The organism is Acinetobacter sp. YH12094, from assembly GCF_013419295.1.
Taxonomy (GTDB): Bacteria; Pseudomonadota; Gammaproteobacteria; order Pseudomonadales; family Moraxellaceae; genus Acinetobacter; species Acinetobacter amyesii.
In genome coordinates this window covers 57,672-115,342 of record NZ_VPAK01000005.1, presented here as the reverse complement: position 1 = coordinate 115,342, position 57,671 = coordinate 57,672, and the positions used below count along the sequence as shown (strand labels likewise).

The following is a 57,671-nucleotide window of genomic DNA, read 5'->3' as shown; positions in this document are numbered from 1 at the left end:
TTCAAGCAGGTGAGCGTGAGCATCCGCCGTTGATTGATCATGATCAAGTCAATCCACAACCGCTGCGTTGGTTGGCTTTGGATGAAACGCTGAATGAAGCAGAGCAAGTGGCTTGGCAGATTCAGTCCTTGCTCAACCAAGCTCAGCAAGGACATTTATATTTTCAAGACAACAATACCCAGCGAGCACTGACAGCAAACGATATTGCGGTCTTGGGGCAAAACCATTTCGACTTAGAGCAAGTGCAACAATGTTTATTGCAGCTGGGCGTTCCTTGTTATAAAGCCTCTCGGGACAGTGTCTATAAAAGTTCCGTCGCGCAAGATGTTGCCGCTTTGCTGACGGCGATTTTAAATCCTTATCAAGAAGCCAAGGTGAAACGTGCGCTGCTGAGCCGTTTATTGGGTTTTGATCTGAAACAACTGGTCGCACTCGAACAGCAGGCAGATGGACTGAGCGAAATTATCGAAAAACTCGAACAGATCCGACAAATTTGGAATGAGCAAGGATTCCGCAGCGCGTGGAATAGCTGCATGACGGTCTTTCAGGTGTGGACGCGTTTGGTGGCTGGGCAAAGTCGAGATAATGAACGCACAGTGGTGAATTTACGCCATATCGCAGAATTATTAAGTCAGCAAAGTGAACATTACACAGGTGCACATAAGCTTTATCAATGGTTTATTCGCCAAATCAATTTAGGCATCAATAATGAAAGCACCCAAGAGCGAAAATTGACTGGGCAATTGGGGGTGCAATTGATGACGATCCATGCATCCAAAGGCTTAGAGTTTGGTTGTGTATTTTTATTGGGAGCAAATGCAGGCTTAAGTGAAAAAGGCAATTTGAATTTTTCCCTTAAAGACAATCAGCAAAAAAGCCTTGGGTTAGAACGTGTGATTGCTGTGAAGTCTTCGGACTTACCCGAAGATGATATTCAACAAAATGATGCGCGCAATGAAGCAGAGCATCATCGCTTGTGGTACGTGGCCTTGACCCGTGCCAGTTATCGTGTCTATGCCGTGCTGCGTCAGCATGAAGTCGAAAAGAAACAAATGGCAGAAGCGCGTTCAGGACTGACTTTTTGGCGTGGAAGCGAACCTGATCTGTTCCAACATGCAGAAAGTGTGGATGCTGATGTTTTGCGTGCAGCACCACCAATTTTGACTCAGACTCAGGTTGAAACTGTTGTATTAGACGCGGCAGAAATTCCCAACAACCATTTTTATCCACGGGAAACCACCAGCTTTACCGCGCTCACGCGCACGACACATAAGGCACATATACAACGTGACCAACTGGCAGCGGTCATGACCGAGCCAGAAGACAGTGCTGCCGATGAAGTTGAACAAATTGAAATCATTGAAGCAGAAACTGCAGAGAAAATTAGCTGGATTAAACGGCATTTTCCAAAGGGAACCAAGCCCGGAAGTTTCTTGCACAAGTTGATGGAAAAAGTTCGATTTAGCACTCCAGAAGATAAGTTGGCCAAAGCCATCGCATCGCGCTTTCACAGTGATGTTGAGTTTGATTCGCCGCAAATATTGCAAAATTTGATTAAACAGTTTGGGCAAACGGCTAACCCTGAACAAGATGAAGCTGAACTGATTGAAGAAATGCAGGAATGGTACAGTCAAATCATTCATACACCGTTGCATGATGGTTTTAGGCTGCATCAGTTAAACGATGGTGAATACCGTTCAGAAATGGACTTTCATTTAAGTATGGCGGATCGTGCATTGGCAATACGTAAAATACGCATGCTATTTGAAAGCCTAAATGAGCCAGATTTACAGATACAAGAGTTGAATGATGTGTTTACGGCACGCTATCTGACGGGGTCGATTGACTTGGTATATTATGATGGTCAGCGTTATCACATTGCCGATTATAAAAGTAATTTCTTAGGCGATCAGACCGCACATTATAATCATGCCTTTATTCGAGAAAGTATGAGTCATTCTAGTTACTGGTTGCAGGCGGCTTTATATTTGGTGGCCCTACATCGTTATTTGAAAGCCGTGATGAAAGACTATGACATGACGCAGCATTTGGGTGGGGCGAGTTATTTATATCTTCGCGGTATGGATGGACAGTCCGATCGTGGAGTATATCACTGGAAGCCGGCGGATACATTCATTCAAAACCTCGATGCAATATTGAGCGAAAAGGTTGTGGCTAAAACGTGAATAAGCACGAAAAAGATAAAAATATTCACGCTGAAACAATAAGTTGCATTGTGGATAAGTTTGAGGATAACTGTGTGGAAAATGATCAAGAAGCCTTATCAGCACAGCCTTTGCACGCGGGACAAGAAAATACTGTAGAAACGCAGGTTTTAGTTCCCCAAAATACCCAAGAAAAAGCTGATTTAGATGCGGTTTTGCCGGATTGGATTGACTATTTAATCCAACACTATTTACCCAATCAGGCCAGTCATCCTGCTGCAAATCAGTTAATTCAACAATTGATGCAAGCCGTGGAAAAAGGCGATAGTTGTATTTTGGCCGAAGATGCGCAGATTCAATGTTTGGCTCAGATGGTTCAGCACGAGCAAGCTGAAAAAACACCTGTTGCGCCTTTTATTTTTGATTCACAGCGACTTTATCTTTATCGCTATTGGGCACTAGAAAATGCTTTAGCCAAGCAAGTTGCACGTTTAAAACAGCAAACAGAGCAAAATCTCAATCAAACGCAGATGCTGAATATTGAAAAGGATTTACTGACCGATCCACATCAGATTCAAGCACTGCACATGGTGTGTCAGCACAATTTTAATATCATTACCGGTGGGCCTGGGACAGGTAAAACCTATACCTTGGCACGGATTATTGCCGTGTTGAATGAGCAAAATCCAAATATAAGAATTGCGATGGCAGCGCCGACAGGAAAAGCGGCGCAGCGAATGGAGGAAGCCTTACAAGCAGCGTTTAAAGATCCTGCATTGCAGCATTATTCGATTATTCATAAACAACTGAAACCTATAACTTTGCATCGTCTATTGGGATTAGGGACGCGCGCTATCCCGCGGTTTAATGAACGTCAACGCTTACCCTATGACGTCATTGTGGTCGATGAAGCCTCTATGTTGGACTTAAGTTTGGCGCAGATGCTATTCGCGGCAATCCCTCAGAACAGTAAGCTGATTCTATTGGGGGATGCAGAACAGTTGGCTTCGGTCGATGTTGGCGCTGTTTTGGCCAACCTTCAGGATGTTGACGCCTTACAAGCCAACCGTACCCATTTACAGACCAGCCGCCGTTTTGTACAGGGTGCAGCCATTGGTGAGTTTGCTCGTTTTATTCAACAACAAGAACAACAGCAAACAACCACAGAAGTTCTGGCGAAATTCGAACATCAGGTGGTATCTGCATCCGAACTTCAGCCGATTCAACTGACACCGAATATGAGCGATGTGATTCAGTTGCAATATCTCCCCGAAGCCACGAACAGTGCGGCACATTGGGCAAAATATTATGATCAACTGATGTATGGTTTTCAGCCCTATGTGGCATGGTTAAAACAATGGCCAGAGCAATCCGCTGAATATGCAGATTGGTTAGCCCAATTGATTCGTTATTTTGATGATTATCGAATTCTATCGGCCATTCGACATGGAAAATTAGGCTTACATGAGCTCAATCAGCAGATTGAACTTCGGGTCTTAAATGCCTTGGGTGTGTTGAAACAAGGGGATTGGTATGTTGGTCGTCCAGTTATGATGACCTATAACGATTATCAACTTGGACTATCAAATGGTGATATCGGGATTTGCTTAAAACGACCGATGACGGAAAAGTCGCAGTTTGAGGTTTATTTTCCGAGTTTGGATAAATGGGTTGTGGCAACACGGTTACCTAAAAGTATAGAAACTTCCTACGCATTGACTATACATAAGTCTCAAGGTTCTGAATTTACCCATACGGCGGTAGTTTTGGAAAATCATGCAACCGAAATGATGAGTAAAGAGCTGATTTATACCGCCATCACTCGTGCGAAAAAAGTGGTGAGTTTACTTGTTGCAAAAGATGCATTGGCAAAAGCGCTTATAAAAAGAACAGCACGAGTTAGTGGTTTGTTAGAAAAAATTAACAATCACCTATCTTTGTAAAGCCTGGGCAAAATGTACCGTATTTTGTAAGAAATAGCTTACATTGATTCAGGAGATTTGCGCATAGAGCTTCTTAGAGCTTTTTGAGAAGATGACTTCACAGAAAAAGAACTCAACACGGATGGTTGAGTAAAATCGCAAAAGTATAAGAATAACGTCAAAAGACAGCGAACTTACAGTGAAGTAAGGAAATAGGAAACTTACAGCCGCTAAGCCTTGTAGTTTTGGGAGAGACTACAAGGCTTTTTTATGTATAGAAAATAAGAAATGCCTATATGCTGTAACAGAAAAGAAATAGAGCTTAACCGATGTACGAAAAAGCTTACATATAGATACGAAAAATACGACTTTTATCTAACAGCCGTTGTGGCAAAATCTACCACATAAGGAAGTGCAAGTTAAAACATGGAATGTTTAACATAAGGACGCGGAAAAGCGCCACATAAAACAATAAATAATAAAACAATAACTAAAAAAGAAGAAACTACAGCGCAAAAAAGCCCGAGCCCAGCTCGGGCTTTTTTTTAATCATTCCAGTTTAAGTTTTGTATCCTAAACATCGAGTGGCAAAATGTATCAAAAATAAGTTTAAAATTCATTCAATAATATGGAATTCAATGTGTTGGAAATATGCAGTTTTGTGTCGTATAGAGTATCGAAGCATATAAAAAATTTATAATGGAATCGAGAGGAAAAATAAGGCGTTATTGTCATTAAGAAAACCTGACGAAGTCGGCTATCTCTTTTTGCAATTAAGACGATTTTCCCTTAATATAATGCACTTGCTGTAGTGATGCACGGCAGTCAGCTGATTTATTGGTTGATTCGTATCAAAAGTTAACTTTATAAGCATCTCGGAGAAATCGAATGGCTTTAACAAACGCAGATCGCGCAGAGATCATTGCAAAATTCGCTCGCGCTGAAAACGACACTGGTTCACCAGAAGTTCAAGTAGCTCTTTTAACTGCTCAAATCAATGATTTGCAAGGTCACTTCAAAGAGCACAAGCACGACCACCATAGCCGTCGCGGTCTTATTCGTATGGTTAACCAACGTCGTAAGCTTCTTGACTACCTTAAAGGTAAAGACGCTACTCGTTACAGCGCATTGATTGCTGCTTTAGGTTTACGTCGTTAATTCGATTTAAACTTTTATTTTCGGACTATTGCATGCTAAGTGCCGTATTACTGAAAACTAAAGTCTATCCAACCTTGGTTGGATAATGGGGAAGGGGCGATGATTCGCTCCTTCTTTGTGTCTTAAATTAGTATTTTAAATTAATGTTTTTAATCTCTAGTGAGGTCGGCTTCTAAGCTTTGTCATTTATGTTACAGCGTTTGGGGCGTTGAATGAATGCCAAACCTTAGGGGTCTCCACTAGAATAAAATCAGGAAAAAATAAAACATGTCGATGTTTAATATTATTCGTAAAGAATTCCAATATGGTCAGCATCAAGTTGTCCTAGAAACAGGTCGTATTGCGCGTCAAGCGAATACTGTGATCATCACTATGGGTGGTGTACAAGTTCTTGTTGCTGTTGTTGCTCAGCCAACAGCGAAAGCAGGTCAAGACTTCTTCCCATTGACTGTTAACTACCAAGAAAAACAATATGCTGCAGGTCGTATTCCGGGTGGTTATGGTAAACGTGAAGGCCGTGCGTCTGAAGCTGAAACGCTTATTTCACGCTTAATTGACCGTCCAATTCGTCCATTGTTCCCAGAAGGTTACTACAACGAAATCCAAGTGACTGCGACTGTTATTTCTTCTGATAAGACAATGGAAGCTGACATTGCTGCAATGTTAGGTACTTCAGCTGCACTTGCAATTGCAGGTACACCTTTCCGTGGTCCAATCGGTGGTGCTCGCGTTGGTTTAATCAACGGTGAATACATCCTTAACCCGAATCACGAACAGCTAAAAGAATCTGATCTTGACCTTGTGGTTGCAGGTACAGAATCTGCGGTATTGATGGTTGAATCAGAAGCGAAAGAACTTTCTGAAGACCAAATGCTTGGCGCTGTATTGTTCGGTCATGACGAAATGCAAATCGCGATCCAAGCGATTAAAGAATTTGCTGCAGCTGCTGGTGCAACAGAGTCTACTTGGACTGCACCTGCGAAAAACGAAGACCTTCGTGCAAAATTAAAAGAAGCGTTTGAAGCGAAAATCTCTGAAGCATACACAATCGCGGTTAAACACGATCGTTATGCAGCACTTGATGCGCTTCAAGCTGAAGCTGTTGCTCAATTCGTTCCAGAAGATGACGTTGATGGTATCGCTGACGACTTAGCTGAATTATTCGAAGACCTTAAATACCGTACAGTACGTGACAACATCTTGTCAGGTAAGCCACGTATTGATGGCCGTGATACGAAAACAGTTCGTGCGCTTGACGTACAAGTTGGTGTATTAGACCGTGCTCACGGTTCTGCATTATTTACACGTGGTGAAACTCAGGCGTTGGTAACAACAACTTTGGGTAATACACGTGATGCGTTAATGGTGGATACATTAGCAGGTACGAAAACTGACAACTTCATGTTGCACTACAACTTCCCTGCATACTCTGTAGGTGAAACTGGTCGTGAATCTGGTCCTAAACGTCGTGAAATCGGTCACGGTCGTCTAGCGCGTCGTGGTGTACAAGCTGTTCTTCCTGCAGCTGACCGCTTCCCGTACGTGATTCGTATCGTATCTGATATTACTGAATCAAACGGTTCATCTTCAATGGCGTCTGTATGTGGTGCTTCTTTATCACTTATGGATGCTGGTGTGCCAATTAAAGCGCCAGTTGCTGGTATTGCGATGGGTCTTGTGAAAGAAGGCGAACGTTTCGCAGTGCTTTCTGACATCTTGGGTGATGAAGACCACCTTGGTGATATGGACTTTAAAGTAGCCGGTTCTGCAAACGGTATTACTGCACTTCAAATGGATATCAAAATCGAAGGTATCACTGAAGAAATCATGGAAGTTGCATTAAACCAAGCGTATGCAGGTCGTATGCACATCTTAAATGCAATGAACCAAGTGATTTCACGTGCTCGTCCTGAAATTTCAATGCATGCACCTACATTCCAAGTGATCAACATCAACCCTGATAAGATCCGTGACGTGATTGGTAAAGGCGGTGCAACAATCCGTCAAATCACTGAAGAAACCAAAGCGGCAATTGATATCGAAGACAACGGTACAGTTCGCGTATTTGGTGAAACCAAAGCGGCTGCATCTGCTGCTGTTGCGAAAATCCAAGCGCTTACTGCTGAAATCGAACCAGGTACAATCTACACTGGTAAAGTGATTCGTATCGTTGAATTTGGTGCGTTTGTAAACATCCTTCCAGGTACTGATGGCTTACTTCACATCTCTCAAATTTCAAACGAACGTATTGCGAACGTTTCAGACGTATTGTCTGAAGGTCAAGAGATCAAAGTACAAGTTGCTGATGTCGACAACCGTGGTCGTATCAAATTAACTATGAAAGACATCGAACAAGCTTAATGGTTTGTTGATTCACAGGGTTTCGGCTCTGTGAATAGATTCTAAAAAGCCTTGAGTGCAGTCAGAGTATGAACTTTGACTTGCTCAAGGCTTTTTTTATGGCATCATGCAAAAAGTAAACACAATAATAAATGAGATATGCAAACCTATTATTTTTTTCAGCATCCAACAGCCGCGCATATCTATGTGCAAGACCAAGTGCAATGTGAGCATCATCCTGAACTTGAACCTGAGTTTATTTGGATTGATTGTACCCGTGAAGATGTCGTCAACCGCCCAGAGCAGTGGCAGAGTGATATTTTTCAGGCATCAGATCTACGGGTCAATGAATACCATCTGCGGGATATTTTAAATTTAGAGCATCCGTGTGCCTTTGACACACTCGATGATTATGATTTATTAATTTTTAGAAAAATGGTCACACCCGATGACCAAATTGCTGCCGGCGCCGATGCGCTTGAAAAGCATGAGCGGGTCTTTGGTTTGGCGACCACCCCGATCAGTTTTTTGATCACGCCCCAAGTGCTGATCACGGTGCGCGAAAAAGGCAACAAAGCCATTGAAAGTTATATCCAACGGATTGAAACTTTAATGTCTCGTCCGATTGATGAACAAAATAAACCACGAAAATTAGCCATTACACCCTTAGATTTGGCATTGCGCTTACTGAATAATATGGTAGATGGTTACTTGGATTTACGTGTTCCTTTGACCCGCCGTGTCGAGTTTTGGCAGCGAGAATTGCTGCAAGGGCATCGGCGTTTTACCAAGTGGCATCAGCTGCTGCAGGAAAATATGGCTTTTCAACAAGTGGAAAATTTGTGTGAAGAGCAAATTGAAGCCTTGCAAGAACTGCGTGATGAAGTTGTAGATAATTACCCACATTTGAAAGGCAAAAAGCGCAGTGAAAAGCAGGATATCATGCTGGTTCGGGTAGATGATTTAAGCAGTCATATCGAACGCATTCAAAAACACACCACACGATTACGCAGTGCTGTGCAGGCCGCCATTGATCTGCATTTTTCAGCCGTTGCTAACCAAACCAATGAAAATATGCGTATTCTGGCGATTATTACGGCAATTTTCGCACCATTAACCTTATTAACCGGTATATACGGTATGAACTTTGAGTTTATTCCGGGACTCAAATCGCCAACCGGTTTTTGGATCATGCTCGGCATCATGCTGATCACCACGATTTTACTACTGTATTATTTTTATCGACGGCATTTGGTCGGGCGCGGTGAAAAAAGTGTGATTGATATGTTGGCACAGCAGCACGGCGATCAACACATGAATCTGTTTTGGTTTATGGATTATGAACCAATCAAACAGACGGTGAAGGGCACAGTCAAAGGTACGGTTAAAACCATGAAAGAAATTGAGAAGCTGACGAAACTCAAATAGTTCGCGTCAGTTTCTCTGATGGGCGAGTTTAGTTGCTAATCATTACGAATCCATGTGGTACTACGTCCGAGTGCAGACACGCCAATATAGACGCGCATGGTTAAACGTTTGCCATTTGCACTCAGCTTGCCTTTGCCTTTATAGATATTGCCCGAGAGGGGATCCAGCACGTTTCCATTGCTATATTGATTTGGATATTGTGGGTCTGGTTTAAATTCTTTGATAATTTCGGAACCTATCAAAACCCATTTTTGAGTTTGCCATTACATTTTAAGCATACTTCAACCAAGGGTTTGTACGGCAATGGGCATATTGCAGTGAGTGTTCCGCTATACGTCCCATCAGCATTTTTGACGATGGTGACATCGCCGCGTGAATATCCTGCTTAGTCATCAATTGTTTTCCAAACACCGGTCATATCATTGGCATGCAACAGACCGCTGAAACTGAGTAATGCTCCAAATAGCACATGATGTATTTGCATGATGAATCCTTTGTCATGATTTTATTGTTTTTAAATTTTTTTTTAAAATCTGCAGTACAACGCGATTTGACCGATCCTTATGGTCTTAGTAATTCAATTGCGTAGCCTCGTGGGTTGTACTGCGAACGACATGCATCATGAAAAATCCCCTATACATGAATCGATATCTCAAGAGATATCATCATTTTCGTTACTTTTCAGCAAGCGATAAATTTCATCTTTTAGCTTTAATTTCTTACGCTTAATGGTCTCAATATCCGTGTTATGATGATTGACAGGATTTAATTCCAATTGAATAATTTCACGATCTAACTCATCATGTTCTTCAAAGATCCGTGCAAAATATGGATTTTCATCACGTAACTGAGAGACCAAATCACGGTACTCAGGAAACATGTTTTTGACTTTTTTATTGCAATCTCGTGTTTTCATGGTTGTCGATCACTTCCTCTACAAGACAAACTCTACAAGAAAAGAAAAACGCCCTGCGAGGCAGAGCGTTCATGATTACATTTAATGTGAATGAAACTGTTGGTGTTTGACTTGGCGACGTAGTTGTTGAACTTCGTCAATTAAATCAAGCATCATAGCGACCGCAGTAAAACTGGCATCGAAATCTCGTTGAAGCCGATACGCACGCCGTGCGCGAGATATATCATCGCCAAAAAATTGATGAATCCTGTCTTCTGAACGGCTAGGCAGAATATCGTATTCGAGTAGTTGCAGAACCCATTCTGGACTTTGCCCACAGGCAGAGGCAAAGTGTTGTAGATCAAAACTACTTTTTTCGTCTACGATTTCAGTCTGTTTACATCCGTCACAGACAATTTCACGATAATGAATTGTTGTCATGGTGCTCTCCTTAAGACTGTCGTGGATTAAATGACGGAAAAGCTTGAGCAAAAGCCGCATATGCTTGTTGCTCTTGTTCGGTTTGTGCAGCTGGTATCTGTATATTTAAAATCAGGTAAAGGTGTCCGGGTGTTTTATTTGGTATCCCTTTGTCCTTTAATCGTAGCTGCTGACCAGTACGTGCATTTTTAGGAATTTGTAGTTCTAATGTTTTGCCATCAGGACTGGTAAATGCAATTTTTTGACCCAATGCGGCTTCCCATGGACTGATATTCAGTTGTTGGAAAATATCAACGCCTTCTACACGGGTTTGCTCAGTTTGTTTATACAAAATTTCAATGTATAAATCGCCGGCGGCTCCACCGTTATAGCCAGCTTGCCCTTGGCCGGAGAGTCGAATTTGTTGACCTGATTTCATACCTGCAGGAATTTTGACTTGCAGGGTTTTACGTTGGACTTCAGGCTCACCATGGGCGTTGAGGCTTGGAATCTGTAAGGTGATATTCTGCGTTGCACCATGAAATGCGATTTCTAAATCCACTTCTAAACTGGCGTGTTGGTCTTCACCACGGAAGCTCTTGGTTTGGCGGTTTGCACGTTGATACTGATAGTCACCGCCACCAAAGCCTTGCCCAAAACGACCAAACAAGTCTTCAAATCCACTAAAGTCCGCATGCTGACCATCACTCGTCGATTGGCGATAAAACTGAGATTGGTCAAAACCACCTTGGTTACCAGCATTAAACCCAGCAAATCCTTGAGGATGATCGAGTTCAAAATCGTATTGTTTTTTCTTTTCGGCATCACTCAAAGTGTCGTATGCAACATTAATCGCTTGCATGCGCGCTTCGGCATCAGCTTCTTTGCTGACGTCAGGGTGATATTTACGCGCCAATTTTCGATAGGCTTTTTTAATTTGATCTGCCGAAGCATCTCGGGCGATCCCTAAAGTTTGATAGTGATTGTCTGGCATACTCTCTTTATAAATATTGATCATGTTTTAATCAATATAGAAGGGTTCATCAAACTGTCATAGGGGCAAACAGCATCTTATTGTTTCAAAACATGACAATAAAAAAGCCTCACGAGGAGGCTTTTAAAAACACATTTAAAATTAATATTTTATCCAAGTGACACTACGACCAATCACAGATACACCAACATACCCACGTATAGTTAAATGTTTTCCTGAAGCACTAAGTCTTGCTTTGCCTTTATAGATTTTTCCACCAATCGGGTCCAGAACTTTACCGTTTTGGAATTCACGTGGATTTTTTGGATCTTGTTTAAAGTCCCAAATAAATGGCAAGCCGATAAAAGGTTTATTTTTCAATTCACCTGGGCAGTTCGAGCAGACGCCCATTTTTTCAGTGCCAGGGACATTGCGTGTGGTGACAATGATGCCTTCATAGCTTCCATCGGCTTTTTTGCGAATTTCAACGTCTGCACGCGAATATCCTGTACGGTCATCGACGGTTTTCCACTTCCCCACTAGCGGATCGGTTTCCGCAGCGATTGACAATCCTGACAAAGTGCTAAGTAGTATTCCGGCAAATAATTGTTGATATATTTTTTTCATTTCATCCCCTGAAAATTCAGAATTGTGTTTTTAGAGTAAGTTGCCTAATTTATATATAAAGTCCTACAAAATCAATGTGATAGTTTGTGATGTATTTGGCATATTTTTTTAAAACGCTGCTTTAATATGGAGTTTTTACTCTAATTTTTAAGTTAAAAAAAGCCTTTAATGATTTAAAGGCCTCGTGCTTAGTTTTTGACCCAAGTGACATTGCGTCCAATTGCAGAGCCTTCAGTACGACCATTGATGATCAAATGCTTACCATTATTCATCAAACGAGCGCGTGCATTGTAGTGCTTGCCTGATTTGGGATCGAGCATTACTCCACCCACAAATTCATTGGGCTTTTCTGGATCAGCGCTTAGGCCGCTTAAAGTGGTTAAACCGACCATGGGTTTATTTTTCTGAGCACCGGTGCATTGCGTGCATGTCGAAACATTTGCCGTTCCCGGTACGCTTCGGCTTTGGATAATGGTGGCTGAATACAGGTCATGCTTATCTTTGCGAATCACCACATCGGCAAGTGAATAACCTGTTCTATCATCAATGGTTTTCCATGTCCCCACTAAGGGGTCAATCGCTGCAAAAGCAGAGGATAAACTGCAAATGGAGAACATGCCGAACAGGATAGAAGGGAGGAATTTAACAGCCATATAATTACCCACATTACACAAAAAGCGGATGCCTAAAACTTAAAGGCATAAAAATATTATGGGTTTAATGTAGCCTGAAATAATATGAATATTCTAGTGATTTTTTAAGGATTGGTATTTATATTTTGAGCCAAAACATGAACGTGTTGGCGCTAAACGGGGTTTATGCTGAACGTCTACGCACTAGTAAAATAGTCGGAATTCATCTCAAAGTAGATTGTTATTGGCATGATGAACTCGTCTGGAGTTGAGTTCATCATGCCAATGAAAGCCAAAAGGCCGCTTTAATTGACGCGGATCCAAGATACCGTCCGGCCGAGGAGCGTGGTTCCAACATAACCTCGAAGTGTCAGCACATTGCCGCGCGCATTCAATTGCCCTTTACCTTGATAGGTATTGCCTGAAAGTGGGTCGATCACCTTGCCATCGGTATAGGCATTCTCTTTTGCATTATGTTTGAAGCCAGAGAAGATCGGTAAACCAATTAAGGGTGCATTTTTGAGTTTACCTTCGCATTTTTCACAAATCGTGGTGACAGGGCGGTTAGGGATGGCATGTACTTTGGTGATTTTACCGCTATAGCTGCCGTCTTTTAATTTGGTGATTTGGACTTCAGCACGGGCATAGCCTGTTTTGTCATCTATGGTTTTCCATGTCCCGACGAGGTCTGCTGCATGTGCTGTTATTGGGCCAAAGCAGAACATGGCTAAAAGAATAGCGAGTATTTTGAGTTTCATATTTTATCCAGTTTTTTTACATTATTTTTCTATTAAAAATAAAGCTCTGTTGATTTTTTTGACTTTATTTCTGGCGCGATTCTACTCGAAAAAAAATTGATCGCAAATACAGCTGATCATCTTGAGGTTATAAAGTTCGCAACCATTCGACTAAGCGCAAGAAAGTAACTGTTCTAAATTTAATGGGAATAATAAAAAAGCACCCCGAAGGATGCTTAGATTTAGGCTTTCAATCATCACGATGATTTAGCTGAGGTGTTGACCAAAAAGGGATAAAGCTTCTTCTGCAGTAAAGGTATATTTTGTATTACAGAATTGGCAATCCATTTCAATTGGGTTTTGAAACTCTAGGGTTTCACGAACTGCAGCAACACCGATTTGTTCAAGTGCTGTCGCACAGCGTTCTTTTGAACATGTACAGCCAAATTTTAAGGCCTCAGTTTCAGGAAGACGAATTTCTTCTTCGTTGTATAAACGATATAAGATTTCATTTGCGGATAAAGACGTTAACTCTTCTGCTTTTAATGTCTCAGTCAGCATGGTTAAACGTGGCCATAGATCTTCATCGACACGGCGTTGTTCTTCTTCGTTGTTACGTGGTAATAACTGGATCAGCAAACCACCTGAACGGCTGTTGCTGCTTGCTAAGACGATACGTGTTGGGATCTGTGCAGATAGATCATAATATTGCATTAAGCAACCCGCTAATGTCGGTTTGTCTAAAGGTACAATCCCTTGATAACGCTCACCAAATTCAGGCTCGATATTAATGAAAAGCACTGGGTTTACCAAGGCTTTCAGTACCGTGCTGCTGTCTTCAGCGGCTTGAAAGTGCGGGTCTTCTTCATAATCGGCAAGTGCGCGAACTTCACCGAGATGATTACATTCCGCCATTGCCCATTTAAATGTGCCAGCTGCCTGAATTTGTAAGCTAATACGACCTTTAATTTTTAAGGTACTGGCCAACAAGGCAGTCGCGCTGAGCATTTCACCCAAGAGAATTTGTACAGCAGGTGCATAGTCACGCTGTGCAAGAATCGTTTGTAGGGCTTCTTCAAGATGAACCACTTCTCCACGAACAGGGCTATCTTCAATAAAAAAGCGTTGGCGTAAATCTGACATAAAATTCTCCATAACCCTGCTTTAATGGTGACGATATTGTAAAACACAAGTCATTCATTATCATCTCTTGTGACATCAATACGATGACGTTGTAAGCTGCGTTGTAAATCAACACCTGTAGGTTTTTCACGGGCTTGCGCATCGCTTTCAAACAAATGTTCCAGTTCAGCTAAAGCGTTACGATGCGTTTCATAAATCTTTTGTTCATCGGTATAGATTTGCTGCTGTTGAGTCAGCAGTTTTTCATCATAATCACGGAACAATTCGATACTTTTATAGGCATCTTCATCGCTGATGCCTAAGTCGCACAGCATGTGATAGGCCATTCCTAAAGAGGATAAATAGGTTTCACGCCAAATATGCTCAATTCCTAAATCACGCAGCAAATGCACCTGATGACGGTCACGCGCGCGGACCAATAATTTTAACTGAGGGTAATTCAGACGAATATGACGTGCCACGTTCATTGAGTCTTCAATATCATCAATGGCAAGGACGAACACTTTGGCATGCTCAATGCCCGCAGCGCGTAAAATATCTGGTTGTGTGGCATCGCCATAATACAGATGACCACCATAATTACGTACGAAATCGACTTTGTCTAAGTTGCTATCAATGGCGGTAAAAGACAAATGCTGTAAATGCGCCACACGAGCAATGATTTGTCCGAAACGTCCAAAGCCCGCAATAATCACAGGATTATGTTCATCCGGAATGTCGTCATATTCGGGAATGGTTTTTGGATTAAAACGTGGCAAAATTTGTGATTGTATTAACCAATACAACATAGGGGTCAACACCATCGACAAGGTGACGATGAGGGTTAATGGCTCCAAAATGGCTTGTTGTACGACATTTTCACTTTTCGCCACACTAAAGACCACAAAGGCAAATTCACCGCCTTGAGCCAAACAGGTCGCCAGTAAAATACTGTTGCGCCATGAATTTTTGAGATAACGCGCAATCGCGGTAACTGACGCCATTTTGATGAGCATCAGTGCCAACGCACCACCGATAATGAACCATGGCATTTCAACAAACAACGACAGTTCCGTGGTCATGCCTACGGTCATAAAGAACAGACCAAGTAAAAGCCCTTTAAACGGAGCAATACTGGCTTCGAGTTCATGGCGGAATTCCGAGTCTGCCAATAGTACGCCAGTCAAAAATGCTCCGAGTGTGGTACTGATGCCAAGTACATCCATCAACACCACGACACCCAGCACTATAAATAAACCGACAGCGGTGATCAGTTCATGCGCACCACTTTTCGCGACGAAGCGGAAAAAAGGCCGCATTAAGTATCGACTAAATAAAAATAAGCCTGAAAAAGTCGCAATGATTGCAGCGAAATAGGCGATTCCGTGATGTGATGATTCTGTCCCTGCGAGCAGGGGGATGACTGCAATCAGGGGAATCGCGGCCATATCTTGAAACAGCAAAATCGAAAAGGATTGTTGCCCATAGGTTGTGTTTAATTGCTGCTTCTCACTCAGCATCTGCAAGACAAAGGCAGTAGAAGAAAGAGCGAGAGCGAAACCGATAACGATACTGGCTGCAATGCCTTGTTGTAAGGCAAAAAAACTGCCTAGCGCTAAAACAAGACCGGTCAGACCGACTTGTAAACTCCCCATGCCGAAAATAGAACTACGCATACTCCATAGACGCTGTGGACGCAGTTCGAGGCCGATCAGGAACATCAGTAAGATCACGCCAAACTCAGCGAGATCTTGGATCGCTTGGGGATCACTGGCAATGTTAAAGACATCGGGGCCGAGCAAAATACCAGTGAACAGATATCCCAATACCGTTGCAATACCAAAGCGCTTGAGCAAAGGGACAAGCAATAAGGATGCGCCAAGGAAAATTGTGATCTGTAACAGTAGTGACATTTACTCGTCCTAGAGTTGTGTTTTTGGTCGAAAGTTGCAATTCAGTATGACTGATATTTTCAGACTGAATTGTACGCGTTTAACTGAGTTCCTGTGGGTCTATATCGAGGCTCAATTTCATATTTGATGGCTTGTTATGCAAGATGTTTTGCCACCAATAACGCAGATAATAATGTAAGCGCGCACGATCTGTAGACAGTAAAACCATGTGGGATTGGTAACGCCCTGCTTTGCGCTCCATCGGGGCAGGAATCGGCCCCCAAATATCAATAATTCCAGCAGAGTCCTGACGCAGCAATTGGGCATGTTGCTGTAAAAATTCAGTATTGATTTCTTGGTTTTTTGACTCACAGCGTACCAATGCTGCATAGCGAAACGGTGGCATTTGTGCCATTTCCCGTTCTTTCATGGTTTCTTTGGCAAATTTTCGATAGTTCTCATTGACCAAAATATTCAAAAGCGGATGGTCGGGTCTTAATGTTTGTAGGAATACATCGCCTTTATGTTCGCCACGGCCGGCACGCCCTGTGACTTGCACAATGAGTTGAGCGGTACGTTCGATAGCACGGAAGTCCACACTCAGCAGACCTGAATCGATATCTAAAATCGCCACCAAGGTGACGTAAGGAAAATGATGACCTTTGGCCAACATTTGCGTACCAAGCAAAATAGCAGGCTCACTTTTTTGAATTTTGTCATAAATCTTTTGCCAACTACCAACGCGGCTGGTCGAGTCACGATCCACTCGAATGATGTCATGTTCAGGAAACAACTCATTTAAACTTTCTTCAACTTTGGCTGTGCCCATCCCAATAGATTTGAGCTCCTGATGATTACACTGTGGACAGTGATCTGGCATACGGTGAATGGTGCCGCAGTGATGACAATGTAAATGTTGATAAGGTGTGCGGTGTACAGTGAAATTGGCATCACAGTGTGGACATTTGGCCTGCCATGCACAGCTTTCACAAATTAAAACCGGGGCATATCCTCGACGGTTTAAGAACACTAACACCTGTTCTTTTTTCTCAAGTCGCTTACGGATTTCACCAATTAATAATTGGCTGATTCCATGCTGTTTCTGTGCCACTTTCAAATCAAGGATGTGCATTTTCGGCATGACCGCGGTGCCCGCACGTTGGTTCAATTCCAGTACGGTCATTTTGCCTTGTTTCGCCAGTGCATAGCACTCGATACTAGGCGTGGCAGAACCTAAAATTACAGGGCATTGTTCCAGATGCCCACGGTAAAGTGCGACATCCCGAGCGTGATAGCGAAAGCCTTCTTGTTGTTTAAAGGACAGATCATGCTCTTCATCAATCACAATTAAACCTAGATTAGGCAGTGGGGTATAAATTGCAGAACGCGTGCCTAAGATAATTGACGCCTTACCTGTTTGCGCAGCTTGCCAAGCTTGCATACGTTTTGAATCGTTCAAACCCGAATGTAGTAGAGCAATATTGCAATGAAAACGTGATTGGAAACGGCTAATGGTCTGTGGGGTAAGTCCAATTTCAGGCACTAAAACCAAGACTTGTTTGCCTTGCTTTAGAACCTCTTGCATGATTTGTAAATAGACTTCAGTTTTACCACTGCCAGTTAAGCCATCGAGCAGGAAGGCCTGATATTTTTTACGTGCTTTTAATACGCTATCGATCGCTTTTTTTTGGTCAGGGTTTGCTGTAAGTGGCATTTGCGCCATGCTCATCGGCATCGGGCTAAAGTCTTGTTCTGCTAACACACATTCGCAGATGCCTTTTTTCTCTAAGGCTTTGAGTGTTGCTGTTTCCACACCTGACAAATTTAAAAGATTTTCACCTGTGCCTGTGGGATGTAATTTTAGTATTTTATACGCTTCTTGTTGACGCTCTGAACGTTTAATTTTGGCTTCAGCATTATGGTCAATCAGATTCCATGTCCGTGCCAATAAATTATAGGGCTTTCCTTGGCGTAACAGCGTCGGAAGGGCACTTTGCATCACTTCACCAATCGGAAATTGGTAATACTGTGCAGACCATGTCAATAAATTTAAAACTTTCTCATCTAAAATGGCGTGATCATCAAGTAGTTCAGTAATGGCCTTGAGTTTAAAGCTTGAATCGAGTGGTGCATCGGGTGCAATTTTTTCCACGATGATGCCGGTCAAATTTTGTCGACCAAAAGATACAGCAACGCGAGCACCTATTTCAGCTTGTTGGTATTGCTCTTGGCTTAAGCTGTAATCGAAGCAGTCGTATAAATATACCGGAACGGCGACTCGAACGCGGTAAATAGGTGTTGAAATGCTCGCTGAATTTGCCATAAAACGTGGATAAGTTCCTGATTAAATTTCGTCGTGATCGTAAAAGAGTTGTGTTAGAGTGAGCTCATATTTTATATCTAAGAATATGAATGATTTTGATGGTCAGACGCAACTGCGCTGATAGAAATTTTGGAAAATTAGAGCATTACAATGCCTGCATATCAGTTTACTGCCATAGACGCTTCAGGGAAGCAGCAGAAGGGTGTACTTGAGGGTGATTCTGCGCGTCAAATTCGTCAACAGCTCAGAGATCAGTCACTTATTCCAGTTGCTGTCGATCCGATAGAGCAAAAAGACAAACACACGCAGCAGCGCTTGTTTCAAAAAGGGCTGAATGCCTATGACTTGGCTTTATTGACTCGCCAACTTTCAGTTTTGGTTGCCGCTGCAATTCCATTAGAAGAAGCGATTCGTGCTGTGGGAAAACAAAATGAAAAAGCCCATGTGCAAAACCTGTTGATGTCGGTGCGTTCTAAAGTTTTGGAAGGACATTCTTTAGCCAACGCACTACAACAAGCGGGACGCTTTCCTGAACTGTATATTGCCACGATTGCAGCAGGTGAGCGTTCAGGTCATCTCGATCTCATTCTCGACCAACTTGCCGATTACACCGAAAACCGCTTTGCCATGCAAAAAAAAGTGCAGGGTGCGATGATTTATCCCATCATCCTGATGTTAATGTCTTTCGGTATTGTGATGGGACTCATGACCTATGTGGTCCCAGATATTGTCAAAACCTTTGACCAAAGCAAAGATGCCTTGCCGTGGATAACGGTCGCTTTAATGAAAGCCAGTGATTTTATTCGAATGGCCTGGCCATTTTTATTGGTCGGTAGCGTAGTCTCGATTTTTCTCTTGGTTCGATTCCTCAGAACAGCGGCGGGACATTATGCCTTTGATCGATTGACCTTGAAATTACCGTTATTTTCCAAACTGTCTAAAGGCATTAATGCCGCTCGTTTTGCTAGTACCTTATCGATTTTAACCAAGTCTGGCGTGCCATTGGTCGATGCTTTAAAAATTGGCGCAGCGGTCAGTAATAATTGGGTGATTCGAGATTCGGTCAACCTTGCGGCAGAGAAAGTAACAGAAGGTGGTAATTTAGCAACACAGCTTGAGCGAAGTGGTTATTTCCCACCGATGATGGTACAAATGATCAAAAGTGGTGAAAGTTCAGGCGAATTAGACCGGATGCTAGAACGTGCGTCGACGATGCAAGACCGTGAAGTGACGACCTTAATTTCAACTTTATTGGCGTTACTTGAACCGCTGATGTTGGTATTTATGGCGAGCATTGTACTGGTGATCGTGATTGCTGTGATGCTGCCAATCGTGAATATGAATAATATGATTTAAGACATTCTAACAATGATGTGAACAGAGATTTGTAACATGCAAGTGAAGACAAAAAATATGAAGCAACAAGGTTTTACTTTAATTGAAGTGATGGTGGTCATTGTCATTTTAGGTGTTTTGGCTGCGCTGATTGTACCGAACGTGATGGGCCGTGGTGAAAAAGCTAAAGTCGATACTACGGCCATTACTTTAAAAAGTGTCGCTGGCTCATTAGATCAATACAAGATGGATAATGGTAAATTCCCTTCAATGCAAGACGGTGGATTAAATGCTTTGATCACTAAACCTGAGTCTGCTAAAAACTGGTTGCCGGGTGGCTATATCAAAGGTGGCTATCCAAAAGACAGTTGGGACAATGACATTCAATATGTGATTCCAGGTTCTGAAGGCCGTCCTTATGATCTTTATTCATTTGGTGCGGATGGTCAGTCTGGCGGTGAAGAAAATGATGCTGATATTTACTATAAACACTAACTGAGAATAATTATATATTCAGTTTTAATGGAATTAATCACTTTACTTAATAGGATGTTTCAATATTGAGTAAAGTGATAATAAATCTTAATTATAAAATTAATATTAAGTTGTTGAATTTAATTTAAATTATATAATATAAAATATGTGATATTTATAATAAGAATTATTCCCAATTTTATTGATTACAATAATCGCAAAATATGAATAAATATAGGCTTTTCATTTAAATAAAACCGAGCATAATATCTTTTATGGTACTTTTTTAGCCATGGAGGATAGTATGAAAGCATTATTATTAACGGATGAAATTAACCAATTTCATTGGTCTATGCTGAAATCTGTTCTTTTGATTTTAAGTATTCTGCCGATCAGTCAAGGCATTGTGTATTTATGGCAAAGCACTGAGGGCAGTAGCCAAATTATGGTGGGCTTCTTTGCCATGAGCTTAATGAGTTCATTACTGGCTTTAAGTTTTTGGTCTGCATTAAAAGCGACTGTGGCAAATTTAAAACAAGAACATGCATCTGCAATCGAACAAATGGTTGTTCGTCTTTATCGATATATTCCAATGGTATCTTTAGCTGCCATGCTTTCCTATTTAGTTACGCAGTTATAACCCCAAAATTAACCTTCAAAACTGGAGCTTGTTCCAGTTTTTTTATGTCTCGTGTTAATGAACAGTTCGTAGCGTACATCAGTGCATACTTCTACATGGTACGCGCTCTAACATAACCTTGCTTTGTCCGTTTTGACGCATCGAATGTCTGTTTCACATATGGTCAGCCTGAATGAAATTTTTATAATCTTTAAATATCAGATCTTAGATAGTTAGATGAAGTACAACAAAGAAAAGAAAGAGGGAAAAATGCAACAGATCGATTGGCAAGATTTTTTGAAAGTTGAATTACGTGTGGGGAAAATTGTGCAGGCTGAAGTCTTTGAGCAAGCACGTAAACCCGCGTACATTCTTCATGTGGATTTTGGAGAGGAACTGGGCATTAAAAAATCCAGTGCGCAAATTACACAGCTGTATCAGCCTGAAAATCTATTGGGAAAATTGGTCGTTGCCGTCGTGAATTTTCCAAAAAAACAAATTGGTCCGATCCAGTCAGAGTGTTTGGTCACAGGTTTTCATAATGCAGAGGGGCATGTTGCTCTTTGTGTGCCTGATGCAGAGATTCCCCCTAGGCACCAAGTTACTTTGAAAAAGTAGGATGAGCTGGCACCCTGAAAGTTTATCAATAAAAAAAACCGAGCCAAAGCTCGGTTTTTTTGATCTTTTGTAGCGGAATCAACGGCGTGATTTAAAAGAAATATCAACTTTACGCGGGCGATAAATCCAACCGAGAACCAATAACAAGAATGAGAAAATCAACACAGGCCAATCACTTAAGCGAGTGTAAAGTGTCTCGCCTTGCATGGCAGGTAAATCACCACGCAGTACCGCATCTTTATCCATTGGTGCTTGTTTCACAATGTGGCCATTATGATCAATAAAGGCGGTAATGCCAGTATTGGTTGCACGGATAAACCAACGGCCATTTTCTTTGGCACGCATTTGAACCATTTGTAGGTGCTGATGTGGGCTCGCTGTTCCAGTAAACCAAGCGTCATTGGAAATAGTCACTAGGTAGTCACTTTGACTGGCATTACGGCGCGTTAAGTTAGGATAAGCCACTTCATAGCAAATCGCTGCACCTAAATCATGACCTTTAACATTCAAAGGCTTTTGGTTGTTTGCACCACGTGAAAAGCCACTCATCGACGGGTCATTTTGTAGGGCAGGTAGTACCCAACTTAACATCCCTGAAAGCGGAATGTATTCACCAAAGGGTACCAGACGTTGCTTCTTGTATAGACCAGAAGACTCATCACCAGTTGCCATGATGGTGTTGTAATACATAGGGTGTTGGTTTTGCTGTGATTCCGCTAAATCCCAATAAGGAATACCTGTCACCCAAGCCGTACCTGTTTTATTGGCTTGGACTTTCATCGCATCCAAAAACGGCTCAATATCGGTTTGGAACATTGGAATGGAGGATTCTGGCCAAACAATGACATCACGGCCCCATTCGGTCCGACTTAATGACGCATACTTCATTAAGGTTTGAGCTTGGTATTCTGTTAACCATTTTAAATCTTGTGGAATATTGCCTTGAATTAAGGAAACACTCAGCGGTTTTTCATTTTTAGGCTGAACAAATTGCACTTGCCCTGCACCCCAAGCACCGAGCAAAACAAGGGCAGATGGAACAATCCAGAAGATGCGTTTACGTAGGATTTCAACCAAGGCACAGGCCAATACAATGACCGCAAAAGATACCCCAAAGATCCCGAATAATGGCGCATAGCCATCGAGGAATCGTTCAGTAAATGCATAACCTGCAAACAGCCATGGAAAACCGGTAAAGACCCAAGTTTTACTCCACTCGAAAAACACCCACAGTGGCGCAAAGGTCAGAGGGGTTTCTGGAAAGAAGCGGCGGTAGAGCCAACTCTGAACTGCGGTAAACAGCCCCATCACAATCGCCATAATGGCAATCATCAAAACACTGAGTGCTGAATTGGTATCACCATAGACATGGATCGAGGTATACAGCCAAAAAGCCCCGACAAACCATAAGCCAAAGCCATAAGCTAGACCAATGAAAAACGATTGTTTAGGTGCACGTTGACTTAGGTAGGCATACAACAGGGCTGGAGATAAAATTGCCAACCACCAATAATGATAAGGTGCCAGCGACAAGCTGAAGATGGCACCTGAAAATAATGCAATCAGCAAAGGATAGATGAAAGGTAGCTGTTTTTTTTGTTGTGAGTGGTTTAGCAGCTTATCAAAGTAGGTTCTCATTTACGGACAGCTCGGATCAGATGAATGGTACGTGCATCTGCCTCCAAAATGGTAAACTCCCAGTTTTCAAGTTCAATCACTTGACCTTGTAAATCACTGACCAAGCCCATTTCTTGTAGCAGTAAGCCGCCCACAGTTTCTACTTCATCATCTGAAAAATCAGCATCTAAAAGATTGTTAAAGTGTTCAATTGGTGTAAGTGCTTGAACCAACCATGTATTTGCACTTAGTGGATCTTCATCTGGAATGATAAATTGAGCTTCTTCATCGACTTTGTCGTGTTCGTCTTCAATTTCACCTACAATTTCTTCAAGAATATCTTCTAAAGTCACTAAACCTGAAGTTGTACCATATTCATCAATCACTACAGCGATATGGGTTTGGGTATTTTTTAACATACGTAAAACTTGGTCAGAACGCGCGCTCTCGGGTACAAATAAGGGTTGACGCATTAATGCACGAATATCGACTTTGGTGGTCGGTTCTGTCAAAAATGGCAACAAATCTTTGGCCAACAAAATACCGACAACATTGTCTGGCTGGTCTGAGGAAAAGACTGGGAAACGTGAGTGTGCAGATTCAACAAGTACATGCAAAATATCTAATAGCTCATCATCTTCTTGCAAGCTGATCATCGCAGTACGGGGGGTCATGACCTCGCGGATTTTAGTTGCAGGTAAGTCGAGTACCCCTTCGAGCATGGCAACTGTATCGGGTTCTAAGAAGCGACGTGAATCTTGTACCAATTTCAACAGTTCGTCACGGGTTTCTGGTGCAGTGCCCAGCCATTTACGTAAGCCGCGCATGCCCCACGACGGGCCGGATTCCTCTTGCATGATCTTTCCTAAAGACTCTTAATATCTAATAAATGATGATTTTATCATACCGTAGAAAATACAGTTGTCTATTGTTAATGTTGATCTAGATGATGAGCGATGAAGTCATTTTAAGACGTTATCATCTGCATTTTTCAAGCTAACATTCGGTCTTCAGGATTATGCTAAAATAGCGTTAGATTTTAATGCTGAGTTTTCTAATGTCTGAGCCTTCTGTGCCCCCATCAATTCAATTAAACACCCGTGGCTTACGTTGCCCTGAGCCTGTGATGATGTTGCATCAAGCCATTCGTAAATCAAAATCGGGCGATATTGTTGAGGTTTTTGCAACAGATAATTCGACCTCTTGGGATATTCCGAAATTTTGTATGCATTTAGGTCATGAGCTTTTGCTTCAAGAAGAACGTCTTGATGAAAATGGACATAAAGAATTCCATTATTTGGTTCAGAAAGGTTAATTTAAGAGATCGTAAAAAAATAATAATTATTAATATGTTACATTTTTATTAATAAAATAGGCTGGTCAAGTCTGATGGCTAGCCTATATCATTCGCAGCATAATTATACAAAGTTTAAAAAACAGACTTTTAAAATGTTAAATTCGATTGCTCTTATACTTGAAAAATTAGGCTTATCCGCCCAAAAACGTGCCATTCATGTGCAATTTTCCAACCCTGCGTTGAATGACGAGCTTTTTATTCAACGTATTGATGGAGAGCATGTCTTAAACCAAGGCGTGCAAGCGACTTTGATTTGCCTATCTACCAATGCCCTTATTCCACTAAAACAATTTATTGGCGCACAAGTTGCCGTTGATCAAGTGACCGATCAGGGCGAACTCTTTCGCACCACGGGTATTATTACCGAAGCCACCCAAGGGCAGAGTGACGGTTCACTCACGCTGTATAAACTCACTTTAGAAGATGCAACATCGCTGTGGCATAAACGCCGCAACAGCCGTGTGTTTATGAACAAATCGGTGCGCGATGTCAGTGAAACTCTCTTTAAAGAATGGCAAAGCAAAAGTCCGCTCTTTGCTGCCAGTCTAACGCTAGATCTAAGCGGTTTAAGTCAGAACTATGATGTCCGACCTTTCATCATGCAGTCGAATGAAAGCGATTATGACTTTTTAACCCGACTTTGGCGTAGTGAAGGCATTAATTGGCTCATCGATGAAGCGCAGCTGAAAGTGCCACATTCCTCAGCGCCAATTGAAAAACAAAAACTCCGCCTGATTGATGACAACAGCCAATATCAAGCACTCAGCCGTCGTAGTATCCGCTTTCATCGCTCTAGTGCCACAGAAAAACAAGACAGCATCACCAGCTTGATCGGTGAACGTAGCATTCAACCGACTGCGGTCCATGTGCAGCGCTGGCAAGCCGATGGACTGAGCCAAGAAGAAGGCGCAGGTTCTGTTCAAAGCAAACATCAGCATAGCCAAAGCCAAGACAATGCCAGCTTAAGTCTAGAACAAGCATGGCATGTCAGCCCTGCATGGATGCAAGATTTAAAAGGTGAAGATCAAGCCACTGCTTCATCCAACAGCCAAATTGAAAAATTGAATCAAAACCTTACGCGCTATCACGAGCTACAATCGAAAAAATTCAATGCACAATCGACCGTGCGTGATACCCAAGTGGGTTATTGGTTTGAATTGAATGAACACCCAGAAATCGATCAACACAGTGGTGCAGACAAACAATTTTTAATCACAGAAAAAAAATTCTATAACCAAAATAACTTACCTAAAGACCTCTCTGAACAAGTCAATCAACTGATTGAACAAAGCCAGTGGAACATTAAACCCATCCATGAACAGGCCGAGCGTCAGGCCAATCAGCTCACATTACAACGCCGCAATATTGCGACGGTTCCTGAATATAACCCACTCGAACACCGTCCAAGCACCCATCCGCAACGGGCTAAAGTTGTCGGACCAAGTGGTGAAGAAATACATGTCGATGAATGGGGGCGTATCAAAGTCCGCTTTTTATTTACCCGTGGAGATGACCACAGCCATGATGGCGGTGCAGGCAGTAATGACAATGATACGGATTCTGCATGGGTAGATGTGCTTACCCCATGGGCCGGTGAAGGCTATGGTGCACGTTTCTTACCACGTATTAATGAAATCGTGGTCATTGATTTCTTTGACGGCAATATCGACCGACCGTTTGTGGTGGGGCGCATACATGAAGCACAGCGCAGTCCAACCCAATTTGATAGTAAAGGCAAACTACCTGACACCAAAAAACTAGCTGGAATAAAAAGTAAGGAAGTCCAAGGTGAAGGCTTTGGACAACTGCGCTTTGATGACACGACTGGACAAATATCGACACAATTACAAAGTACTCATGGTGCCACTCAGCTCAACCTAGGGAACCTCAGTCATCCCAAAGAAACCGCAGAAAGTGAGGGAAGAGGCGAAGGCTTTGAACTGAGAACCGACCAATGGGGTGCAGTGCGTGCAGGACAGGGGCTACTTGTTAGTACACACCCACAACAACAAGCAGCAGCAATGCACCTCGACGCACTAGCTGCAAAAGATCAAATCGAAGCCAACTTAAACAGCAGTAAAGCCTTAAGTGAAGTGGCGAAAAACCAGCAAACTGACCCGCTTGAAGTCTTAGATAATCTGAAAAACTTCCTTGGCCAAATCGAAAAAGGCAGTAAAGAAAAAGCTGATGCCTTTAAACAAGCTTTAATGATTTTATCTGCACCAAACTCAATTGCTGTGAGTAGTCAGGAAGATATTCATCTTTCAGCGGATGGGCAGATCAGCCAAAGTGCAGGCGATAGCATCAACCTCAGTAGCCAAAAATCCTTAATTGCCCATGCACAAAGTAAGATCAGTCTATTTGCAGCACAAGAGGGATTACGTGCGTATGCAGGCAAAGGCAAAGTTGAAATCCAAGCCCAAGGAGATGGGGCAGATCTGATTGCACGAAAAGCTATTCAAATTATTTCTACGGAAGATAAAGTTGAAATCAAAGCGAGCAAAAAAATCGTGCTAACTGCTGGTGGTAGCCAGATTGAAATTAGTAGTGCGGGTGTATTACCGACAACTAGCGGTAAGTTTGAAGTGAAGGCAGGGCAGCATAAGTTTGTGGGGCCTCAACAAGTAAATGTTCCAATCACAACCTTGCCAAATGAACTGAAAAGCTTCAGTCAACAAATTAAGGTCATAGATCATACTCAAAAAATAATGCCAAATGAAAAATATGTGATTGTAAAACCAAATGGAGAATACTTGGCTGGAATAAGTGACATTAACGCAATGACAAAACGTATTTTTACTCAGCAGAAGGAAAAATTAAGAATTTTGGTTGGTCAGGATGCTGAAGATTTTTTAAAGGATAATAATTAAATGAGTCAAATGGTTGATACACAAGAAGGAAAGCCTGAAACTGAAATTAAAATTGATAATTATTCTTTGTTGGTTGGATTTGAAGCAAATTTAGCAGAAACAGCTTTTGTTGAACGTAAAGTAGGTATTTTAAAAAATAAAGTTGAAAAAGTTCAAATTTTGCAAGGGGAGGGTAGTGATTATGGTCATGCTTTCTTTTACATAACCAAAAATAATGTTGTGGAGGCCTTTTTTAGTTTTGGCCCAACAGAAGAGTTGGGAGATATAGAATATAAAAAAGGTGAAGAAGAGATAGACGGAAATGAAAAAATTTATGCAAATGGATACGTAAATAAAAGGCCAAGTACAACTTCTTATTTAATTTATGAAGTTGTTCAAATATTTAAAATAAATATCACGGAAAAAAAATTTCATAAAATTAAACAAAAAGTAGCAAAAGTTGAAGCGGCAGTGCTTAAAGGAAAACCTTATAATGTAATTTTGAATGATACCTGTGCTGAAGAAGCAGAAGATATTTTAGATGATGTCATTGATGACTTGCCAAATGGAAAAGGATACATTGAAATTGATGGAAAAATTCCCCCTTTTAGGGTGGTAAATCCATATATGTGGTGTAGTCAATTTTATAAAAAATATGGAGATAATGCTTACATTTATCCTGAATATCCCGAGGATGGTAAAGGTGTCGATTTATTTGATGCTGATGGTGAGCATGATTTCAGTGTATCATCCTGGAAGTTGGAAAATGGCCAACTTGATCCTTTGTTTGAGAATGGCTATTACGAAAATTAATTTCAAATCATACTTGTAAGGGATATGGAATGCGTATTTTTTTACTAGTAATCGTATGGGTAAGTACTAGTTTTTTCGGCTGTTATGCAAATAATAGTGTTAATGATAAGTCGATAAATGGATTGAATATGAATAATGAATTTATTTCAAAAAATAATATTAATTACCAATTATTAATTGAAAGAATTATTTTTTGTGTAAAAAATGGAGATTTTAATAAATCAGATTTAATGCTTGGTAAGTTAGAAATTTTAGCCCACAAAAATAATAACTTTAAGAAGGAGCAAGGAGTATATTTTAATATCCCGAACTTTCCAGACTTGCAAGTTAATTTAATTAAAAGTGTTGGTGATTCTGAATGGAGTGTTGTTAAATTACATAGTAAAAATGTATTCTATACTAAATTTATCCCAAATTTTAATGACACTTTTTTTGAAAATAATAGTTCTTTAAAGTTTAAGAAAATTGATTTTGACTCAAGATTAAGTAATTATAGGTATATATATTCTTATGATGGATTGTTTGATGTTATATTTATTGTAAAATCTGAACAATATAGAAAACAGAAGCATCCTAATAACTTTCAAGCGTTTGAAATACGAAGGTAGTTGATTTTTTTATAATAATTTAAAATTAACCCGCCTAAGCGGGTTTGTTGTCTCAAGTAAACTCAATATTTTATAGACTTATAAGTTTATTAAATAAAGATATTGGGGTTTAAAGCTATAATTTTAAATTTTTGGTGAAATTAAATTACTTGTTTTAAAAAAATAATACTTAAATATAGGGGTAATATTTGATTGAACTGCAATATTTTAGGTCAGTATAAATTATACAGTGATTGCTAAAACTTGATGGTCTCATAAGCTCCATTGATCCTGATAATGCATATTTTCAATGTTTCAGTATGATCAATATGGAGTTACTAAAATTAGAGAAAGCAGGCTTTTAAGATGAAAAAGAATATACTGGTTTTTATGATGCTCATTAGCTCGCCTGTATATGCTGAAGAAGAAAAAATAGCATATTTATACGAGAAAAATAAACAAGCGCTTTTTTTTAGGGGGGTGTAATAGGGGAGTTTTTCCATTTAATAGTATTGATTTTTCTAAGATAAAAGATCTGACCTTAAAATATAAGTTGGAAAAAATTCATCGAAATCATCAAGAGCCTACGTCATTTATTTTTCTGATTGAAAATAAGGAAATTACAATGTACGGTGGAGGAGATGAAGTTGTAAGTAAGCTTTGTAATATGGAAAAGCCTAGAGAAATTGAAATTAATTATTATAAAATTGAAGGATCTAAAAGAATATATTACTACATAGATGAAATTTAAATTTTTATTTTAGGCTTAGTGAAATTATTTCTTTTAATTATTTATAAAATATCTAAATCTAATGGATATAAAATGACACATTGATAATTATTTAAAATAAACTAATTATGAAATTATTTTTTTATAGGAATTAGTTTTTTTGTAATAATATTTATTTAAAGAGTGTGATTGTATATTAAAAAATAAACCCGCATTAAGCGGGTTTATTTCAATCTCAAAAGAGATTACATATTAGGATAATTAGGACCACCACCACCCTCAGGTGTTACCCAAGTAATGTTTTGAGATGGATCTTTAATATCACACGTCTTACAGTGAACACAGTTTGCCGCGTTAATTTGGAAACGCTTAGAACCGTCGTTTTCTTCCATAATTTCATAAACACCAGCAGGGCAGTAGCGCTGAGCAGGCTCATCCCATTTTGGTAAGTTCACATTTACAGGTATAGAAGCATCTGTCAGTTTCAAGTGAGCAGGCTGGTTTTCTTCATGAACGGTATTCGATACGAATACTGAAGACAAACGGTCAAATGTAATTTTACCATCTGGTTTTGGATAATTCGGTTTGAAGTTCGCAGCATCGACAGTTTTTAAAGCGCTGAAGTCGGGCTGTAAGTCATGCAGCGTGAACGGCACTTTAAAGATGTTTTGATCAACAAAGTTGAACGCACCACCCATCCATTGACCAAACTTATGCATAGCAGGGCCGAAGTTACGAGAGTTATATAACTCTTCTTTTAACCAGCTGTTGTTGAACTTGTCTGTGTACGCAGTTAACTCTTTAGCGAAGAAGTCTTCACCTTCAGTCACACGTGCAATCGCAAGGTCACCACCTTTTTCCACACCCGCAGCAATCGCTTCAAATACAGCTTCACCGCACAGCATGCCTGATTTCATTGCTGTATGAGAGCCTTTGATTTTCGCAAAGTTTAGGAAACCTGCGTCATCACCAATTAAGCTACCACCTGGGAAAGTGAATTTAGGTAGTGAGTTGAAGCCACCTTTTACAACCGCACGTGCGCCATAAGAAATACGCTTACCACCCTCAAGATATTGCTTGATCAGTGGATGTGTTTTCCAACGCTGCATTTCCATAAATGGATACATGTGTGGATTGGTATATGATAAGTCAACGATCATGCCCAAAGTCACTTGGTTGTTCTCAGCGTGGTATAACCACCAACCGCCTGAAGAACCTGTTTCACTTAAAGGCCAACCTGCACCGTGCATCACCAAACCTGGTTTATGTTTAGCAGGATCTATTTCCCATAATTCTTTAATACCAATACCGTAATGTTGTGGATCGGCATCTTTATCCAAGTTGAATTTTTGGATTAAACGTTTACCTAAATGACCACGACAGCCTTCAGCAAATAATGTGTATTTCGCATGAAGTTCATAGCCAGGGGTAAAGTTGTGCGTTGGTTCGCCATCTTTACCAATACCCATGTCGCCAGTCTGAATACCTTTCACAGTCCCGTCTTCATGGTAAAGAATTTCAGATGCTGCAAAGCCTGGGAAAATAGACACTTCTAATTCTTCAGCTTTAGCACCTAACCAGCGAACCACGTTACCTAACGAAATAACATAGTTGCCATCGTTATGCATGGTTTTTGGCACCATCCAATGCGGTGCTTCTTGTGATTTTTCATCAGACAATAAGAAAAAGGTTTTATCTTCAGTCACAGGCACATTTAACGGTGCGCCTTGTTCTTTCCAATCTGGGAACAATTCATTCATCGCGCGGGGTTCAAGCACAGCACCCGATAGAATATGCGCACCTACTTCGGAGCCCTTTTCCACGACACAAACGGACAGATCGTTTAGGTTATTTTCAATTGCAAGTTGACGAATTTTAATCGCAGCAGATAGGCCGGCAGGACCTGCACCGACGATAACTACGTCAAACTCCATCGATTCACGTTCGATGTGTTCCATGTAGGACTCCTCATATTTCGGAAGGTGGCATCCATTCAATTCATTTAAATGGTGCTGCCATGAGTGTTCTTAATGCCCAGACACAATTTTTCTATCGTGTCTTTGATATTGTGGGCTAGTATAGTTTTAAACCGAGTTCTAGCCAATTGGCTGAATCATATTATTTTTCCGTCACTAAGGTATTTATTAGGCGGATGAAGCAGCAATTGAACGAAAACCCGACGAAAAAATTCATTAATAGGGATGATAGAAATTTAATGAACATTGCACAATACTTAAAAGATGGACAGACCGGTCACAAAAGGTCAATCCCCCCATTAGATCAATGGCATCCAAAGCATTGTGGTGCAATGGATTTGAAGGTTTTAGCCAATGGAGAATGGTGGCACGATGGTCAATTGATCAAGCGGCAAGCACTCATTGATCTGTTCTCAACCGTGCTTTGGAAAGAAGATGGGAAATTCTATTTAAAAACCCCTGTGGAACAAATTGAAATACAGGTGGAAGATGAGTCTTTATTTGTTAATCAAGTCGATACGCTTGAGCTAGAAAACAAGAGCTATATCCAGTTTACGACCACAACACAAGACGTGATTGTTGTGGATGATGAACATCCTATTTTTATGCGTGAATATCAAGGTGAATTGCGCCCTTATGTACATGTGCGTTTTGGAATTAATGCACTGATCCAGCGTGCCGCATTCTTTCATTTGGTTGAGATGGGTGAACTGCTTGAAAATGAAAAAGGTGAATCCATTTTAGTGTTACAAAGTGGTGATTTGCGCTTGCAATTAGGCACCTGAGGTTTAAGCTTTCCACCTTGTCATTCTGAACAATATATAAGTGACCCTATGACCGCCATTCACCCCATTTACCCACTGGATGTACCCATGCCGAAAGCTGGCGCAGATGCACCGATCGGTTTATTTGATTCGGGGATTGGTGGCTTATCTGTGGCCTTGGAAATTGCGCGCTATTTGCCGAATGAACGTATTGTGTATTATGCCGATACTGCACATGTACCCTATGGGCCACGTGATGATCAAAATATACGTGAATTGACTGCACATGCCATAGAGTGGTTATACCGCCAAGGCTGTAAAGTTGCTGTCGTGGCATGTAACACGGCATCTGCTTTTAGTTTGGATTATTTGCGTGAACATTATGGGGAGAACTTCCCCATTATTGGTTTAGTTCCTGCGTTAAAGCCTGCCGTTCTGCAAACAAAAAGTAAAACAGTGGCTGTTCTTGCAACACCTGCGACATTTCGTGGAAAGTTGATTAAAGATGTGATGCATCGTTTTGCTGAGCCGGCAGGGGTCAATGTTCTGACTGTTACCAGTTTGGAATTAGTACCCTTTGTAGAAGCAGGTGCGCAGATGAGTGAGGCTTGTCTTAACACATTAACTGATGTTTTACAGCCAGTTGTAAATCAAGGTGCAGATTTTTTAGTGCTTGGATGTACACATTACCCCTTTCTAAAATCGGCAATTCAGTATATTTTTGGTCAGAAGCTGACATTAATTGACTCAGGTTTTGCAGTTGCACGACAAACAGCCCGAATTTTGATTAAAAATGAGTTATTATTTGATCAGAAAAGAGAAAATTGTTTGCGTATAGAGTGCTATGTCAGTGGCAATAATGCGGAAAATTTAAAACCGGTTGTGGCGCGCCTGATTCAAGATGATATTTCTTGGAACATTGCCAACATCGGACTTATAAGTTCAGAAGACTAAATCAGTCATTTTGGACAACGTTAAATGAAAAAATTAGTTTTTTATTGGGGTAGCCATGCCGCATTTCCCAGCTAAGATCAATTCGATGCTGAGTGCGTTATGCAGCGGGAGAGGATCACTAATGCTCGATAAGCGTTATCAAGTATTCATTTCCACATCTGGTAGCGAAATGCAGCCAGAACGGATTATTTTGGCTCAGACGCTTGTGGGAATGGGGTTTTTCTCATGGGGGCTAGAACAACGCACACCATTGAGCACTGCTTTTGCACGTCGTCAAATTGACGATTGTGACTATGTGATGATTTTATTGGGTAGTCAATACGGTGAGCAGTCTGTGTCTGGTGTGGGCTATATGCACCTTGAATACATCTATGCGGTGACCAAGCAAAAACCTGTCATTGTGTTTATGCATGATGATCCAGATTCACGTGATGATGCGTTACATGATGCTAAACCTGAACTTCGTGAAAAATTTAAAGAATTTAGAAAACTATTACAAAATGAAGTCGATCAAGTTTTTACCTATCGTAGTTTGCGTGATTTAGAAATGGCAGTTCGATTGAACATGCCACAAATGCTAGAACGCTATCCTGTTACAGGTTGGGTGCGTCCACAGAATACTCAAGCTTTACATGATGAAATTGATCGTTTAAAAGCCCAGTTAGTTCAACTCGAAACAGAGTCTGGAAAACGCGAAGTTGATCCGTTCTTATCTTTACCAAAAGTGTCGATGCATGAACTATTTTCATTTGAATACCGCATGCACGCTTATCAAGATGGTAATTTCAAAGAATTAAAAGTACAGAAGAAAATGACGTGGGCGCAGCTCTTGTCGATTTTAGGCGCAACCTTTGTTAATCCAACCCCTGAAGAATTCTTCTCTAAACGAATGAATGAGTTTTTGAATGAAACAGGTCTGGATGATGCACGTATTGAGATGCCACGTGCTCATGCGGTTGCGCGGGCACAAGTGAATATTCGTGCTTTACACAGCATTAAAAGCCAGATGCGGCAGAATGACTGGATTGTACCCAATGGCCGAGATGATCGTCAGCGGATGTTGTGGCAAGTGACCAGTAAAGGTCAAAAATTGTTAGAAAGTAATTTGCTTGATAATGATCGAGTTTTTCAATTTAAATCTGCATATTAATCTATTTTATTAAATGGATAAAAAGCTGTTACATTAGCGTCATTCAAATTGATGGAAAAAGCGTAATGTTGCCTGCCGAAAAAGCTAAAGTCACCATTATTCTCGCGAATCTAGGTACGCCTGATGCGCCAACTGTGCCCGCAGTGCGTCGTTTTCTGCAACAGTTTTTGTCGGATCAGCGGGTGATTGAAATCCCGAAACCGATTTGGCAAATCATTCTACGTTTGTTTATTTTGCCATTTCGCCCTAAACGTGTTGCACATGCTTATGAAATGGTTTGGGGTAATGATTCGCCCATGCGTGAAATTTTATTTGAGCAAGTTGCCGCAGTAAAACAGCATCTCACAGCAAAATATCCAGAATTTGAACTGAATGTGATTCCGGCCATGACTTATGGTAATCCAGGGATTTCTACCGCTTTAGCGCAATTGGCTGAGCAGCCTCAAGACCACATTCTACTATTTCCGTTGTTTCCACAGTATTCAGCAACATCTACGGCACCTTTATACGATGCCATTGCTAAATGGATTCCACAGCAGCGTAATTTGCCGGGTTTGACCATTATTCGTGACTACTATCAGCACCCGCTATTTATTCAAGCTTTAGCGCAAAGTGTGCGTGATTATCAAGCGGAGCATGGGGTCGCGGATAAGTTGCTGATGTCTTTTCATGGCATTCCACAGCCTTATGCTGATAAAGGTGATCCCTATGCAGATCGTTGCCGTGTGACGGGTCATTTAGTTGCAAAAGCCTTGGGTTTAACTGCTGAACAGTATGAGATTAGTTTCCAATCGCGCTTTGGTAAGCAAGAATGGGTGAAACCTTATACCGATGCCACTTTGGAAGCGTGGGGCAAACAAGGCGTGAAATCGGTACAGGTTATGAGCCCTGCATTTTCAGCGGATTGTTTGGAAACGCTAGAAGAGTTGGCGCTGCAAAATGCTGAAACTTTCCAAGCTGCAGGCGGTGGTGAATATGGCTATATTCCCGCTTTAAACGCGCGGGATGATCATGTCGCATTGCTCAATTTATTACTTCAAGCTAATCTTGATGCCTTAAAGCAAACATTAGCCCATTCATCGCCTTGAGGTTTTCGCCCTATGTTGCAAGTTAAAATCGTACCCGTCACGGCATTTCAACAAAACTGTTCCATTGTTTGGGACTCTGAGTCGAAAGAAGCGGTCTTGATTGATGCAGGGGGAGAGCCTGAAAAATTAAAAGCTGAAGTTGAAGCGCTCGGTTTAACGGTCAAAGCCTTGTGGTTGACGCATGGCCATTTAGACCATGCGGGTGCGGTTGGGGCATTAACCCAAGCATGGAATGTTCCGGTGATTGGCCCGCATAAAGAAGATGCATTTTGGCTCGACATGATTCAGGAAGTTTCTGCGAAATATGGTTTCCCGATCCCTGAAAATGTCCATGTGACCCAATGGTTAGAAGGTGGCGAAACACTGAAACTGGGTGAAGAAGAGTTTGAAGTACGTTTTGCACCGGGGCATACACCGGGTCATGTCATGTTCTATAACGCAAAATATGCCGTGCTTTGGACGGGTGATGTGTTATTTAAAGGCTCGATAGGCCGGACAGATTTTCCACGTGGTAACCATCAACAATTACTCGACTCCATTCAGCGTGAATGTTTTAGCTTGCCAGATGACACCCAGTTTATTTCTGGGCATGGGCCAATGAGTACCATTGGCTATGAAAAGCAGCACAATCCTTTTGTTGCAAGTAAAGCGGGTTAAGCAATACGCTTTAACTTGATTGGGTAAAATAAAAAAAGGTCTACTTGGTTAGACCTTTTTTATTGGAACTTTTTTATATTTAAATTTGAGCTAAACGTATTTAGAACTGATCTTCCTCACGGCCACCATCAGCTTGAGGCGCATCTTGGGTTGGCAGTCGATATTCGTCATTGGCCCAAGCACCGAGATCAATCAATTTGCAACGATCTGAGCAAAACGGGCGATATTCATTATTTTCCCAAGTCGTCAATGCGCCGCAGCGTGGACAATTCATGGTGGTGGGCATGCTTAACTCCAGCAAAAACGGATGATTCAATTAGGCAAATACAGTCGCAGTTGTTAGACTTATGCCGTTCTGTTTAGTTTGATCTGTTTATGCCTATTCGTCAATTTCAAGCGCAGCGTATGCGAGCTCCCCGTGATTTTCAGCCGATTGATTCCACACCGATTTGTGTGGAAATTGGTGCAGGCAAAGGAAAACACGCCTTACTATTCACTGCACAACATCCTGAATTTCAATTGATTGCTGTTGAGCGTACACGTGAAAAATTTCTGGCAATGCAAAAGCAGCATCAACTTGAAGGGCAAAACAATTTAACTCCAATTCATGCTGATGCATTACCTTGGGTAGTACATGCCTTACATCCTGCGCAAGTACAGCAATTCTTTATTTTGTATCCAAACCCTGAACCGCATAATCCTGCACAGCGCTGGTTAAATATGCCATTTTTTGAATTTTTATTGTCACGTTTGCAGCCGGGTGGTCAGATTACCTTGGCGAGTAATATTCCTGAATACATTGAGGAAGCGCAGCAGCAGTTAATTGATGTTTGGAAGCTGCCTTTTATCAAAGAACGCATTGCAGAGACTTCAGCACGCACGCATTTTGAAATTAAATATCTTGAACGTGGTGAACTCTGTCAGCAGTTAATCATTACCAAGCCTGTAGATTACACCACACGTTTTGATGGTTTTCAGCCACTACAAGGCAAGCAACCCACCGAAGCATCTGCGGAATAATTAGGCATGACTCAGCGTATTGCAATCATTGGGGCAGGTCCTGCGGGATTGATGGCGGCGGAAGTGCTTAGCCAATTTGACTATGACATTCATGTTTATGAGCAAAAACCGTCGGCGGCGCGAAAATTTTTAATGGCGGGCAAGACAGGGCTGAATATTTCGCATGCAGAACCCATTGAACAATTTGTGCAGCGCTATGATCAAGTGGAATGGCTGAGCCCATGGGTTAAGCAGTGGGATGCAGCATGGATTCAACAATGGATGATGGGACTGGGTATTGAAACCTATATTGGTTCATCGGGTCGGGTCTTTCCTATTGAAATGAAAGCTGCGCCTTTGCTGCGTGCCTGGTTAAAACGTCTTAGTCTAGACGGGGTACAGTTTTATTATCGACATCAAGTTTTGGACTTACAGTCCAATCAGCTGACAATTCAAAACCTTATTGATGAATCAAGTCAAGTGCTTGGCTTTGATGCAATTATTATGGCATGTGGCGCAATGTCTTGGTCACGTTTAGGTAGTGATGGCGCATGGCAAAAATGGCTACAGCCTGAGTGTATTGAAACTTTTCAGGCCAGTAATGCTGGTGTGGAACGTGTTTGGTCGAAGTTCATGCAACCCGTGTTTGGACAGCCTTTAAAGCGGGTCAATGCATGGGTCGATCAAGCCGAGCCGACCCAAGGCGATATCATCATTTCACACTATGGACTGGAAAGTGGATTGATCTACAAACAAGGTCGAGCTTTGCGTCAACAGGTGAAATCTGCTCAGCCCATGCAGCTCACTTTGGACTTATTGCCAGACCAAAGTATTGAGCAATTGGCAAAGAAATTACAGCCTTCGAAGAAGCAATCTTTAACCAATGTTTGGCGTAAAGCCGGTTTAGATGTGGCGAGAGCTGCGCTGGTCCGTGAACTTGTGGATAAATCTTTGTGGCATAAGCCTGCATTACTTGCTGCGAAAATTAAACATTTAGATATTCAACTCGATGGATTTCGCCCGATAGATGAGGCGATCAGCTGCGCTGGCGGTGTGAAGCGTTCAGTCCTAAATGATGGCTTACAATTGAAGAGCAATCCTTTTGTATTTGTCTGCGGGGAAATGTTGGATTGGGATGCACCTACGGGGGGCTATTTGCTGACAGCATGCCTTGCAACCGGTCGAGCAGCGGGTGAAGGGGTTCAAAACTATCTGGTTTCTTTGCAGAGCTAAGCGCTTCAAATTGTCACAATCTTGCTGAGGAGTTGTGATATTTTGAGATGAAATTCTTCTAAGAAAGACCACTATGCGCGTACAAGAACAATATACCGGAAGCTGCTTGTGTGGAGCGGTTTGTTATGAGATCAATGGTCCGATCGGTGAGATCGTGCAATGTCATTGTTCTCGGTGCAGAAAAGCCAATGGCACGGCATTTGCAACCAATGCCCCGATTGCGAAAGCAGATTTTAAAATTGTGGCTGGTGAGCAGTTTCTGAAACAATATGCGTCTACGGCAACCACGCAGCGCTGTTTTTGTAGTGAATGTGGTTCGCCGATCATCAGTATTAAGGCTGAAACGCCTGATTATTACCGTCTACGAATAGGCACTTTAGATACACCTATGACGCAGAAACCGATGTGTCATATCTTTGTTGCATCAAAAGCAGAATGGGATGATATCGTAGATGATTTACCGCAATATGCTGAAAGACCATAGAATCAAGATTGAGTAATTACCTCACTCAAGGGCATGAACGTGCCCTTGAAGTTGAGTTTATGTTGTGTCTATTAGCTCGTGTCACCTTTTCATTCATCCATGTTGAATTTAGGTGAATAGATTGAAACAGGGTGGATGATTAGGGTTGTCGAGTTTTTTGTAGTTCAGGATATTGTTCCTGCCAATGCCCCAATTGTTCTTGAGCATGAATAAACTGACCGAGACCTTTGACACTGTCACTTGGATTTTTTAACTCGCCATCGGCTGCTTGATTTTTCTCACGATAAATTTGTGATTGATTGTGCCAATATTGATACATCAAGCCTTGAATATAACGGCCTTGCTCAGTTTTCATTTCGAGTTCTTTGAGCATATTCAGTGCCGACTGGATGTTGTCACGCTTACGCTGTGTAGCAAATTCATCAGTGAGTTTTCCTTCCTCACGCAGTTTCATCAGCTCATCTTCCATCTCATCGCTAATTTGACTAAAGTTCTCGTCATATTGCGTCAGAAGCGTGAGGTCGTGTAGATCATCTGGGGTCTTGGCAAAGTTTTTAATAGGATCACTACTCAGCTCTTTCATGATTTGATCATCGGAACTGATTTCACTATTTTGTTCCACTGTTTTTGTTGATTTTTCACATGCAGTGAGTCCTAGCACCGTACCCATCAAGAAGACGACACTGAATTTTTTAAAAGAGATTGGCAAGAGCATAATCGTGTCCTAATGTGTTTTTCTAAAGATATAGACATGCGTGATATACGGAAAATCAATGAAATCCTGTGCAGTCTTTAGGGTTGATTCAGCCACGATATTTTCAAATTGTTGTTTCAGTTTTTGTTGTTCATCCGTGTTTAACGCTGCAATAAAACTGGTGGACAATAATCGTTTGGAAACCACGTGTTCCACTGTACCATGATGCAATTGTTGAAAGGTGGTTTCGGCAATTAATTTAAATGTTTGCTGCTGTTCAAACACTTTTTGCCATTGCCCACTATGATAACGTGGTGTGTCACCTTCGAGTTCACTCAAGACATCAGCGAGTTGTTTGACCCAATTGACTTGGATATCACGCTGGTTCCAAATCAAAACAAGATCACCATTGGGAACCAAGATACGACTGATTTCATTGAGGGTTTCAGGGGTGGCAAACCAATGAAATGATTGGGCACAAAATACCGCTGCTACAGAATGATCATGCAGTGGAATCTGATCACTTTGGGCGGCTATAGTTGCAATATGCGGATGTTTTTTCTGCAATTGTTGCAGCATTTCATGTACAGGTTCGATCGCGGTGATATTCTCACTGAGTGGGCGAATATACTCGAGAAATTTGCCTGTACCTGAGCCTAAGTCCACCAGATGGGCTTGAGGGGCTAAAGCTAAATGTTGTTGTAGCCACGCACTGATTTCAATCGGGTAGTCAGGACGGGCTTGTTGATAGAGTTCAGCTGCAGAGCTAAAGCCTTGTTGTGCGGCAGGATGTATTGAATGTGTCATATTCTGCACTTTTTAATCTGTATGGCCTCTATAAAATAGCATATTCGGAACAAGATAAACTTTGAATGCAACAAGGAAGGAAAAGCGTGACGCAACAAGGACTGGAGCAAAGCACAATGGAAAAGCACATCATTTTTGAAGATGATCAAATTCGTGTCATTTTTCAGCCTGGCAGTTCTCGTGAGCTTATTTTCTCCTTCGGTGATTTGATTACCCGCGCCAAGGGCTTGAGCATCAATGCAGAGAAGTCTTTGCAAAAGTATGATTTTAATGTGATTGGTGTGATGCCGAAACAAAAATCGTGGTTTCCAGCATCGTCAATGCAACCAATGTATCAAGCCATCAAGTCAATCCTCGAACAATTTGACCTACGTATTGCATATGGTGGTTCCATGGGTGGCTATGCAGCCATTAAGTATGCCAATTTATTTGGATTCCAGCGCGTGGTGAGTATGGTGCCACAGTTCTCCATAGACCCTGAAGACATTGTCGATACTCGCTATGGCATGTTCTTTCAACCTAATCTGCATGCCAATATGCGAGTACTTGCGGAAGATGTATCGACTACACGTGAATATATCGTGGTGTATGATCCTTATTGTCCAGAAGATCGCGCTCACTTTGAAAAATTACAGGCTTTAATTCCGCATGTGCATGTGTTGCATCTGCCGTTTACAGGGCATGATGCCATTGCGGTATTGGCGAGTTCTGAACTGTTAAATGATTTCTTAAGGCATCCTTTTGATGCACCGTATTTTTATCAAAAAATGCGTCGGGTTAAGAAAAACAGCAAATTTTATTATCGAAAAGTCATCGAAAATTTACTGACACGCCATCGTGATGCCTTGGGTGAAATTTTAAAAAGCAATTCGTTTCAGCTTGACCCTCAGTTTTTTGATGCCAAACAAAAACAAACCTTATTACGGGTATTGTTTAATAACAAACAAGTCAGTGAGCAAGATCTGCAAAAGTTGGGGATCACGACCTTTTTGCCACAGGAAAATCGTAGCCTACTACTCGACCAGTTTGAACATGGTTTAGTGTTTAATGTGATTAGCCAAAAAATTGAAAGCTATGCAGCCGGTGTGATTGCGCTGAACCATAAGTTTTTGATTCCTTTACAGCCAAAAGGCACAGGTCTAGTTTACGTCCAAGTCCAAGATGAGCGTTACATGGTGGTGATGAATGACCGTCAGGTAATGAAATTGGTCTTAGCTCAAGATGAACTGGCGGCAGGTATGCATCCGATTTTAATGCAGAAATATGTGGGCTATTACACGCTGAACTATAAAGAATTGCGTTTGAGTAGCGATGAATTTGGTCAAGTCTTCTTTGTGGAAAATGCCGATGCATCTTGCCAGTTTGTGGTGCAACCCGAACAAATTTAAGCTCGACATTGGGTTGAAAATCCAAAGCTTGCTAATTTGTAGGAAGAGATTATGATGAGAGAAAGGTAGTATAAAAAACAATCATACTACCTAAAACATCATGAGGAATACGAGGGGTATCAGTATGCATTCAACACAGATGCTTGCTGTATTATTCATCTTAGTGCTGACCATGGGTTCAGCCTATGCACAGGGGGTTAGTTCAAGCATACTGATTTTTAGCAGCAGTATGTTGTTACTTACGATACTGACCATTTATGTCATACTCAAAATTCGAAATTCATTGCAACATCATCTCGATAAACCCGCGAAATAGCGGGTTTTTTTATATGCTGTTCGATTGCACTTTGGTGCATCACAGGTTTTAATCATCCACAATCGAATTTTTATAATCGGCCAGAAGGGAAGCAGCCATGAAAGCAGTATTTCTAGATTATCAGTCTCTAGATAAACAGGACTTAGATTTTAGCGGACTAGAAGCACAGTTTGATGACTTGACGCTCTATCCCGTAACAACGGCTTCAGAGGTTGCTCAGCGCATACAAGAGGCTGATGTGATTATCAGCAATAAAGTACACATCAATGCTGAGCACATGCAGCTCAATCCGCAATTAAAACTGATCTTAATTTCTGCCACTGGCACCAATAACGTTGACCTTGTACACGCACAGCAACAAGGCATCGTGGTGTGTAATTGCCAAGCTTATGGCACCGCTGCGGTTGCACAGCATACCTTGATGTTAATGTTGAACTTGGCGACATCATTTCGACAGTATGATCGGGCGGTCCAACAGGGAGATTGGCAAAAAGCAGATCAGTTCTGCTTACTAGATTTTCCAATTATTGAGTTGGCTGGTAAGACTTTGGGGATTGTCGGCTATGGCGAATTGGGGCAAGCCGTGGCCCATTTGGCTAAAGCTTTTGGCATGAAAATTATGATTGGTGCGCTACCGAATCGACCTATGTTGGCTGAGCGTGTGGCATTTTCTGAGATGCTAGCGCAGGTCGATTTTCTGAGTTTGCATTGTCCTTTAACTGATGAAACTCGTGATTTACTCAATCATGAAAGCTTGGCTCAAATGAAAGCATCGGCCTTTGTGATCAATTGCGCACGAGGTGGTGTGGTTAATGAATCGGCATTAGCCGAGGCATTGAAATCAGGAAAGATTGCAGGTGCGGCAACCGATGTCTTGACGGTTGAGCCACCTAAGCAGGGTAATGTGTTGCTTGACCCAAGTATTCCAAATTTAATTATTACTCCACATAGTGCATGGGGCAGCGTCGATGCAAGACAACGTATCGTGCAGCAAATGGTTGAAAATGTAGAGGCCTTTAAAGCGGGGATGGTCATTCGGCAGGTGAATTAAAACGAGTTTAAGGAACCTTATTTTTGAACAAAGCTCCATATAAATAGGGATGTCTATGCAGGTCGATCTTGCCAATAAAAAAAGTTTAAGATTATTTTGCATGCTGATTCTCTTTACCGCATGCATTACTTGGGCATGGTACAGTTATGTACTAAATATCAGTGAAAATTATTTATTCCAGAATCCTGATTTTGAAGTTCATAAATTCATGCCGACCTTACAAGTTGTGCTGGTTTCGGTATTTTTTATTGCGCATTTCGTCTTAGCGCTTATTGATTTTTTAAATCGCTATTGGTATTGGGGGCTATGGCTTGTTGTAGTGCCTATTATTGTGGGACAGGTCTATTTTTCTGTCTTTGGAGAGGTTGCTCATATTGATCATTTATCAGTCTGGGTTGACTATCCATTTTCCCTGTTGATCCTTATTCAAATCTGTACAGCATTGTTTGTACGTAGGCGATATCTCAAGCCTACTACTTAATGCATTAATGCTTAATTTAATAGTTAAATTTCAGCATTTTTTCAAAAATTTAGCATTGAAATGATTTTTGATTTGCTCAAATTCAAGTTCAGTCTTGATATTGTTTGGCATCATGATTTGTAAATAACTTTTTTCAAGTTTAAAAGGCTCTTTGGTATTGGGTTCAGCGTAAAAGCCACCGTTTGGATAGGTCAGATATGTTTCATAGGCACGTATAATCTGACCTTTGTGAAAATAATAACTTGTTAGGCTTTGATAGGATTCTCCAAAAACATAGAGGTTTATTTTGCATTGACCATCAAGTTGATACAGTGTCGCTTCATTGCCTTCAGTCGATTTGTATTCTTCGTCATCTAGCATCTCTAAGGTTTGTAATAAGTTACCTTCGGCATCATGGTTATATTGGTATGAATCGTACAATTGGGGAAAAATAGTCTGCAACTGTGGATAACTTTTCAACAATTGTGGAAAACGTTGTAAGCCAATCACAGAGCCAACGCAGAGCAGAATGCCAAGCAAGATACCAAATAAAATTCGCATTTTTTTCTCATTAATTCATTGTTTTTATAGGCATAGGCCAAAGACCAAAAGCATTCAATTTTGGTTTTAAAAAAGCCCAACCAAAGTTGAGCTTTTAAATGTGGTGTTAAATTATAAATCAGTCACTGGATACGTCGTAGACGTCGAACTCGATGGATAGCTACTTTGTGGATATTGATTGTTATTTTGCCCCGTATTATTGCTTGGAGCCGTATTGATCGTATTGCCTGAAGACGGTTCGCTCAATGACTGTTGGCTAATGGGCGCAGGTTGGCTGGTTTTGCCTGTGATATTTTCACGGGTTTGCTTCAATTTTTCATTGACGTTTTGAGTGGCTTGCTGTGCGCCCTGATCAACCTGTTGCACTGTATTTTGAGTAGCAGTTTTCGTATTGTCCCAAGCTTGGTCAACCGAAGGTTTAATTTTAGAAATTCCACGTTTAGTCATTTCACCAATATTTTTAGCAGCATCGACCACGCCTTCTTGGGCTTTATAGGCCCACACATGCAATAAATTTGGATTATCGCCATAAGGGCTCACAGGTTTTTTCGCTTGTTGCTCAGTACTTTGCGCTGCTGCGTTTTCTTGTGCCCAAAGCATGGGTGTCGTGAATATTAAGCTTATGCATAGCGTTGCTTTTAATGAAATCTTCACAGCTTCACCTCTGAATTTTATAGATTTTCTATCTGATGAATGGTTTTGACGCATTATAGGAAAAATTGCAGCGAAAAAAACTTGCCGTAGCAAAACCAATACAGCAAATGACAGCTTTGTACACGTTTGTATTTTGCATAAGGTAAAAAAAGGCCCACCGAAGGGTGAGCCTACTCTCTGGAGGAGATGGTATGAAAGCCAGTTTATTTATTTGTGAGCACCTAAGCTGGCTTCATGTGAGCTATGGACTTCAGCTTGTGCAACAGGCGTTTGCAAATGTACATTGCTACTGCCACTCACATTGGCTTCTTGACCTTTTTGGAAATTCGCTTTGGTTTGTTGCCATTTTTCACTGGCAAATTGGCGACCTTCCTGAGCTTTTTCACCTAAATAGCTCTTGGTTTGATCAACTTTGTTGTCGACATTGCTTTTACGTTCATCGAGTTTTGCTTTGTCTTTTGCAGCTTTTTCATCGAGCTGTGCTTTACGCTCATCAAGCTTAGCTTTATTTTGCTCAGCTTTGGCATCGATCTTGGCTTTCGCTGCATCTGACTTTTCATCTTTAGACTGTTTTAGGTCAGCCCATTTATTTTTTGCATCTTGCTTTTTGTCAGCACTGAATTGTTTGGTTCCTTGCCATTTTTCTTGGGTGAATGTTTTGGTCTTATCGACGCCTTTTTCAATTTTGTCACCGGCTGTATGCGCAGACTGATTAATGTCTTGTTTTAGATTTTGCAGTACAGACGGTTGCTGTGTTTCAACTTTCGCATTGGCTTCTACTGCGGTGTTCGCAAATAGTGGGGTGGTTGTGAATAATGCTGCGGTGATCAGTGTTGTTTTAAATAAAGGTTTCATCTTTGCATTTGTCCTCTTTTATTGAACGCTGCTGTTGCACTCAGCATTTGCGCTTTTGGAGCAGAGGACATCTTAAGAGTAAAAAAAAGCAAAAAGTGGTTTTGTGCGATAAGTCACACAATGCAATAACAGCTCAGATACGCGGAAGTTTGAAGTGTGGAAACTTGGTTAAGTTAATGCATTATTGTAATTTTATGAAAATACAGTGGCTTATATGTGTTTTGCGCGTTGCTGTGGTGTGGTGCCAGTTACGATTTTCATGATTAAAAATTATGGGTTTGAACGAATTATTGTGCAAGATTCAAGGAAAAATGAAACCATACCTCCATTTTGGAGATATGGTTTTTATTATTTATTCACATTGTGTAAGCGCATCTTTTGCAAAATGACCGCGTAATGCAAGGAAGTTTTTCTGTACATCCGCTGCATTTAAATCAAAATTGTGCGCTGAACTTGTACCATCTTTAGCAAAGGTTGCTGTACCACCTGAAATTAGGGTTAAGCCTTTAAATGACCATTGTTCAACCGATTTTGCTTCTTCTAAATTGCCTGTAAATTCAATCACGCATTTATCTACAAATTTAGTCAGTTTTGCTTTGTTATCTGTGGTATCTGGGTAGACATCAATGTTTTGAACTTCTTGTAATACACCTGTTTCAAGTTGTGGAATTGTTGGTGCAGATGTACATGCAGAAAGTGTTAGACCCGCAAGACCAGTCAAAAGGAATGCTTTCAATTTCATAAGTTTCATTCTTGTTGAGTGTTGTTGGATTGAGTATAGGGATTTGAGTAAAAATTGGCTATATTAAATTTTACTTTAGGCAATATCTTGATCCAATTCATCTTCGTCTACAGGGATGAGTTCTGATAAGGCTTCAACTATCTCAACAATGCTTTGATTAGCAGTATTTAGTGCGACTTTGTTTGCAAGGTTTGGGCTAAAACTAATTATTTGATCTTTTGATACTCCATGCCATATAGGCAAAATTCGTTTTGTGCCACTATCCATTTCTTGGGCTACTAAAGATTCAAATTCATAGCGTGTCCAGTTTTTTCTAATAAAAGCTTCGGATGCTACAACGATGGCAAACTTTGATTTAATTAATCCTTTATTAATTTCAGCTGTTAAGCTATCTCCAATTTTAAGTGTAATTTCGTCAAACCAGACTTTATATCCTACATCAATTAAAGCTTGATAAAGAGTACGAACAAATTCTTCTTTATCCTCAGATGCATGAGAGATAAAGAAATCATATTCTACATCGGGCAGGCTATCCTGATTTTGTACACCAGCATTTGAAATGACTTGGGTGATTGCTTTTTTATTTTGTATTTGTTGTAAGTTTAACTTTTTCTCTAAAGCCATTAATTTTTTGTTCTCATCTTCCTGCTCCTTAGATAATTTTTGTCTTGTTTTAAGAAGGTTTGTCTCCGCAATAGCCAATTTTTTTTGTAGTTCAGCTTTCTTTTGTTGACATTTAGCTACTTCGGACTGTTTTCGATTCATATCTGAAGTTTTGCTGCTGAGAGTGGTTAGGCTTATATTTTTAGAGTGTAAGGATTTTAGAATCTGATTAATTTTATCATTCAATGTCGCTTCTTTTTTATTTTCTTGGCTAATTTTTAAATTTAAGTCAGCAATTTCTTTTGTAAAGCGATTGATATTTTGAACTGTTAAATTACTAACCATTTGTATTCCTAATCTTCTTTTCAATTTTATAATTACATTAACATCTAACTTTCAGATTTTCAAAGTAAAAAAACCCGCTCTAAAGCGGGTTTTAAATTTAGTCAGCAATTAGTGCTGTAACACTGAAATATCAGCCACTTTAGTGAACAAGTCACGAAGTTGTGCAAGCATACGTAAACGGTTTGCTTTTAGGTCAGCATCATCTGCCATCACCATCACACCGTCAAAGAAAGCATCGACTGGCGCACGTAGTGCAGCAAGTGCAGAAAGGGCAGCGGTGTAGTCCTTCGCAGCAAATAATGGCTCAACTACAGGTGTGATTTTTGCAAGTTCAGCGAACAATGCTTTTTCAGCATCTTCAACCAAGTTCGCTTCAACCACAGCGCCTTCAGGTGCAGCTTCTTTCGCAAGAATGTTTGCAACACGCTTGTTGGCAGCGGCAAGTGCAGCAGCTTCAGGTAAGTCACGGAAATGATTTACCGCATTTACACGTTTATCAAAATCAAGTGGCGATTTTGGAGAAAGAGCTTGAACCGCTTGAATCACATCTACAGCCACGCCTTGGTCTTCGTATTTTGCACGGTAACGACCTTCAAGGAATGCAACAGCATCGTTTAAAGTCTTGCCGTGATCTTTCAATACATCGCCATAAGCAGCAAGTGCAAGTTTGATTAGATCTTCAATCGAAACATCTAAATCATTTTCAGTCACAAGACGCAAAATACCAATGGCTGAACGGCGTAGTGCAAACGGGTCTTTAGAACCTGTAGGCGCCTGACCTATACCAAAAATACCTGTCAATGTATCTAAACGGTCAGCAAGCGCAAGCGTAGTACCTGTTTTGGTTTTAGGTAAAAGGTCACCTGCAAATTTAGGTAAGTATTGTTCACCTAAAGATTCAGCGACTTCATCATTTTCGCCTTCAATACGTGCGTAGTAAGTACCGGCAATACCTTGAAGCTCAGGGAATTCACCCACCAACTCAGAGGTTAAGTCGCATTTTGCAAGGAGCGCTGCTTTTTCAGCATCTGCAGGGTTCGCACCTGTGATAGCCGACAAAGCCACAGCCAATTTAGCAATACGTTCAGACTTGTTCCAAAGGGTACCCAATTCAGCTTGGAAAACCATATTTGCAAGTTTCTCTTTACGAGATGCAAGCGGTTGCTTTTGATCTTGTAAGAAGAAGAATTCAGCATCTGACAAACGTGGACGAACGACTTTTTCGTTACCTTCAATAATTTGAGACGGATCTTTCGACTCAATGTTTGACACAGTAATGAAGTAAGGTTGAAGTTTATTGTCGCTATTCACTAAGCAGAAATATTTTTGGTTGTCCTGCATCGTGGTGATGAGTGCTTCTTGAGGCACTGCAAGGAAGCGTTCTTCAAAGCTTGCACGAAGCGCAACTGGCCATTCAACCAATGCTGTTACTTCGTCACGTAAGTCCGCAGGGACAATCGCAATGGCATTTACTTCATCAGCTAAAGCTTTGACTTGTTGGTCGATGATGGCTTGGCGCTCTTCAAAGTTTGCAATCACTTTTGCAGTACGAAGGGCATCAAGATAAGCATCAGCATTTGCAAGTGTAATTGCTTCAGGAGCATGGAAACGGTGACCATAAGTCACGTTACCTGCTTGGTGATCCTGAATGGTTGCTTCAATTACATCACTGTCTTTCAACAACACAACCCATTTTACAGGACGTACAAACTCAGTACGGCTTGCAGCAGAACGCATGCGTTTTGCGATAGGTAGGTTATCTAAAGCGTGTTGTAAAATTTGTGGAAGTAAAACATCAAGGCTTTGACCTTTCACGTCTTTTAAGTAGCACACTTTTTCAACTTTACCGGCTTGGAAAGTCGATACTTGATCAACAGTGATGCCTTGACCACGCATAAAGCCTTCAAGCGCTTTAGTTGGTTTGCCTTCGGCATCAAACGCTGCTTGTTTAGCAGGGCCATCAAAACGTTTTTGTGTGTCGGCTTGCGCAGCATCGACATTCACAATTTTAAGTGCAAGGCGGCGTGGTGCTGCATATGCTTCGATTGAATCGAATGCTAGACCTGCGTCTTTTAGGCCTTTTACCGTTTCTGCATGTAGCGCGTCACGTAATTTTTTTAAACTTTTTGGTGGAAGTTCTTCGCAGCCTAATTCGAACAATACTGTATGTTTAGACATTATTTGCTCTCCTTAGATTCTACTTTTGCTTCAGCTTCAACTTGTGCTTTTAACTGAGCTAATACTTCATCACGTAAAGCAGGTTCTGCCATTGGGAAGCCAAGCTTCGCACGCGCAGCAACATAACTTTGGGCAATCGCACGAGCCAATGTACGTACACGTAAAATATAACGTTGACGTTCAGTTACTGAAATTGCGCCACGTGCATCAAGTAAGTTAAAGCTATGCGATGCTTTAATTACTTGTTCATAGGCAGGCAGTGGAAGTTCAGCTTCCATTAAACGAGTCGCTTCAGCTTCATAGAAGTCGAATAATTCAAACATTTTTTCAACGTTGGCATATTCAAAGTTATAGGTTGATTGTTCAACTTCGTTTTGGTGGAACACGTCGCCATAAGTCACTGTACCAAACTGACCTTTAGTCCAAACCAAATCGTAAACAGAGTCTACACCTTGGAGGTACATTGCTAGACGTTCTAGACCGTAAGTGATTTCACCTGTCACAGGGTAGCACTCAACACCGCCGACTTGTTGGAAGTAAGTGAACTGAGTCACTTCCATACCGTTTAACCAAACTTCCCAACCTAAGCCCCAAGCACCCAGTGTTGGAGATTCCCAGTTGTCTTCCACGAAACGAATGTCGTGAACAAGGGTATCAATACCAATGGCTTTCAATGAATCTAAGTACAACTGTTGGATGTTGTCTGGGTTTGGTTTCAACACGACTTGGAATTGGTAGTAATGTTGTAGACGATTCGGGTTCTCACCATAACGGCCATCTTTAGGACGACGAGAAGGCTGAACATAAGCCGCGTTCCAAGTTTCAGGGCCTAAAGCACGTAGGAAAGTTGCAGTGTGGAATGTCCCTGCACCCATTTCCATATCGTAAGGTTGTAACACTACACAACCTTGTTCAGCCCAGTAGTTTTGTAAGGCAAGAATTAAGCCTTGGAAGGTATCAATATGCGATATGGCGCGACTCATGGTCATCCACTTAAAATTAGATAAAAATTGTGCTCAATTATAAGGATTTTGGGGGTGTGTGGCAAAGGGTTAATCATTCTTGAATCAAGCTTTGATGTTTTAATGATGCGCAGAATTTTATATTTTCCTATTGTACAGAATAAAAACGAAGTTACTTGTGGCATAAAGTGGATGAATAAATTGAATGATGAGCGATAACAATGTTTAAGAAGTCTTTTATTGTGATAAGTATGGTGCTATCTGCCTGTAGTACGAAGCCTGTAGCTTTGTATTCAGATTCATCACTTCACGCTTCAAAAATTGCGACTATTACAAATTCTTGCAACGCGGAATGTAAGAATTTGATTAAACAGCAGTTAGTGGTCAGCTCAAAGTATCAAATGAGCGAAGGTCTTTTGCTTGAGGTCAATGGTCAGCAGGGGACGCGAAAAGTCACAAGAGGAATGGCTTTTGACTCACCTATTCACGGACGGTTTACCACCGCTGTAGAACAGGGAAAAACTGAGCTCGTCATTGATCATAATTCACAGCTAGTTATCGCTCGTCCAGCTCGATTCACTGTTGATTTATTGGGTGGGCATAATTATGTGATTGGACGTATTCGAGTTGAACGAATCCCTTCGGCTTATTATGAATGGTTTCCTATTGTGTATGATGAAACAGCTCAGAAAATTATTTATGGCAGTGAAGATTTAATTGATCAAGATGAATAAGCTGACCGCCTAAATGTTCCTTTGTTTTAGTGAGTACAGATGTGAGCGCTGATAGATTTTTTATTTTAATTATCAGTAATATATAATGAGAATTTTAGGCTCATTTCTTGGGATAAAACTACGCAAGTAAGCGGCGTATACATCATTCAAAAGAATCAAAAGTAAAATTTATAAGATAAAGATGTAAGTTGAATACATCTTATTGCTTGCATGGCTTTATAATTGCCACATCTCGCAAAACAACAAACAAGGTATCTCGTGTTTCACGCAAAATCAGCTTGGCTCAATACGCTTAAACCCAACTTTAAAGTTCTGCCTTTAAAAGACCGCATCCTGTGTGGGGTAGGTGCTTTGCTGGGCCTGAGTATTTCTTCACTGATCAGTTGGCTGGCGCTAGATGACTTAAATGCGTGGTATATCGCCCCGATGGGCGCATCGTCCGTACTGCTCTTTGCTGTACCTGCCAGCCCATTGGCACAGCCGTGGAATATGGTAGTCGGTAATAGTCTTGCGGCCTTGATTGGCGTGACGTGTGCGATGTTTATTCCTAATTTAACCGAAGCATTTAGTATCGCGGTTGCATTAGCGATTATCTTAATGATGACCACAGACTCATTGCATCCACCAAGTGGAGCCGTGGCGATTACAGCGGTATTGGGCGGAGAGGCAGTCCATGATTTAGGCTATGCCTTTCTTTTTTATCCAGTCCTTTTAAATTCGGTCCTCTTGATGGTGGTTGCTATCATTTATAACCGATTACTAGGCAAGCAGTATCCACAAAAAGCACAAGTCAATACTCGGACGACAGATCCAACACCGACACAAAAAGTGTCGATTCAGCCAGCGGATATTCAGCAAGTCTTAGAACAGCAAAGTCAGTTGCTTGATATTAGTGAATATGACTTACAAAAAATTATTTTAGAAGCACAGCAATTAGCCAGTCGTCGTGGCCTAAGCCAGTTTCATTGTCGTGACATCATGAGTCAGCAAGTGATTACCCTGCGTGCAGAAGATGATATTCAGTCAGCATTGGAAAAGTTTAAACAAGTCAATTTGATGAGTTTGCCTGTGGTGAGTGATTTGGATCGCTTGGTGGGAAATTTGGCTTTATATGATGTAGTGGAATGGTTTAAACGTGCCGCAGACCCCAAAGCCAGTTGGGAAAATCACGTTTATCAAATTATGAATCCCAAAGTGGTGACCGTGCAGCCGGATCAACCCATTCAAGATTTAGTGCCCTATTTTGTGGAAAGATCTTTTAATTATATTCCAGTCGTTGAGCAAAAACGGTTGGTGGGAATGATTAGCCGTGCCGATATGATTGCCGCCTTATATCAACAGCTAAATCAGCAAACAAAATCTTAAGCCTTAAACTTTGATTTAAATTCATCAGACTTAAATATGGCTTTGCCAATATATAGGCAAAAAAAAGCTACGGAATCTTGGGGGAGAAACCGTAGCGACCAAACTGGGTCAAAGGATTTTAACGTCTGTCATCATTCACAGTACGAATAGGGTCTGAATAGCCATTGGTACGGAAAAAGTTATCTTGTGCTTTAGGCATGACTAACCATAAAACCAAGTACACCAAAATACCGGGAAAGGCTGCGCTTAAGCATGATACAAAGATAAAAATAATACGCAGTAAATTTGCATTCCAACCAAAACGTTCAGCAATACCCCCCATCACACCAGCAATCATGTTAGAGCGGTTTGAGCGATATAAACCAACATTGGCCATTCAGGTCTCCTTCAAAAAAGAATAAATTTGAATATTTCCAAATTCATATTATAGAAATGGTGACAAGCTTTGCGATTTAAAGGGTGCAGAAAAAAAATTAAGTAAAGTTATGTAATTTGAAGAATTGGTTTGATTAGTTTGCCTTTAAAATAGCTTGATTATTAATTAAATATCAACGATAACAATGAGATATGATTAACATATATCGCAAATATATGTATACAGCGTTGATTTTTTGATTACAATATTAAGTCAGCAAGAACTGAAAAAACCAATGAATGATTGGTCTTGGCACATTATATGAAAACATCGGCTTCACCTTTTTTGATGAAATTTGCATATCTTTCAGTGTTTGCAGGAGTGTTCAGCCTCTCTTTTATTGGTTGTAGTCCAACGCCTCAACCCGCAGCGGAAAAGGGTGAAAGTTCAGCATCAACTGTCGCATCGGAAGTTCAAGCGAAGCAAGATCATGGAAAAAAATTAACCCAAGTGGCAGGGCAGGCGACATTGCCGAATGACGATGACATAAAGTCAGCTCCTGTTCCTGAGCATGCCAAAATTTTTATTGGACGTTTTCATGCCAAAGTAAAATGCGATGACAGTTTTATTCCATGCCCAGAAGGCGATGCGGAGTTCATTCTTAACTTATTGCCAGATGGCACGGTACACCGCAGTATTATTCAAATTGGTAAAGTGTTTGCTGAAAAAACCAATACGCCAGGCATTAATGTGAAATACCGAAAGGATACGTGGAGTGTCAATGAAGCACATACCGAGCTGGTGGTTCATCGAAAAGAAGGCGTGAATTTTTATTATCACGTGATTAATGAAAATAAAATCACCATGGATTTAGACAAAATTCGTCAAGGTGAAGTCGACCGAAATCAGGAATTATTTTCTAAAGGCTATCCTCAGCCGCAACATGCCTATACCTTGGTGAAAGACCCAAATTAAATACTGCGAATGAAGTAAATAAAATTATAAATTGCGTTTGAGTGTCGGCGTAAAATTCGCAGATCTTGGTGGATCAAATGTTACTAGCAAATAAAAAATTGAATTATTAATACGACATAGAATTGGTGGGTTGTGTGGGGTTCGAACCCACGACCAATAGATTAAGAGTCTACTGCTCTACCAACTGAGCTAACAACCCTGGGAAAATTTTAAAAGAGCATTTTAAAATTTTAGCAAGATAAACGAAGCGCGTAGTTTTGAATACTAGGGAATATTTGTTATCTAAAATTTTTCAGGTCAAATACTTCATCTAGCAAGACAAGAATGATACTTCGCAACATCGCTATAGCAAAATTTCGAGAATGGCGAATCAAAACCAATAATGGTGATGGTTTGTCTTGGTCGGAACCTGCAGGTTTCTTTTTCTTCAACTGCCGGAAGAAAGAAGCCCTAAGAAAGAATGGTGGGTCGTCCGCGACTCGAACGCGGGACCAATAGATTAAAAGTCTACTGCTCTACCAACTGAGCTAACGACCCTTAGGGGGTATGCACAAGATTGTAATCTAAAACTGGCATTTTAGAAAGATGGTGGGTCGTCCGCGACTCGAACGCGGGACCAATAGATTAAAAGTCTACTGCTCTACCAACTGAGCTAACGACCCATCTTGTGGTATCGAAGGAAATGGTGGGTCGTCCGCGACTCGAACGCGGGACCAATAGATTAAAAGTCTACTGCTCTACCAACTGAGCTAACGACCCATTTCGCTTGATGGTGCGTATTGTAGCAAGATCTGCTTCAAGCGCAAGTAAAAATTCATAAACTTGCTTGTGTTTGATTATAAATACAACAAAGTAGCTCATTTTAGCGGATATCTGTCGCTAAAATGAGCGCTATTTGCTTAAAAACGGTATTTATATGCCTGAATATTGGCATAAATTTCAGGAGTTAAATCACAGTAAGCAGTTGCATTTGGCAGCAATACCAATAAACGTTCATCAGTTTGCTTAGGATCAAAAGCTTGTTCTTTCAGCTTGTTTTTTTGGTATTTAAATGTGCCTGTGGTTTCGACTTTTTTCTGTACACGTAAAAATACTGGCACGGCATAAGCTGGTAAGCATTTTTTAAATTGCAGAACCATTTCACTACAATCTTGTTCGTTGAGTTCGGCACCATCGGTGAGCGTGATGGCAGCCATACCTGCACGGCCATTGGTATCTGGAATTTCTACGCCATAAACCACAGCTTCAGCAATTTTATCGTACTCACTCACCATGTTTTCAACTTCAGTGGTTGAAACGTTTTCACCTTTCCAGCGGAAAGTATCACCTAGACGGTCGACAAATTGTGCATGGCGGAAGCCAATGTCACGAACCAAGTCACCAGTGTTGAAGTATGAATCACCATGCTTAAATACATCTTTCATAATGACGGATTTGTTTTTTTCCGTGTCGGTATAGCCATCAAAAGGTGAGCGACGGGTAATTTTACCGATGAGTAAGCCAACTTCGCCTTTTTTAACTTTAATGCAGCGACCTTTAGCATCATGTACAGCTTCATTTTTTTCTTTATCAAACTGAATAATCGCATAAGGCGTTGGTGAAAAACCAACAGTGTTGTCAAAGTTAAACACATTACTAAAGCCGACGTTGCCTTCACTTGAAGCATAAAGTTCAAGGACTTCTTCAACCCCAAAGCGTTCTTTAAACTTATCCCAAATGTTTGGTCGCATGCCGTTACCAATCATTTTTTTCACACGATGGCCTTTTTCAAGGTCTGAATGTGGAGCATCCATCAAATAGCGGCAAAGTTCACCCACATAGCCAATGGCTGATGCATCAAATTTTTGTACATCTTTCCAAAATGAAGAAGTTGAAAACTTGCGACGCAGGGCAAGGGTGGCGCTACCTGCAATCACCCCACACCAACAAACCACAGTGCCTGTAGCGTGATAGAGCGGCAAAGTTACATACATCACATCATCTTTATTTAGATTGAGAACGTGACCATAAGTTCCATAAGCCAAAGTCCAACGGCTGTTGGTGAAAATCACCGCTTTAGGTAAGCCTGTTGTCCCAGAGGTGTAGATATAAAATAGGCCGTCTTTGCCTTTAACACTTGCAGTGGTGGGTGTGTTGAACTTTGGAAATTCATCAATCGCTTCTGCAAGGTTTAAGAAGCCTTTCGGTGCTTGACCAGCATCTACACGAGTGGCTTGATCTGCGAACCAATGTAAACGATCTGTAGCCACACTGAGATCATTACGAATCTCTTCTACGGCTTGACGGCATTCTTCGCCCACAATCACTGCAATTGGGTTTACTAAGTTGATGCTGTGTGTCAGGACTTTGCCAACTTGTGAGGTGTTGACCAAGGCACTGGTGACGCCAATTTTGGCTAAAGCCACGATGGTTGCCACGAGTTCAGATCGGTTTTCGATCATCACCGCAATCACATCACCTTTTTTTGCGCCCAGTGCAAGGTAATAGTGACCAATTTGATTGGCCCATTCATTGAGTTCGTTATAGGTATATTTTTGCTCTTCAAAATAAAGCGCATAACCTTTAGGATTACGCTTTACGGCTTTTTCAAATGCAATTCCCAAGCCTGCGGAAGTATTTGGGGTACGTAAATAGGCTTGCTTTAGACCACTCAACAGGTTGGGTACTTTGCTAATGAACGCGGGAATTTTTGCTGCAACATCAGCAATCCCAATAAGGTCGTGTTGTGTAGTTTGGCTCATGTGAATCCTATTTATTTTTCGTAATCCGATACGGTCTATTTCTTTGCAATGAAATTTGCAGCAAATTCTACAATTGTCTTTTAATCGTTTCGATCTAGTGCAATCAACCTAATTTGACAAAAGTATCAAAAAAAAACCAGTCACCGAAATGACTGGATTTTTTTATTCACCTGCAAAATAGCAAATTACTGCTCAGTTGCGGTGTTTGCTTTTTTCGGTGGACGACCGCGAGGACGACGAGGGCGTGCTGGTTTTTCACCTTCAGCGGCCGAGTTCTCGTCTACAGGAACCTCAACTTTCTTTTCCGCTTCAACGGCTTGAGCTTTTTCTTCTACTGGTTTAGCAGGAGCTTTAGACACTTCTTCCGTCTTTTCAGGCTGCGCACTCACATCCAGTTCAGCTTGAACGGGTTCAGGTGCTTCAGTTTGACCTGCAACGTCGGATACATTGGCTTCAACTGTAGCAGCTTTAGCTTCTGCAACTACAGGCGCCTCAATAGCAGTGTCTGCGACAGGCGTAGCTTCCACCTCAGCATGTGCTTTTGCTTGGTCTTGTTTCGCTTGTTCAGCGGCAAGTTTAGCAAGGCGACGACGCTCACGTGGGTCATTAGCAACACGTTTATCTGACACAGGCTTTGGTGGTGTCAGATCCAACATTGGCGCTGGTTCAGCTTCAGGTGCAGCTTTTGTAACTTGAACATCACGAGTGACAGGCTTTTTCTCTACAGCTTCTTCAGCTGCAGGTGCAGTCAAAGTCGCGGCATATTCTTCCGTGAATTTTTGCAATGCACGGTTGAATGTTGGAATTAAGCCAAATTGCTCAATCAGTACTGAGCAGTCTTCGCCGTATACATGCTTAATCAAGCTGCTTATAGTGTATTGACCTAGTGTCGGCACTTGAGATGGCGAAATTTTCGGAGCCTGTGCTTGTTGAGCACGAGCTTCACG

53 protein-coding genes, 4 tRNA genes and 1 pseudogene (2 of these 58 cut by a window edge) are annotated in these 57,671 nt (G+C 41.2%); 28 read left to right on the top strand and 30 right to left on the bottom strand.

The features are described from left to right. The 5 genes from FTU34_RS05975 to FTU34_RS05955 all read left to right on the top strand — a co-directional run. Positions 1 to 2,186, top strand: partial view of a UvrD-helicase domain-containing protein gene (locus tag FTU34_RS05975; RefSeq protein WP_257226234.1) — the 3' portion only. 1,585 nt of this gene lie to the left of the window's left edge; 2,186 of the gene's 3,771 nt are visible here — the last part of the coding sequence; the start codon falls outside the window, past its left edge; the stop codon is at positions 2,184 to 2,186. 194 nt (positions 2,187 to 2,380) lie between these two features. Then, a complete protein-coding gene (gene recD, locus FTU34_RS05970; RefSeq protein WP_257226235.1) occupies positions 2,381 to 4,108 on the top strand; it encodes an exodeoxyribonuclease V subunit alpha in 1,728 nt (575 codons plus the stop codon). An 867-nt stretch (positions 4,109 to 4,975) separates the two neighbouring features. Beyond that, positions 4,976 to 5,245, top strand: coding sequence for a 30S ribosomal protein S15 (rpsO, locus tag FTU34_RS05965; protein WP_067761248.1), 270 nt, complete (start codon positions 4,976 to 4,978; stop codon positions 5,243 to 5,245). A 273-nt stretch (positions 5,246 to 5,518) separates the two neighbouring features. Next, positions 5,519 to 7,606 carry a polyribonucleotide nucleotidyltransferase gene (gene pnp, locus FTU34_RS05960; protein WP_180035036.1) on the top strand — a complete coding sequence of 696 codons (2,088 nt, stop codon included), beginning with the start codon at positions 5,519 to 5,521 and terminating at the stop codon, positions 7,604 to 7,606. Positions 7,607 to 7,744: 138 nt separating this feature from the next. Continuing rightward, positions 7,745 to 9,013 carry a magnesium transporter CorA family protein gene (locus FTU34_RS05955; protein WP_180035004.1) on the top strand — a complete coding sequence of 423 codons (1,269 nt, stop codon included), beginning with the start codon at positions 7,745 to 7,747 and terminating at the stop codon, positions 9,011 to 9,013. A 35-nt stretch (positions 9,014 to 9,048) separates the two neighbouring features. Here FTU34_RS05955 and FTU34_RS17850 read toward each other — a convergent pair whose 3' ends face one another. The 10 genes from FTU34_RS17850 to FTU34_RS05905 form a co-directional block, all read right to left on the bottom strand. Then, the gene (locus FTU34_RS17850) at positions 9,049 to 9,255 is read right to left on the bottom strand and encodes a DUF2147 domain-containing protein (protein ID WP_257226233.1); all 207 of its coding nucleotides are present in this window, start codon (positions 9,253 to 9,255) and stop codon (positions 9,049 to 9,051) included. Positions 9,256 to 9,665: 410 nt separating this feature from the next. Then, positions 9,666 to 9,929: a YdcH family protein gene (locus FTU34_RS05945; RefSeq protein ID WP_078192816.1), complete on the bottom strand. Its 264-nt coding sequence runs from the start codon at positions 9,927 to 9,929 to the stop codon at positions 9,666 to 9,668. A gap of 81 nt (positions 9,930 to 10,010) precedes the next feature. Continuing rightward, complete coding sequence (locus FTU34_RS05940) at positions 10,011 to 10,349, bottom strand: chaperone modulator CbpM (protein ID WP_111885626.1); 339 nt, start codon at positions 10,347 to 10,349, stop codon at positions 10,011 to 10,013. A gap of 10 nt (positions 10,350 to 10,359) precedes the next feature. Then, positions 10,360 to 11,322, bottom strand: a complete 963-nt coding sequence (locus tag FTU34_RS05935) for a DnaJ C-terminal domain-containing protein (protein ID WP_180035035.1) — start codon at positions 11,320 to 11,322, stop codon at positions 10,360 to 10,362. A gap of 141 nt (positions 11,323 to 11,463) precedes the next feature. After that, positions 11,464 to 11,928: a DUF2147 domain-containing protein gene (locus tag FTU34_RS05930; RefSeq protein WP_078192815.1), complete on the bottom strand. Its 465-nt coding sequence runs from the start codon at positions 11,926 to 11,928 to the stop codon at positions 11,464 to 11,466. Between the two features lie 188 nt (positions 11,929 to 12,116). After that, a complete protein-coding gene (locus FTU34_RS05925; protein ID WP_168377964.1) occupies positions 12,117 to 12,581 on the bottom strand; it encodes a DUF2147 domain-containing protein in 465 nt (154 codons plus the stop codon). A 284-nt stretch (positions 12,582 to 12,865) separates the two neighbouring features. Beyond that, positions 12,866 to 13,318: a DUF2147 domain-containing protein gene (locus FTU34_RS05920; protein ID WP_180035003.1), complete on the bottom strand. Its 453-nt coding sequence runs from the start codon at positions 13,316 to 13,318 to the stop codon at positions 12,866 to 12,868. A gap of 246 nt (positions 13,319 to 13,564) precedes the next feature. Next, positions 13,565 to 14,440, bottom strand: coding sequence for an Hsp33 family molecular chaperone HslO (gene hslO / locus FTU34_RS05915; RefSeq protein WP_180035002.1), 876 nt, complete (start codon positions 14,438 to 14,440; stop codon positions 13,565 to 13,567). Between the two features lie 50 nt (positions 14,441 to 14,490). Beyond that, positions 14,491 to 16,332, bottom strand: coding sequence for a monovalent cation:proton antiporter-2 (CPA2) family protein (locus tag FTU34_RS05910; RefSeq protein WP_180035001.1), 1,842 nt, complete (start codon positions 16,330 to 16,332; stop codon positions 14,491 to 14,493). 79 nt (positions 16,333 to 16,411) lie between these two features. Next, on the bottom strand, positions 16,412 to 18,634 hold the full coding sequence (locus FTU34_RS05905; protein WP_180035000.1) for a primosomal protein N': 2,223 nt from the start codon (positions 18,632 to 18,634) through the stop codon (positions 16,412 to 16,414). Between the two features lie 150 nt (positions 18,635 to 18,784). On the opposite strand from FTU34_RS05905, the gene gspF reads away from it, so the two are divergent. The 4 genes and pseudogenes from gspF to FTU34_RS05885 all read left to right on the top strand — a co-directional run bounded on the left by gspF (position 18,785) and on the right by FTU34_RS05885 (position 21,672). Continuing rightward, positions 18,785 to 19,990, top strand: coding sequence for a type II secretion system inner membrane protein GspF (gspF, locus tag FTU34_RS05900; RefSeq protein ID WP_180034999.1), 1,206 nt, complete (start codon positions 18,785 to 18,787; stop codon positions 19,988 to 19,990). 57 nt (positions 19,991 to 20,047) lie between these two features. Continuing rightward, complete coding sequence (gspG, locus tag FTU34_RS05895; RefSeq protein WP_373686480.1) at positions 20,048 to 20,464, top strand: type II secretion system major pseudopilin GspG; 417 nt, start codon at positions 20,048 to 20,050, stop codon at positions 20,462 to 20,464. 283 nt (positions 20,465 to 20,747) lie between these two features. Further along, positions 20,748 to 21,083: a hypothetical protein gene (locus FTU34_RS05890; RefSeq protein ID WP_078189783.1), complete on the top strand. Its 336-nt coding sequence runs from the start codon at positions 20,748 to 20,750 to the stop codon at positions 21,081 to 21,083. A 249-nt stretch (positions 21,084 to 21,332) separates the two neighbouring features. Beyond that, positions 21,333 to 21,672 (top strand): annotated as a pseudogene (locus tag FTU34_RS05885) (tRNA-binding protein). Between the two features lie 86 nt (positions 21,673 to 21,758). On the opposite strand, the gene lnt reads toward FTU34_RS05885, so the two are convergent. Continuing rightward, on the bottom strand, positions 21,759 to 23,318 hold the full coding sequence (gene lnt, locus FTU34_RS05880; protein WP_180034996.1) for an apolipoprotein N-acyltransferase: 1,560 nt from the start codon (positions 23,316 to 23,318) through the stop codon (positions 21,759 to 21,761). Further along, positions 23,315 to 24,154, bottom strand: coding sequence for an HlyC/CorC family transporter (locus FTU34_RS05875; protein ID WP_078189781.1), 840 nt, complete (start codon positions 24,152 to 24,154; stop codon positions 23,315 to 23,317). The genes lnt and FTU34_RS05875 overlap by 4 nt, the downstream gene beginning before the upstream one ends. Positions 24,155 to 24,354: 200 nt before the next feature. Here FTU34_RS05875 and tusA point away from each other — a divergent pair, with 200 nt between their 5' ends. The 4 genes from tusA to FTU34_RS05855 all read left to right on the top strand — a co-directional run bounded on the left by tusA (position 24,355) and on the right by FTU34_RS05855 (position 28,924). After that, entirely contained in the window at positions 24,355 to 24,612 is a 258-nt protein-coding gene (tusA, locus tag FTU34_RS05870; protein WP_180034995.1) for a sulfurtransferase TusA, read from the top strand. A gap of 134 nt (positions 24,613 to 24,746) precedes the next feature. Beyond that, a complete protein-coding gene (locus tag FTU34_RS05865) occupies positions 24,747 to 27,524 on the top strand; it encodes a type VI secretion system Vgr family protein (protein WP_180034994.1) in 2,778 nt (925 codons plus the stop codon). Beyond that, complete coding sequence (locus tag FTU34_RS05860) at positions 27,525 to 28,316, top strand: hypothetical protein (protein WP_067764051.1); 792 nt, start codon at positions 27,525 to 27,527, stop codon at positions 28,314 to 28,316. It begins immediately after the preceding gene. A 128-nt stretch (positions 28,317 to 28,444) separates the two neighbouring features. Further along, positions 28,445 to 28,924, top strand: a complete 480-nt coding sequence (locus tag FTU34_RS05855; RefSeq protein ID WP_180034993.1) for a hypothetical protein — start codon at positions 28,445 to 28,447, stop codon at positions 28,922 to 28,924. A 954-nt stretch (positions 28,925 to 29,878) separates the two neighbouring features. Here the strand turns inward: FTU34_RS05855 and FTU34_RS05850 are convergent. Next, the gene (locus FTU34_RS05850; RefSeq protein WP_078192805.1) at positions 29,879 to 31,591 is read right to left on the bottom strand and encodes an electron transfer flavoprotein-ubiquinone oxidoreductase; all 1,713 of its coding nucleotides are present in this window, start codon (positions 31,589 to 31,591) and stop codon (positions 29,879 to 29,881) included. 194 nt (positions 31,592 to 31,785) lie between these two features. Between FTU34_RS05850 and FTU34_RS05845 the strand changes: the two genes are divergently transcribed. The 5 genes from FTU34_RS05845 to FTU34_RS05825 all read left to right on the top strand — a co-directional run bounded on the left by FTU34_RS05845 (position 31,786) and on the right by FTU34_RS05825 (position 36,222). Further along, positions 31,786 to 32,394, top strand: coding sequence for a DUF1285 domain-containing protein (locus FTU34_RS05845; RefSeq protein ID WP_180034992.1), 609 nt, complete (start codon positions 31,786 to 31,788; stop codon positions 32,392 to 32,394). Between the two features lie 48 nt (positions 32,395 to 32,442). Continuing rightward, positions 32,443 to 33,327: a glutamate racemase gene (gene murI, locus FTU34_RS05840; protein WP_180024507.1), complete on the top strand. Its 885-nt coding sequence runs from the start codon at positions 32,443 to 32,445 to the stop codon at positions 33,325 to 33,327. 121 nt (positions 33,328 to 33,448) lie between these two features. Further along, positions 33,449 to 34,477, top strand: coding sequence for a DUF4062 domain-containing protein (locus FTU34_RS05835; RefSeq protein ID WP_067764038.1), 1,029 nt, complete (start codon positions 33,449 to 33,451; stop codon positions 34,475 to 34,477). A 65-nt stretch (positions 34,478 to 34,542) separates the two neighbouring features. After that, positions 34,543 to 35,565 (top strand): ferrochelatase, encoded by a 1,023-nt coding sequence (gene hemH, locus FTU34_RS05830; protein WP_180034991.1) that lies wholly within the window; start codon positions 34,543 to 34,545, stop codon positions 35,563 to 35,565. Positions 35,566 to 35,577: 12 nt separating this feature from the next. Beyond that, entirely contained in the window at positions 35,578 to 36,222 is a 645-nt protein-coding gene (locus FTU34_RS05825) for an MBL fold metallo-hydrolase (RefSeq protein WP_180034990.1), read from the top strand. A gap of 100 nt (positions 36,223 to 36,322) precedes the next feature. On the opposite strand, the gene FTU34_RS05820 is transcribed toward FTU34_RS05825, so the two are convergent. Continuing rightward, on the bottom strand, positions 36,323 to 36,508 hold the full coding sequence (locus FTU34_RS05820) for a DNA gyrase inhibitor YacG (RefSeq protein WP_078189771.1): 186 nt from the start codon (positions 36,506 to 36,508) through the stop codon (positions 36,323 to 36,325). 83 nt (positions 36,509 to 36,591) lie between these two features. On the opposite strand from FTU34_RS05820, the gene FTU34_RS05815 reads away from it, so the two are divergent. From FTU34_RS05815 to FTU34_RS05805, 3 genes are all read left to right on the top strand, one after another. Beyond that, positions 36,592 to 37,242 carry a DUF938 domain-containing protein gene (locus tag FTU34_RS05815; RefSeq protein ID WP_180035034.1) on the top strand — a complete coding sequence of 217 codons (651 nt, stop codon included), beginning with the start codon at positions 36,592 to 36,594 and terminating at the stop codon, positions 37,240 to 37,242. Between the two features lie 6 nt (positions 37,243 to 37,248). Next, complete coding sequence (locus FTU34_RS05810; protein ID WP_180034989.1) at positions 37,249 to 38,454, top strand: TIGR03862 family flavoprotein; 1,206 nt, start codon at positions 37,249 to 37,251, stop codon at positions 38,452 to 38,454. 73 nt (positions 38,455 to 38,527) lie between these two features. After that, positions 38,528 to 38,938 (top strand): GFA family protein, encoded by a 411-nt coding sequence (locus FTU34_RS05805; RefSeq protein WP_180034988.1) that lies wholly within the window; start codon positions 38,528 to 38,530, stop codon positions 38,936 to 38,938. A 139-nt stretch (positions 38,939 to 39,077) separates the two neighbouring features. On the opposite strand, the gene FTU34_RS05800 is transcribed toward FTU34_RS05805, so the two are convergent. Together FTU34_RS05800 and FTU34_RS05795 are read right to left on the bottom strand one after the other, a co-directional pair. After that, entirely contained in the window at positions 39,078 to 39,653 is a 576-nt protein-coding gene (locus FTU34_RS05800; RefSeq protein ID WP_180034987.1) for a hypothetical protein, read from the bottom strand. A 9-nt stretch (positions 39,654 to 39,662) separates the two neighbouring features. Beyond that, positions 39,663 to 40,439, bottom strand: a complete 777-nt coding sequence (locus FTU34_RS05795; RefSeq protein WP_180034986.1) for a class I SAM-dependent methyltransferase — start codon at positions 40,437 to 40,439, stop codon at positions 39,663 to 39,665. Between the two features lie 116 nt (positions 40,440 to 40,555). Between FTU34_RS05795 and FTU34_RS05790 the strand changes: the two genes are divergently transcribed. The 4 genes from FTU34_RS05790 to FTU34_RS05775 all read left to right on the top strand — a co-directional run bounded on the left by FTU34_RS05790 (position 40,556) and on the right by FTU34_RS05775 (position 43,675). After that, on the top strand, positions 40,556 to 41,827 hold the full coding sequence (locus FTU34_RS05790; RefSeq protein WP_180035033.1) for an alpha/beta fold hydrolase: 1,272 nt from the start codon (positions 40,556 to 40,558) through the stop codon (positions 41,825 to 41,827). A gap of 124 nt (positions 41,828 to 41,951) precedes the next feature. Next, positions 41,952 to 42,143: a hypothetical protein gene (locus tag FTU34_RS05785; RefSeq protein WP_078189765.1), complete on the top strand. Its 192-nt coding sequence runs from the start codon at positions 41,952 to 41,954 to the stop codon at positions 42,141 to 42,143. A 97-nt stretch (positions 42,144 to 42,240) separates the two neighbouring features. Then, positions 42,241 to 43,194, top strand: coding sequence for a 2-hydroxyacid dehydrogenase (locus FTU34_RS05780; protein ID WP_180034985.1), 954 nt, complete (start codon positions 42,241 to 42,243; stop codon positions 43,192 to 43,194). Positions 43,195 to 43,294: 100 nt separating this feature from the next. Beyond that, entirely contained in the window at positions 43,295 to 43,675 is a 381-nt protein-coding gene (locus FTU34_RS05775; protein ID WP_180034984.1) for a hypothetical protein, read from the top strand. A gap of 30 nt (positions 43,676 to 43,705) precedes the next feature. On the opposite strand, the gene FTU34_RS05770 is transcribed toward FTU34_RS05775, so the two are convergent. The 7 genes from FTU34_RS05770 to glyQ form a co-directional block, all read right to left on the bottom strand. Further along, positions 43,706 to 44,215, bottom strand: a complete 510-nt coding sequence (locus FTU34_RS05770; protein WP_180034983.1) for a hypothetical protein — start codon at positions 44,213 to 44,215, stop codon at positions 43,706 to 43,708. Positions 44,216 to 44,326: 111 nt separating this feature from the next. After that, on the bottom strand, positions 44,327 to 44,815 hold the full coding sequence (locus tag FTU34_RS05765; protein ID WP_180035032.1) for a hypothetical protein: 489 nt from the start codon (positions 44,813 to 44,815) through the stop codon (positions 44,327 to 44,329). Between the two features lie 261 nt (positions 44,816 to 45,076). Then, a complete protein-coding gene (locus FTU34_RS05760; RefSeq protein WP_180034982.1) occupies positions 45,077 to 45,724 on the bottom strand; it encodes a hypothetical protein in 648 nt (215 codons plus the stop codon). A gap of 352 nt (positions 45,725 to 46,076) precedes the next feature. Then, the gene (locus FTU34_RS05755; RefSeq protein WP_078189759.1) at positions 46,077 to 46,466 is read right to left on the bottom strand and encodes a hypothetical protein; all 390 of its coding nucleotides are present in this window, start codon (positions 46,464 to 46,466) and stop codon (positions 46,077 to 46,079) included. A gap of 75 nt (positions 46,467 to 46,541) precedes the next feature. Continuing rightward, positions 46,542 to 47,414, bottom strand: a complete 873-nt coding sequence (locus tag FTU34_RS05750) for a toll/interleukin-1 receptor domain-containing protein (protein ID WP_180034981.1) — start codon at positions 47,412 to 47,414, stop codon at positions 46,542 to 46,544. A 108-nt stretch (positions 47,415 to 47,522) separates the two neighbouring features. Then, positions 47,523 to 49,592 (bottom strand): glycine--tRNA ligase subunit beta, encoded by a 2,070-nt coding sequence (gene glyS / locus FTU34_RS05745; protein WP_180034980.1) that lies wholly within the window; start codon positions 49,590 to 49,592, stop codon positions 47,523 to 47,525. Continuing rightward, positions 49,592 to 50,575 carry a glycine--tRNA ligase subunit alpha gene (gene glyQ, locus FTU34_RS05740; protein ID WP_078192785.1) on the bottom strand — a complete coding sequence of 328 codons (984 nt, stop codon included), beginning with the start codon at positions 50,573 to 50,575 and terminating at the stop codon, positions 49,592 to 49,594. The genes glyS and glyQ overlap by 1 nt, the downstream gene beginning before the upstream one ends. A gap of 200 nt (positions 50,576 to 50,775) precedes the next feature. Here glyQ and FTU34_RS05735 point away from each other — a divergent pair, with 200 nt between their 5' ends. Both FTU34_RS05735 and FTU34_RS05730 read left to right on the top strand, forming a co-directional pair. After that, positions 50,776 to 51,288, top strand: coding sequence for a hypothetical protein (locus tag FTU34_RS05735; RefSeq protein WP_180034979.1), 513 nt, complete (start codon positions 50,776 to 50,778; stop codon positions 51,286 to 51,288). A 258-nt stretch (positions 51,289 to 51,546) separates the two neighbouring features. Then, positions 51,547 to 52,653, top strand: coding sequence for an HPP family protein (locus FTU34_RS05730; RefSeq protein ID WP_180034978.1), 1,107 nt, complete (start codon positions 51,547 to 51,549; stop codon positions 52,651 to 52,653). Positions 52,654 to 52,771: 118 nt separating this feature from the next. On the opposite strand, the gene FTU34_RS05725 is transcribed toward FTU34_RS05730, so the two are convergent. Continuing rightward, positions 52,772 to 53,029, bottom strand: coding sequence for a PspC domain-containing protein (locus tag FTU34_RS05725; protein ID WP_078189754.1), 258 nt, complete (start codon positions 53,027 to 53,029; stop codon positions 52,772 to 52,774). Between the two features lie 300 nt (positions 53,030 to 53,329). Here FTU34_RS05725 and FTU34_RS05720 point away from each other — a divergent pair, with 300 nt between their 5' ends. Further along, the gene (locus FTU34_RS05720; RefSeq protein ID WP_227591852.1) at positions 53,330 to 53,983 is read left to right on the top strand and encodes a hypothetical protein; all 654 of its coding nucleotides are present in this window, start codon (positions 53,330 to 53,332) and stop codon (positions 53,981 to 53,983) included. 123 nt (positions 53,984 to 54,106) lie between these two features. On the opposite strand, the gene FTU34_RS05715 is transcribed toward FTU34_RS05720, so the two are convergent. From FTU34_RS05715 to FTU34_RS05690, 6 genes are all read right to left on the bottom strand, one after another. Next, positions 54,107 to 54,182: transfer RNA gene (locus FTU34_RS05715), tRNA-Lys, on the bottom strand. Between the two features lie 262 nt (positions 54,183 to 54,444). Beyond that, positions 54,445 to 54,520 (bottom strand) — tRNA-Lys (locus FTU34_RS05710). Between the two features lie 49 nt (positions 54,521 to 54,569). After that, a tRNA-Lys gene (locus tag FTU34_RS05705) sits at positions 54,570 to 54,645 on the bottom strand. 21 nt (positions 54,646 to 54,666) lie between these two features. Continuing rightward, a tRNA-Lys gene (locus FTU34_RS05700) sits at positions 54,667 to 54,742 on the bottom strand. Positions 54,743 to 54,882: 140 nt separating this feature from the next. After that, a complete protein-coding gene (locus FTU34_RS05695) occupies positions 54,883 to 56,724 on the bottom strand; it encodes a long-chain-acyl-CoA synthetase (RefSeq protein WP_180034977.1) in 1,842 nt (613 codons plus the stop codon). Between the two features lie 185 nt (positions 56,725 to 56,909). Further along, positions 56,910 to 57,671, bottom strand: the end of a protein-coding gene (locus FTU34_RS05690) for an Rne/Rng family ribonuclease (RefSeq protein ID WP_180035030.1). The gene runs 2,643 nt beyond the window's last position; the window shows 762 of its 3,405 coding nt (coding positions 2,644-3,405); the start codon falls outside the window, past its right edge — the gene reads right to left on this strand; it ends in the stop codon at positions 56,910 to 56,912.

What these genes read in the sequence shown, in the direction of transcription:
- FTU34_RS05735 (WP_180034979.1), top strand. Translation starts at nt 50,776, where the DNA reads ATGTTTAAGAAGTCTTTTATTGTGATAAGTATGGTGCTATCTGCCTGT.
- FTU34_RS05750 (WP_180034981.1), bottom strand. Translation starts at nt 47,414, where the DNA reads ATGGTTAGTAATTTAACAGTTCAAAATATCAATCGCTTTACAAAAGAA.
- FTU34_RS05930 (WP_078192815.1), bottom strand. Translation starts at nt 11,928, where the DNA reads ATGAAAAAAATATATCAACAATTATTTGCCGGAATACTACTTAGCACT.
- FTU34_RS05850 (WP_078192805.1), bottom strand. Translation starts at nt 31,591, where the DNA reads ATGGAACACATCGAACGTGAATCGATGGAGTTTGACGTAGTTATCGTC.
- murI (WP_180024507.1), top strand. Translation starts at nt 32,443, where the DNA reads ATGACCGCCATTCACCCCATTTACCCACTGGATGTACCCATGCCGAAA.
- FTU34_RS05945 (WP_078192816.1), bottom strand. Translation starts at nt 9,929, where the DNA reads ATGAAAACACGAGATTGCAATAAAAAAGTCAAAAACATGTTTCCTGAG.
- FTU34_RS05940 (WP_111885626.1), bottom strand. Translation starts at nt 10,349, where the DNA reads ATGACAACAATTCATTATCGTGAAATTGTCTGTGACGGATGTAAACAG.
- hslO (WP_180035002.1), bottom strand. Translation starts at nt 14,440, where the DNA reads ATGTCAGATTTACGCCAACGCTTTTTTATTGAAGATAGCCCTGTTCGT.
- FTU34_RS05755 (WP_078189759.1), bottom strand. Translation starts at nt 46,466, where the DNA reads ATGAAATTGAAAGCATTCCTTTTGACTGGTCTTGCGGGTCTAACACTT.
- FTU34_RS05835 (WP_067764038.1), top strand. Translation starts at nt 33,449, where the DNA reads ATGCTCGATAAGCGTTATCAAGTATTCATTTCCACATCTGGTAGCGAA.
- hemH (WP_180034991.1), top strand. Translation starts at nt 34,543, where the DNA reads ATGTTGCCTGCCGAAAAAGCTAAAGTCACCATTATTCTCGCGAATCTA.
- rpsO (WP_067761248.1), top strand. Translation starts at nt 4,976, where the DNA reads ATGGCTTTAACAAACGCAGATCGCGCAGAGATCATTGCAAAATTCGCT.
- FTU34_RS05795 (WP_180034986.1), bottom strand. Translation starts at nt 40,439, where the DNA reads ATGACACATTCAATACATCCTGCCGCACAACAAGGCTTTAGCTCTGCA.
- FTU34_RS05855 (WP_180034993.1), top strand. Translation starts at nt 28,445, where the DNA reads ATGAATAATGAATTTATTTCAAAAAATAATATTAATTACCAATTATTA.
- FTU34_RS05820 (WP_078189771.1), bottom strand. Translation starts at nt 36,508, where the DNA reads ATGCCCACCACCATGAATTGTCCACGCTGCGGCGCATTGACGACTTGG.
- FTU34_RS05955 (WP_180035004.1), top strand. Translation starts at nt 7,745, where the DNA reads ATGCAAACCTATTATTTTTTTCAGCATCCAACAGCCGCGCATATCTAT.
- FTU34_RS05775 (WP_180034984.1), top strand. Translation starts at nt 43,295, where the DNA reads ATGCTGATTCTCTTTACCGCATGCATTACTTGGGCATGGTACAGTTAT.
- FTU34_RS05925 (WP_168377964.1), bottom strand. Translation starts at nt 12,581, where the DNA reads ATGGCTGTTAAATTCCTCCCTTCTATCCTGTTCGGCATGTTCTCCATT.
- FTU34_RS05765 (WP_180035032.1), bottom strand. Translation starts at nt 44,815, where the DNA reads ATGCTTTGGGCACAAGAAAACGCAGCAGCGCAAAGTACTGAGCAACAA.
- pnp (WP_180035036.1), top strand. Translation starts at nt 5,519, where the DNA reads ATGTTTAATATTATTCGTAAAGAATTCCAATATGGTCAGCATCAAGTT.
- FTU34_RS05935 (WP_180035035.1), bottom strand. Translation starts at nt 11,322, where the DNA reads ATGCCAGACAATCACTATCAAACTTTAGGGATCGCCCGAGATGCTTCG.
- FTU34_RS05695 (WP_180034977.1), bottom strand. Translation starts at nt 56,724, where the DNA reads ATGAGCCAAACTACACAACACGACCTTATTGGGATTGCTGATGTTGCA.
- FTU34_RS05860 (WP_067764051.1), top strand. Translation starts at nt 27,525, where the DNA reads ATGAGTCAAATGGTTGATACACAAGAAGGAAAGCCTGAAACTGAAATT.
- FTU34_RS05770 (WP_180034983.1), bottom strand. Translation starts at nt 44,215, where the DNA reads ATGCGAATTTTATTTGGTATCTTGCTTGGCATTCTGCTCTGCGTTGGC.
- tusA (WP_180034995.1), top strand. Translation starts at nt 24,355, where the DNA reads ATGTCTGAGCCTTCTGTGCCCCCATCAATTCAATTAAACACCCGTGGC.
- FTU34_RS05920 (WP_180035003.1), bottom strand. Translation starts at nt 13,318, where the DNA reads ATGAAACTCAAAATACTCGCTATTCTTTTAGCCATGTTCTGCTTTGGC.
- lnt (WP_180034996.1), bottom strand. Translation starts at nt 23,318, where the DNA reads ATGAGAACCTACTTTGATAAGCTGCTAAACCACTCACAACAAAAAAAA.
- FTU34_RS05810 (WP_180034989.1), top strand. Translation starts at nt 37,249, where the DNA reads ATGACTCAGCGTATTGCAATCATTGGGGCAGGTCCTGCGGGATTGATG.
- FTU34_RS05790 (WP_180035033.1), top strand. Translation starts at nt 40,556, where the DNA reads ATGGAAAAGCACATCATTTTTGAAGATGATCAAATTCGTGTCATTTTT.
- FTU34_RS05865 (WP_180034994.1), top strand. Translation starts at nt 24,747, where the DNA reads ATGTTAAATTCGATTGCTCTTATACTTGAAAAATTAGGCTTATCCGCC.
- FTU34_RS05780 (WP_180034985.1), top strand. Translation starts at nt 42,241, where the DNA reads ATGAAAGCAGTATTTCTAGATTATCAGTCTCTAGATAAACAGGACTTA.
- FTU34_RS05760 (WP_180034982.1), bottom strand. Translation starts at nt 45,724, where the DNA reads ATGAAACCTTTATTTAAAACAACACTGATCACCGCAGCATTATTCACA.
- glyS (WP_180034980.1), bottom strand. Translation starts at nt 49,592, where the DNA reads ATGTCTAAACATACAGTATTGTTCGAATTAGGCTGCGAAGAACTTCCA.
- FTU34_RS05825 (WP_180034990.1), top strand. Translation starts at nt 35,578, where the DNA reads ATGTTGCAAGTTAAAATCGTACCCGTCACGGCATTTCAACAAAACTGT.
- FTU34_RS05800 (WP_180034987.1), bottom strand. Translation starts at nt 39,653, where the DNA reads ATGCTCTTGCCAATCTCTTTTAAAAAATTCAGTGTCGTCTTCTTGATG.
- FTU34_RS05890 (WP_078189783.1), top strand. Translation starts at nt 20,748, where the DNA reads ATGAAAGCATTATTATTAACGGATGAAATTAACCAATTTCATTGGTCT.
- FTU34_RS05875 (WP_078189781.1), bottom strand. Translation starts at nt 24,154, where the DNA reads ATGCAAGAGGAATCCGGCCCGTCGTGGGGCATGCGCGGCTTACGTAAA.
- FTU34_RS05845 (WP_180034992.1), top strand. Translation starts at nt 31,786, where the DNA reads ATGAAGCAGCAATTGAACGAAAACCCGACGAAAAAATTCATTAATAGG.
- FTU34_RS05725 (WP_078189754.1), bottom strand. Translation starts at nt 53,029, where the DNA reads ATGGCCAATGTTGGTTTATATCGCTCAAACCGCTCTAACATGATTGCT.
- FTU34_RS05905 (WP_180035000.1), bottom strand. Translation starts at nt 18,634, where the DNA reads ATGGCAAATTCAGCGAGCATTTCAACACCTATTTACCGCGTTCGAGTC.
- FTU34_RS05805 (WP_180034988.1), top strand. Translation starts at nt 38,528, where the DNA reads ATGCGCGTACAAGAACAATATACCGGAAGCTGCTTGTGTGGAGCGGTT.
- FTU34_RS05720 (WP_227591852.1), top strand. Translation starts at nt 53,330, where the DNA reads ATGAAAACATCGGCTTCACCTTTTTTGATGAAATTTGCATATCTTTCA.
- gspF (WP_180034999.1), top strand. Translation starts at nt 18,785, where the DNA reads ATGCCTGCATATCAGTTTACTGCCATAGACGCTTCAGGGAAGCAGCAG.
- glyQ (WP_078192785.1), bottom strand. Translation starts at nt 50,575, where the DNA reads ATGAGTCGCGCCATATCGCATATTGATACCTTCCAAGGCTTAATTCTT.
- FTU34_RS05785 (WP_078189765.1), top strand. Translation starts at nt 41,952, where the DNA reads ATGCATTCAACACAGATGCTTGCTGTATTATTCATCTTAGTGCTGACC.
- gspG (WP_373686480.1), top strand. Translation starts at nt 20,048, where the DNA reads ATGAAGCAACAAGGTTTTACTTTAATTGAAGTGATGGTGGTCATTGTC.
- FTU34_RS05910 (WP_180035001.1), bottom strand. Translation starts at nt 16,332, where the DNA reads ATGTCACTACTGTTACAGATCACAATTTTCCTTGGCGCATCCTTATTG.